Below are 46,898 nucleotides of genomic sequence, written 5' to 3'. Positions count from 1 at the left end.
GTCGTCACCGGCTGCGCCGGCAGGTCGTACCCGGCCGGAGCCGCCGTCTCCTGCCAGTAGTACGTCCCCAACGGCAGGCCGTCGGCCGAGCAGACCCCGGTGTCAGCGGTCGTGCAGGGCGTGCCGACGGCCGTGTCCGGGTTGGGACCGCCGGTCTGCAGACCCGGCACCCCGTTGGTCTCGTGCCACAGCTGGAACACCGCACCCGCCAACGGCTGACCCGTCGCCGAGTCCACCTTCGTCACCGACGTCGAACCGGTCGGCACCACCGACTTGGCGTCCTGGACCGTCACCGGCACGTTCTGCCCGTTGGTGTCCAGCACCACCGTCGTCACCGGCTGCGCCGGCAGGTCGTACCCGGCCGGAGCCGCCGTCTCCTGCCAGTAGTACGTCCCCAACGGCAGGCCGTCGGCCGAGCAGACGCCCGAGGCCGGCGTGGTGCAGGGCGACCCGACGGCCGTGTCCGGGTTGGGACCGCCGGTCTGCAGACCCGGCACCCCGTTGGTCTCGTGCCACAGCTGGAACACCGCACCCGCCAACGGCTGACCCGTCGCCGAGTCCACCTTCGTCACCGACGTCGAACCGGTCGGCGCGACGGTCTGGGTGTCCTGCACGGTGACCGGTACGTTCTGCCCGTTGCTGTCCAGGACCACGGTGGTCACGTTCAGGTCGGGCAGCTCGTAGCCGTCGGGCGCGGAGACCTCCTGCCAGTAGTACGTGCCGAGCGGCAGGCCCTGCGCCGCGCAGACACCGTCCGCGCCGGTGGTGCAGGGCGACCCGACGGCGGTGTCCGGGTTGGCACCGGTGGTCTGCAGGCCGGGCACCCCGTTGGTCTCCCGCCACAGCTGGAACACCGCACCCGCCAACGGCTGACCCGTCCCCGAGTCCACCTTGGTCACGCTGGTCGAGGCCGTCGGGGCCGCCGTCCTGGTGTCGGCGACGGTCACCGCGACGGTCTGCCCGTTGGTGTCCAGCACGACCTCGGTCACGTTGAGCGCCGGCAGGTCGTACCCGGCGGGCGCCGCGGTCTCCTGCCAGTAGTACGTCCCCAGCGGCAGGTCGCTCGCGCTGCAGACGCCCGAGGCGGGCGTGGTGCAGGGCGGGCCGACGGCAGTGTCCGGGTTGGCCCCGGTGGTCTGCAGGCCGGGCACCCCGTTGGTCTCGTGCCACAGCTGGAACACCGCACCGGCCAACGGCTCCGAGGTGGCCGAGTCGATCTTCTTCACGGCGGTCGACGCGGTCTCGACCACCGGGCTCCTGGTGTCGGCGACGGTCACCGGCACGGTCTGCCCGTTGGTGTCCAGCACCACCGTCGTCACCGGCTGGGCCGGCAGGTCGTAGCCGGGCGGGGCGGCCGTCTCCTGCCAGTAGTACGTCCCCAGCGGCAGGTCGCCCACCGTGCAGAGGCCGTCCGCGCCGGTGGTGCAGGGGGCGCCGACCTTGGTGTCCGGGGTGGTGCCGGTGGTCTGCAGGCCGGGCACCCCGTTGGTCTCCCGCCACAGCTGGAACACCGCGCCCGCCAACGGCTGACCGTTGGCCGAGTCGACCTTGGTCACGCTCGTCGAGGCGGTCGGGGCCGGCGGGTTGCCGCAGTCGGGCAGGTCGCCGTTGAAGGGGTAGGAGTGGAACTCGGTGCCGGTCATGCCGCCGCCGGAGTTGTGCAGCAGCGAGCCGGTGGTGAAGAACCGTCCGTTCAGGCCGGGCAGGTTCATCGTGCTGGTGCTCGCCGGGTTGCCGACCAGCACGCTGCCCTGGAACTGCCCGGAGCCGGTGAGGGTGACGGTCGTCGCGGTCGGGAAGTTCCACAGCAGCCGGGGGCGCAGCTGGTTCCACGGGTCGCTGTCGTCCAGGCTGCCGCTGTAGGTGTTGATGGTGCGGGCGCCGCCGACCATGTTGACCAGCACCGTGGCGTTCGCGGGGATGCCGGCGAAGGCCACGCCCTGGGCGCCGCCGCCGTTGCCGGCGATGTCGAAGTCGACGTTGAAGACCTGGAGCGCGGAGGTGCCGTCGCCGGTGAACAGGGTCTGGTAGCCCTGGTTGACGGCGGTCCCGGTGGCCGGGCGGGGAGTGCCGACCCCGGCGTAGCAGGTGCTGGCGGTCTGCAGCTGCCCGCGCAGCGGCGCGTAGGCGGCCACCGCCTGGGCGTCCTGGACCTGTGTGCCGGTGATGGTGCCGGAGGCCGTGCCCGCGTAGCGGACGACGCCGCCTTCCGCCAGCAGCCGCTGGCCGGGGGCGACGGTGACGTTGCCCCCGGCGGTGAGGAAGTCGGCGCCGTCCGGCGGGGGGACGCGCGAGCCGACGCCGACGATGCCGATGTTGTAGACGGAGCTGACGCCGGCGGCCTTGTTCTGCGAGAAGTTGCCGAGGGTCACCACGTGCCCCTCGGCCTCGGCGGCCGAGCCGCCGACGCTGAAGTCACCCCCGACGAAGATGTTGACTCCGGCGTCGCGGCCGGTGAACGGGCCGTTGTTGACCGGCGGGAACGTCGCCGGGCAGTCCGCGCCCAGGCAGGGCCCGAGCCCGCCCGGGAGCCCGGCGGCCGCGGCCGGTGTCGCGGCGACGAATGACATGGCGAAGGGGACGAGCGACAGGGCGAGGGCGGAACTCATCGCCCTGCCCATTCGGCGTCTCCAGGGGACGGCTGCTGCCGTCCGTCTCGGTCCGGGTTTCACCTCGGTCCTTTCATGACGTGAACACGATGGGGCCCTGGAAGTCTTCTGAGGGCGGCGACCGGAGCGGCCACGACGCGCACGCGGTGTCCTCCGGGCACCGGGCGGACTGCACCCGGTCGGCGGCACCCGGTGCCCCGGCCGGCCCACCGGGCGCTCCGGGGCGGGCCGCCGGACGCTCGCGGCCGGGCCGTGGTCGCTCAGGATGCGGCCGCCCGGCCCAGCACGGATGCTGACGACGAGGCGTGCCCGGCCCCGAGGAAGGACTCCGAAGCATGAGCGCTCTCGACTTCGAGATCATCGACGCCCCCGACAGCTCGCTCAACAAGACCGCCGTCCTGGTCACCGGACCGCGGGACGCCCTGCTGGTGGACGCCGGGTTCACCCGCTCCGACGGGCAACGGCTGGTCGAGCGGGTCCGGGCCAGCGGCAAGCGGCTGACCACCGTCTTCGTCAGCCACGGCGACCCGGACTTCTACTTCGGCGCCCAGGAGATCCAGGACGCCTTCCCGGAGGCACGCTTCCTGGCCACCGCCTCGACCGTCGCGCACATCCAGGAGACGTACGAGGCCAAGCTGCGCGCCTGGGAGCACCTGGGCCCCGAGCTGCCCACCCGGCTGGTCCGGCCCGAGGTGCTGTCCGGGGACGAGATCGTCTTCGAGGGCCACCGGTTCGAGCTGCGCGGCGCCGACTTCCACCTGCCCGACCGGCACTACCTGTGGCAGCACCACCACCGCGCGGTGCTCGGCGGGGTGCTGCTCTTCGAGGGCCTGCACGTGTGGACCGCCGACACGCCCAGTGCCGCCCAACGGGAGGCCTGGATCGACCTGTTGGACGGCATGGAGGCCCTCCACCCGACCTGGGTGGCGGCCGGCCACCGGGTCGCCGGGGCGCCCACCGACCTGAACGCGATCGACCACACCCGCGCCTACCTGCGGGCCTTCGAGACCGAGTTGGGCCGGGCCGCGAACGCGGAGGCCGCCAAGGAGGCGCTGGAGCGGCGCTTCCCCGAGCTGGGGCTGCGGATCGCGGTGGACCTCGGCACCAAGGTCGCCATGGGCGAGCTGGTGTGGGGGTGAGCGCCCGATGATCGAGATCCCCCGGGACGTCGCCGCCTTCGCCGAGTCGGCCTCCCCCGCCGACGTGGTGCGCCGCCAGTACCTGGCCTCCGCCCGGGGCGACCTGGCCGCGCTGCGCGCCACCCTCGCCGAGGACGTCGAGTGGACCGAGATGGCCGGCTTCCCGCTGGCCGGCACCTACCGCACCCCGAAGGGCGTCACCGCCAACGTCATGGAGCGGCTCGCCGCCGAGTGGGACAACTGGACGACGCACGACGACCTCTACGTGGTGGAGGGCGAGCACGTGGTGGTGCTGGCCCGCTACACGGCCGTCCACCGGGCCACCGGAAAGCCGCTCGCGGTCCGGGTCGCCCACCACTTCACGGTGCGCGGCGGCCGGATCGTCCGCTTCGAGCAGTTCGCCGACACCGCGCTGGTCAGGGACGCGATGACCGGGTGAGCACCGGGCGGACCGTGCCGTTCACCCGAACGGGCGAGCGGGGTGCGGCGCGCCCGGCGCGGTCTCGACACACCACCCGGACGGCGGCAGGCTGGCCCTGATCCTCCCCGGCGGACAAGGAGTTGAGCATGGCGGGCAGCGAACACCCGATCGTGATCGTGGGGGCTTCCCTGGGCGGTGCCAAGGCGGCCGAAGCGCTGCGCGGCGCCGGGTACCGGGGCGGCATCGTGCTGATCGGCGAGGAGCACGAGCGGCCGTACGAACGGCCCCCGCTGTCCAAGGGCTACCTGCTCGGCAAGGAGGCCCGCGAGAAGATCTACGTCCACCCGCCGCAGTGGTACGCCGAGCAGGACGTCACGCTGCGGCTGGGCACGGCGGTGACCGCGATCGATCCGGCCCGGCACACCGTGACCCTCGCCGACGACGGCGAAGTGGCGTACCACAAGCTGCTGTTGACCACCGGATCGGTGCCGCGCCGGCTGCCGGTGCCCGGCGCGGACCAGGACGGCGTGCTCTACCTGCGCCGGGTCGAGGACAGCGACCGGATCCGGGCCGCGCTGCGCCCGGGCGCCCGGATCGCGGTGGTCGGCGCTGGCTGGATCGGCCTGGAGGTGGCGGCCGCGGCCCGGACGGCGGGCGCCGAGGTGACGGTGCTGGAGTCGCTGGAGCTGCCGCTGCTGCGGGTGCTCGGCCGGGAGGTCGCCCAGGTCTTCGCCGACCTGCACCGCGACCACGGCGTGGACCTGCGCTTCGGCGCCCGGGTCGCCGAACTCACCGGCGCCGACGGCACGGTGACCGGGGTGCGGCTCGGCGACGGCAGCGAGGTGCCGGCCGACGCGGTGGTGGTCGGCATCGGCATCTCCCCGGCCACCGCCCTGGCCGAGGCCGCCGGACTGGAGGTCGACAACGGCGTGAAGACCGACCAGCACCTGCGCACCTCCGACCCGGACGTCTACGCCGCCGGCGACGTCGCCAACGCCTTCCACCCGCTCTTCGGCACCCACCTCCGGGTCGAGCACTGGGCCAACGCCCTCAACCAGCCGCAGACCGCCGCCCGCGCCCTGCTCGGACAACCGGACGCCGTCTACGACCGGGTCCCGTACTTCTTCTCGGACCAGTACGACGTCGGCCTGGAGTACGTCGGCCACACCGAGCCCGACGGCTACGACCGGGTGGTGTTCCGGGGCGACGTGGCCGGCCGCGAGTTCATCGCCCTCTGGCTGAAGGAGGACCGGGTCCTCGCCGGGATGAACGTCAACGTCTGGGACGTCGTCGACCCGATCCGGGAACTCATCGTCTCGAAGAGGACGGTGAGCACCGACCGTCTGGCCGACCCGAACATCCCGCTCGGGGACGTCTGACCAAGGATCGCCGCTCCCGTCTGCGCTGCCCACTCCCCCGCGCCTGCCCGGGGAACCGGGGGGAGCATCAGGTCCTCGGCGCGGCCGCACTCCTGTGAGTGCTACATGGGCATCGGCGGGCACTCGATCCGGTGGGCCGTTCCGCCGGGCTCCGTGACCAGGATGACCAGCGGTACGTCGTCGGGGATGAACAGTTCCAGGCGGACAGCGTCCTCGACGACCCGCTCGAAGTGCGCGTCCAGGTCCTCCTCGGTCACGAACGGGTTGTGCAGCGCACCCCGGATCTCCACCGTGCACCCGATCGCCGGGACCATCCGCACGTGGACTTCACGCGGCTCCCAGGCGTGGCCCGTCACGCGTGCCACGACCCGGCCCGCGGCGGACGGAAGCCCCAGCCGGCGCCGGTCGAGTTCCTCGCGAAGTCCCAGATGGGTGGGCATCCGGGCGCGCTCGTCGCGGACGATCTGTCGCCGCGTGGGGCTGAACAGCGTCACGGGCCGGAGGAACTGGAGGTACAGGCCCCAGAACATCTGAAGCGTGATCACGGGGTGTCGGACCCGGTGGAACCAGAGCTGACGCCAGGAGGACGGCCTCGGACCACGGCTGGCACGGTTCCTCAGGTCACGCACCCTCCGACACCGCCAGGCACTCCCCCGAGTCCAGGTGACGGCGCCTCAACACCCGGACATCCGTCAGGGAAGAGCGGTCGCATCCTTCGGGGTCGGAGAACGCGTGCACCGCCAGAGCGTCCAACCACTCGCAGCTGGGGCAGCGGGCTACGGGTTGGGAGGGTGCGGGCGGAACCCGGCGGGCAAGGTCTTGGCGGGTCTCCGCGTACCCGGCCACGGGCTGTTCCAGGCCCGCAGGCGCGATCGGCGCCGCGGACGCCTCCGGGTGGTCCGGCGGCGTGCTCGTCGCTCCGGACGGTTGCTGTACGGCCATCACTCGCTCCCTAACGGTCAGGGCCCGTTTCGTCACCAGACGTTACGGGCCCTGCACAGCGGGACGGGGCAGAGTCTCTGCCCCCTGATTTCAGGCAGCGATCCCGATGGCGTCCGCCAGGCGGCGCCCGGCCGGCTGATGGGCCGGCGAGCCGGTCATCAGGCCGCGGACCATGGCTCGGGTCTCCTCGTTCCAGCGGGCGGTCTCGGGCGCCACCGACACGGCCGTCGTCAGGAGTTCGGCGGCCTTGCCGTGTTCACCCTTCATGGAGTGCGCACGAGCGACCTCGATGAGGTGCCGCCCTCGTCGCGGGACCGCCACGACCTCGGCCTCCGGCAGCCTTCGCGCCCACCGGAGGGCGGTGCCGACCTGTCGCAGCTCAACTGCCACGGTGACCGAGTGCATCGCAACTGCCTGACGTGATCCCGAGGTTGACGGACGCCAGTGAGCAGCCGGGAGCGCGTTCGAGACGGCGGACGCACGATCGATCCACCTCCACGCGTCTCCCGATTCACCGGCGACGGCGTGGGTGATAGCAGCGTGATACGCCATATCCGCCCATGCGCACGCGAGTTCGGGGCTTTCGGTCCGCACCGGGTCGAGCAGCCGGAGTGCCTCCTCCGTCAGGCTCTGTGCGCTCTCCCACTGGCCCGACTTCCGGAAGGCCTCCACGAGGAACCAGCACGCCTGGCTGATGGCCGCGGCGTCGCCGGACGCACGGGCCGTGGCGAGTGCGCGTTCCGCCACTCGCCAGACCAGGTTTCCGTCCCCCTGGAACGCCGCGTACATCTGCGTCAAGTTCAAGGCGCCGGCGTACATGACCTCAGCGCGACGTCGGTCCCCGCAGTCCGGATGCGACGCCGCGACGGACGCCGCCGAAACGAGCGGCGGCAGCACCTCCGCCAGCGCCGTACGGTGGTCGCCCCGGGACATCCGCGTCCGCCAGGCGTTCTCCAGCTGAACAGCGATGTGGTCCAGTCTGGGCGGCGGCCCCCCGGCAGCTCCGAGCGGCGCACCGTCGACTGCCCGGCGGACCGACGCCAGCGCCGGGTGCTCTATCTCGGAGTACAGCGCACGGGGCATGCTGACGTCCCCGGTCAGGAGCGAGAGGTCATCGATCCCGAGGTGTTGGGCGATCCGCATCAGCATCGGCAGGCGAGGGGGCAGCAGCGAGCCGTTCTCGATCTGCTTCAGCCACGATGGCGAGCGGCCGAGCAGCGCCGCCAGAACCGGCCGGGACTTCCCGGCGCGTTCCCGGTAGTGCTGGATCCGGCTGCCCACGGACAGGGCGGGGTCAAGAGCCATGCCGCCAGCGTAGGGCGGAGGGCCACACCCAGTCACGGCATGTCGTGAACAAACCTCCAGCGACCCGCGCCGGCGGTGCGCGGAGCCCCTCTTGCCCGGTGCACTCGTGCATGGGCGTCCGGGGCGCGGGCGGGCCCCGGACGGCCGCCTGGCGGGGCGGGAGGTGGATCCCGGGGTGCCGGCCGACCAGGCCGACCCGGCTGTGCCGCCGGACCGGGCCCGACCCGGGTGCGTACCCGATACTGGGAGCAGGGGGGTTCCCCGATTTCGTGAGTGCCCTCCGGGGTGCGGTCGGCGGGCTGGGAGGCGTGCGGTGGGCGGAACGGCGGGGTTCGCCGTGGTGGTGTTCGGTGCGCTGGGCGGCGTGGTCGCCTACCTCGCCGGGGTGGTCGGGCTGCGCGACCTGCGGCGGCTGCGGCGGGTCGGGGTGCCGGTCCGGGCGCTGGTGCGGGCCCGCGTCCCGGCGCCGGAGGACCGGTCGCTGCCGCCGCGTCCACTGCTCCAGTTCGAGACCGAGGACGGCCGGGTGGTCGAGGTGTTCTCCCCCGTGCCCTCCACCGCCCGCCACCCGCTGCCCGACGGCGGCTACGTCCCGGTCCGCTACGACCCGGCCGATCCCCGGCAGGTCGTGGTCGAGGGCCGGGAGCGGCGCCGGCTGGAGTACGCCTTCGCGGCGGTGGGCCTGCTGATGCTGCTGGTCTCGGTCACCCTGGGTGTCGCCGTGCTCTGAGCCGGCCTACGCCAGCGCGGTGAACTCGGCCCAGCGGTAGCGCTCGGAGGTGGCGTGCCAGTGGACGTACCCCTGGAGGTAGCGCAGCACGTGCGGGCGCTGTCGCGGGTCGGCGGCGGCGAGGATCCGGTGGTGGGCGGTCCGGGCCCGGTCGAAGGTGTACGCGTACGCGTCCAGTCGGCTCAAACCGCCCTGGACGGCCCGGCGGTGGATGCTGTTCGAGCTGAACTCGCCGTTCAGCACCTCCTTGTAGCAGGACATCAGGTCGTTGATCAGGTTGAGGTAGTCGACCCAGAACCTCAGGGTGGCACCCCAGTACCGGAGGTTGGGCACGAAGTCGAGGCAGTCGTAGGCCACCGCCGCCACGGTGGCGTAGAACTCGCAGAACCCGGACCGCTGCCGGGTGTACTCGGTGTCGATGCCGTCCGAGACGTCGGGGGTGAAGCCGGTCTCGAGCACCACCCCGATGAACGACTGGTAGTAGAACTCCTTGTGCAGACTGAGGAGTTCGGCCGAGCAGAACCGGGCCAGCTCGTTGAAGGAGTGCTCGGTGTAGACCGACAGCGGGTGCAGGGCGCTGTCCAGGGCGGCCCGGCTGTGCCGGACCTGGCCGCCGCCCCGCAGCATCGCGGCGCCCAGCGCCCGGTGGGCGTCGGCCCCGTCCCGGCCGCAGGCGTCGTCGACGACCAGCGGGACCAGGCAGTCCCGGGAGAGCGCGAGCCCCAGCTCCGGATCCTCGACCGGGATCATCAACTGACGGTAGGCGGACATGAGTTCGACGTACGCCCGGTCGCAGTGGACTCCGAAGGCGGCGAGTTCGGCAGTGAGGAACTCCGCCTCGGCCCGCACCTCCCCGGGATCGGCGGCGGGGACGTGGCCGTCCGCCAGCGCCTCCAGCCGTCGCGGGTAGCCGGCCCGGACCACCGCGCGCAGGAACGCGTCGGGGTCGGCGTCCCGGGCCGGTCGCGGCGGCCGGGCCGCCGACGTGCCGAGGCCGGTCGGCCCGTCGGGGATCGCGCTGGGTTCCATGGCTCCAGCGTAGCCAGCCAGTCCTGACGATCACTCAACAAGTCGCGTTGTGACCGTAATTGTGCGAACGAGGCGTCAGTGGTCCCGGTCCCGGCCGGCCCGCAGCCCGGCCGGGGTGAGGCCGGTGTGCAGGCGCATGGTGCGGGTCAGGTGGCTCTGGTCGGCGAAGCCGCACAGCTGGGCGACGGCGGCGATCGGGGTGTCGGTGGTGAGCAGGGTGCGGCGGGCGCGCTCCAGCCGCAGCCGGACCAGGTACTGGTGCGGGGACTGCCCGGTGGAGGCGCGGAACGCCCGGGTGAAGTGGGACGGGCTGACGCCCGCGACGCCGGCCAGCTCGGTCAGCGACAGCCGTCCGTCCAGGTAGCCGTTCATGTGGTCGACGACCCGGTTCAGCCGCTTCGGGGTGAGCCCGCCCTCCCGTTCCGGCAGGCCGGGGCCGGCCGTGGCGGCGGTGCGGATCAGATGGGCGGCGAGGGCCTGGAGCATCGACTGGGCGTAGAGCGGGTCGGCGGGCCCGGGGCCTTCGTACTCGGCGACCAGCCGCTCGACCAGCATGCCCAGGAACGGGTCGGTGAGGTGGTAGCGCGGGGCGAGCTCCAGCGGGCCGGGGCGGTCGCCCTCGGTGGCGAGCTTCTCCAGCCAGGCCGGTTCGAGGGCGACCAGCATCAGTTCGGCGTCCTGCTCCCAGCGCGGCCGGGCGGCCCAGCCGGCCGGGTTGACCAGGGCCTGACCCCGGTGGAAGCGCTCCCGCCGGGGGCGCCCGTCGGCGCGCCAGCTGAGGTCGGCGGAGCGGCCGGTGTGCACCACCACGACGTGCCGGGTGGGGCCGTCCGCCGCCTCGCCGCTGCCGCCGGCCCGCTCCAGCCCGCGTTCGACCACGCCCTCGTCGAGGTCGGCGCCGCTGCCGGAGAGGCGGACCAGGTGCGGCTTGATCGCCGAGGGGGCGTCGGGGCGGGCAGGGCGTTCGGGTCGGGCGGGTCGGGCAGGGCGCGGTGGGGTGGCCATACTGCCGATTGTGGTCCGTCCGGGTGCGGAACGACGAATGCCGACGGCCCGGCGGCGCGGATCGTGAGCGGTTCGTTCCAGGGCCCGTCCGATTGTTCAAGCCCCGGACGGCCCCCGCCGCGGACAGTGGTCGGGCGAACATTCCCCACTCTTCCGGCGAGGAGCCGTAGATCATGAACAACAACCACTCCAGCACCGACCACTCCCTGGCGGGCAAGGTCGTCCTGGTCGGCGCGGGCGCGAAGAACCTGGGCGGGCTGATCAGCCGCACGGCGGGCTCGGCCGGTGCCAAGGTCGTCGTGCACTACCACGCGGACGCGACCGCACCGGAGGCCGAGGCCACCGTCGCGGCGGTCAAGGCGGCCGGCGGCGAGGCCGTCGCCGTGCAGGCCGACCTGACCGTCGTCGCCCAGGTCGAGCGCGTCTTCGCCACCGCGCTGGAGACCTTCGGCCGGATCGACGTCGCGGTGAACACGGCCGGCCTGGTGCTGCGCAAGCCGATCACCGAGACCACCGAGGCCGAGTACGACCTGATGCACGCGGTGAACGCCAAGGCCGCGTACTTCTTCATCCGCGAGGCGGGCAAGCGGCTCGCGGACGGCGGCCGGGTGATCACCGTCCTGACCTCGCTGCTGGCCGCCTTCACCGACGGCTACTCGACCTACGCCGGCGCCAAGGCCCCGGTCGAGCACTACACCCGGGCCGCGGCCAAGGAGTTCGCCGCGCGCGGGATCTCCGTCAACAACGTCGCCCCGGGCCCGATGGACACCCCGTTCTTCTACGGCCAGGAGACCCCGGAGCGGGTCGCCTTCCACCAGTCCCAGGCGATGGGCGGCCGGCTGACCCGGATCGAGGACATCGCGCCGATCGTGACCTTCCTGGCCACCGAGGGCGGGTGGATCACCGGCCAGACGCTGTTCGCCAACGGCGGCTACACCACCCGCTGACCGACGGTCCCGCCCGGAGGCCGCGCCGCCTCCGGACGGTCCCCGGCAGCCGGCAGCCGTCAGCGCAGCGCCTCCACCAGGTGGCGGGCCCGGGTGTCCTCCGCCAGGAGGGCGCGCAGCAGCCGATCCGCCCCGCCCTCCACCCCGCTGCCCGTCCCGCCGGCCGTTCCGCCGTCCGCCAGGTAGGCCTCGACGGAACGCGGGTCCGCGGGCAGCGTCACCCCGCCGGAGTCCAGCGCGGCGAACGCCCGGGCATGGCTGAGGCCGAGGCCGTCGAGCAGTTCGCCGCCGACCCCGTCCGGAGCCAACTCCGGCTCGCTCCGGGCCACTTCGCGGACGGCCAGCAGGGCCAGCAGGACGTGTTCGGTGCCGGGCGTCCGACGGCCGAGCCGCTCCGCCTGGGCGTCCGCCTCCCGCCGGATCCAGGCCGGGCACCCCGTCGCCCCCGGCCGCAGCAGCCGCTTCCAGCGCGGCGCCCGGCGCCCGGCGCGGGCCAGCAGCGCCTCCCGGGTGGGGCGCAGCAGCGGCTCGGCGGCGCTCCGCTGCTGTTCCCGCTCGGTCTCCTGCCCGGTCTCCTGCTTCGTCGTCGCCATCGGGCCTCCCAAGGTGCGGCTTTGCCCGAACGATACGCCTGCTTTGCCTGGTCTTTAGCATCCTCTGCACGTCAAGAACGCGTCAGGAAAGGCCGGGGCCGCCCCCTCGCAGAGGTGTCCCACCCCTGTGGGAGAGTCCTTGCCATGACCTCCACCGACCGACGGCACCGGCGCCTCGCCGCCGTCGTCCTGCTCCCGGCCCTCGCCCTTCCGCTGGCCGGGTGCGGAGCACACCGGGCCGTGCAGTCGGGTGCGGCCGGTCCGGCCACGCCGGGCGGCACCGACACCCCGGGCGCCTCCCCGTACGTGGAGCCCGGGGCCGGCGACGGCGCACCGCACTACCGGGAGAACAACGGCTACCGCATCCCGCGCGAGATGTCCGCCGCCAGCGCGCAGGACGCCCGGCGGGAGGCCGACCGGATCGAGCCGGTCCTCCAGCGCCTCTGGAAGGCCGGCACCTGGGACCCGCAGAGCGTGCGGACGGCGCTGCTCGGGCTCGGGTACCCGGCGGCGCCGACCGGGCCGGACAGCGGGCACCCGGTGGGCACCCTGCTCGTGTGGCCGATGGCCCCGCGCTTCGAGACCGACCACTACGTCACGCCCGAGGGCACCCGGATCGGCCTCCGCGTCCACGACGACGCCTGCGTGACCGCGTTCACCCAGGCCTCCGACTACCAGGTGAGCACCAACGGCCCCTACCCGGAGACCGGTTGCTTCGAGCCGGCCCGCGGCCACTGAGCGACGGCAGCCGCGCAGCCGCACCGCACGGCCTGCGGACCGGCGGCACGGAGGTGCGCGGTGCGGGTCCGACGGGCCCGCTCCCCACGAGCGGGCCCGCTGTCCGAACCGGCGCACCCGACCGCGCACCCCGTCACCTGTCCTCCACCGGTCGCCGCGGGCCCCGGAGTACCGGCCGGGGCCCGGGGGTGCGGCGCGGTCCGCCCCGCGCGGGGGCGGACCGTCCAGGGGGCGGTTCGGGTCCGACGAGCCGAACCGCGGTGGCACGGAAAGACGTTCAGCCCTTCATCGCGAGCAGCTCGGCGGCGGGCAGCACCGGCAGGTGCCAGCGGGCGCGGCGGTGCAGCGCCTCCAGCTCGTGCAGGTCCTGCAACAGGGCCGGCACCGGGACGGTGAGCACCGGGCAGCCGGCCCGGCGGGCGCAGTGGGCCGACACCGAGCGCCGCAGCCGACGGCGCAGCAGACCGCCGCTGCGGCCGAGCACCAGGAGGTCGCCCGGCCGGTCGGCGACGTGCACCAGGGCGGGCCCGGTCTCGCCGCGGATCACCACCGGCTGCATGGTCACGCCCGGTCCGTCCGCGCCGAAGGCCGCTTCCAGCGCCTCGTCCAGGCGCCGTTCGGCGGCCTCCCGGACGGCGGTGAGCAGCGGCGGGCAGGGCGAGCGCCGGTAGCCGTGCTCACCGCCCGGGGGCTCCCAGGCGAGCACCGGCCACAGCTCGGCGCCGCGCTCACGGGCCTCGGCCACGCCGCGGTGCAGCGCCGCCAGACTCCCCAGCGACCCGCTGACCCCGACCACCACCCTGGGTGCCGTGCCGTCCTGGTGCCGCCCGTTGCCGTGCATGATCCGTCCTCGTGTGGTTCGGTCGTCCGTCGGCTTCCACCCAACCGCCGCCGGACCGGCCGCCCGGCCCGCATTGACGCCTTCCTGACGCCCCGGGCGGCGTTCCGTACGCATTCCGTACGCGGTCCGCACGTCGGCCCCGTATGTCGGCCCCGCCCGTCCCGCCCCACCGGTCGCCCCCCACCCGTGACCCCTCACCCGTTCGGCCCAGCCGACGGGCGGAGCCCACGTCCGGATGGGTGGATGGGAACGCCCGCCGGGACGGTCGTGCCCGGCGGACCGTTCGATGTCGGACTTTTCGATGGCGGGCTTTCGAGGGAGTGCGAGCGTGTACTACAGCAGCGGCAACTACGAGGCGTTCGCCCGGCCGAGGAAGCCCGAGGGCGCCGAGCGCAAGCGGGCGTGGTTCGTCGGCGCGGGCCTGGCCTCGCTCGCGGGGGCCGCTTTCCTGGTGCGGGACGCGCACGTGCCCGGCGAGCGGATCACCGTGCTGGAGCGGCTGAAGCTGGCGGGCGGCGCGCTGGACGGCATCAAGGAGCCGGCGAAGGGCTTCGTGGTCCGGGGCGGCCGCGAGTTGGAGGACCACATGGAGTGCCTGTGGGACCTCTTCCGCTCGGTGCCCTCGCTGGAGGTCGAGAACGCCTCCGTGCTGGACGAGTTCTACTGGCTCAACAAGGACGACCCCAACTTCTCGCTCCAGCGGGTCACCGAGCGCTGCGGCCAGGACGCCGGGACGGACGGCCTGTTCGCACTCGACGACAAGGCCCAGAAGGACATCGTCCGGGTCTTCCTCGCCACCCGCGAGGAACTGGAGGGCAAGCGGATCGACGAGGTCTTCTCCCGGAACTTCCTGGACAGCAACTTCTGGCTGTACTGGCGCACCATGTTCGCCTTCGAGGAGTGGCACGGCGCCCTGGAGATGAAGCTCTACCTGCACCGCTTCATCCACCACATCGGCGGCCTGCCGGACCTGTCGGCGCTGAAGTTCACCAAGTACAACCAGTACGAGTCCCTGGTGCTGCCGCTGACCCGCTGGCTGATGGACCAGGGGGTGCGGTTCCGCTTCGACGTCGAGGTCACCGACATCGACTTCGCCCTCTCCCCCGCCACCCCGGACTCCCCCGCCAGGAAGCAGGCCACCCGGCTGCACTGGCGCGAGGCCGGCGCGGCGGGCGGGGTGGACCTCGGGGAGGACGACCTGGTGTTCACCACCATCGGCTCGCTGACCGAGAACTCCGACAACGGCGACCAGCACACCCCGGCCCGGCTGGACGAGGGCCCGGCCCCGGCCTGGGACCTGTGGCGCCGGATCGCCGCCAAGGACCCGGCCTTCGGGCGTCCCGAGGTGTTCTGCGGCGACATCGCCCGGAGCAAGTGGGAGTCCGCCACCGTCACCACCCTGGATCCGCGCATCCCGCACCACATCCGGAAGGTCGCCCGGCGCGACCCGTTCAGCGGCGGCGTGGTCACCGGCGGCATCGTCACCGCGCGGGACTCCTCCTGGCTGCTGAGCTGGACGGTCAACCGCCAGCCGCACTTCAAGCAGCAGCCCGCGGACCAGATCGTGGTCTGGCTCTACTCGCTGTTCGTCGACCGCCCCGGCGACTTCGTGCGGAAGCCGATGCAGGAGTGCACCGGCGAGGAGATCACCCGGGAGTGGCTGTACCACCTGGGCGTGCCGGTCGAGGAGATCCCCGAGCTGGCCGCCTCCGCCGCCCGCTGCGTGCCGGTGATGATGCCGTACGTGACGTCCTTCTTCCTGCCCCGGCGCGCGGGCGACCGACCGGACGTGGTACCCGAGGGCGCCGTCAACTTCGCCTTCATCGGCCAGTTCGCCGAGACCACCCGGGACTGCATCTTCACCACCGAGTACTCGGTGCGCACCGGCATGGAGGCGGTCTACCGGCTGCTGGGCGTCGAGCGCGGCGTGCCCGAGGTGTTCAACTCCACCTACGACGTGCGCAAGCTGCTGGCGGCGACCACCCGGCTCCGGGACGGCGCCGAACTCGACCTGCCCGGGCCGGAGTTCCTGCGCAAGCGGCTGCTGCGCCGGGTGGAGGCGACCGAAGTCGGCGAGCTGTTGCAGGAGTTCGGCCTGATCGAGGACGACCGCTCCTGAGCCGGTTCCGGGTCGCGTCCGAGTCGGGCGCGACCCGGCCCCCGGCGGCTCCGGCCGGGGGCCGGGGTGCGCCCGGGCCGGGTCAGGGCACCAGGAGGCTCTGCGCCCCGGTGACCAGGCTGTCATCGCCACCCCGGATGACGTCGAGCACCTCACCGGTGCAGTCCGCGCCGGAGTGGACCTCCACCGCCCGGTCGGTGAGGTTGTCGACGATGCTGTCGCCCTCGTCCAGGGCGTAGCAGCCGGAGGGATCGGTGTAGGTCGTGCCGTTGACGGCCAGGTCTCCGGTGGCCGCGGCGGCCGGACCGGTCGTCAGGACGAGGACGGCGACAGCCGTCAGGGGGATGCCGAGGGCGGCGCGAAGGGTGTTGTTCATGCCCTATGCATAACTGTCCCGCTCCCGTACCGCGCCGGGAGCGGACGAGGGTTCGCACCGGAGGGCGGCGGGGTGGGCCGAATGCCGGTGCCGCCGCGGCACCGGCACCGACGCCATCGGCACCATGCATGAATGGTGCTATCGTCACTAGCACCATGTTGCTTAAGCTGGACCTTGGCGACGCCCGCCCCCTGCACGAGCAGGTCGCCGGCGCGATCCGACGGGCCGTCGCGGAGGGCGAGTGCGCCCCGGGCGACCGGCTGCCGCCCGCCCGGGAGCTCTCCCGGGCCCTCGGCGTCAACACCAACACCGTCCTGCGCGGGCTGCGCGCCCTGCGCGACGAGGGCGTCCTGGAGTTCCGCCGCGGCCGTGGCGTCACGGTCGCCACCGACGCCGGAGACCGCGCCGAACTCGTCGACCGGGTGCGGCAGTTGATCGCCGACGCGGCCCGGGCCGGCTACAGCAGGAACGATCTCGTGGATCTGATCAGGGGGATGTCGTGAAGGACGAAGAGCCGACCGGAGAGCCCGTCCAGGAGCGGCCCGAGCCGCCCGAGCGGCCGGTGGGCCGCGGAGCGCGGTGGGGAGCGGCGGTCTGGACGCTCGGCGTGACGGCGCTGCTGGTCGCCCTGCCGCTGAGCGCGCGCGACCGGCTGCCGGAGCCGCTGGCGACCCACTGGAGCGGAAGCCGGCCGGACGGTTCGATGTCGCTGACGGCGGCCGCACTGTTCCCGGCCGGCGTCTGGCTGCTGCTCGCGGCCGGTCTCGCCGCCGGCCTGCGGTTCCGCCCGGGCCCGGCCCGCGGCTTCACCGGCCCGGTGCTGGCCGGCACCGGGGTGCTGCTGACCGGCGCTCAGGCCTCCATCGTGCGCGCCAACCTGGACCGGGCCCGCTGGCAGGACGCCGCCCCGATGGGTTTCGAGGTGATCCTGATCGTCGTGGCGGCCGGGGTGGCCGGTGTGCTGGTCTGGCTGGCGACCCGCCCGGCCGCCACCCTGCCGCCGCGCCCCGGGGCGCGGATGGCGCCGCCGGCGCCGGGCGAGCGGGTGGTCTGGCTCTCCCGGGCCGCCAACCACTGGATGCAGGTGGCCGCGGCCGTACCGGGGCTGCTCTCCGCGGCGGGCGTCCTGCTCGCCACCGGCGGGCGCACCGAGTCCGTCGGCTGGGTGCCGGTCGTCCTCTCCGGCCTCGCCGCCGTCCTCCTGCTGCTCTGCTCCTCGGTGCGGGTCCGGGTGACCGACACGGGCCTGCACGTCGGCTTCGGCCCGTTCGGCCGACCGGTCCGCCGGTTCGCCCCCGAGGAGCTGGTCTCGGCCCGGGTCGAGCGGCTGACCGCCCGCCAGGCCGGCGGCTGGGGCTACCGGATCAACGGCCGGGGCACCACCGTGTTCCTGCGCCGGGGCGACTGCCTGGTGGTCCGCACCAGGCGCGGCACGGACTTCGCGGTCAGCGTCGACGACGCCGAGCGCGGCGCCGCCCTGCTCAACACGCTGATCGCCCGCACCGCCGACGCCGCCGCCTCGCGCTGAGCCCCCTCCGGGACCCACCAGGCCCCAGAGGACCCCACCGGGCCCGCCACCCGTGAGCAGCCCTCCGGTGGCGGGCCCGTGCGTCTGCGGCGAGGCTGGTGCGCGGCCGGGCCGGTGCCCGGACCCGGGCGCCGAGCAGCGGCAAGCGGCGGCGGAGAGCAGCGGACGGACGGTGGTGCGGGTGGCCGGCGGCGGTTTCCCCTCGCGCGGTGTGTGGCGCCGGCCCGAGCTGCGCTGGGTGGACCTCCTGGTCGCCGCCGCGCTGGTCGCCGGACTGTACGGACTGCTGCGGCTGGCCCCCTCCCTGGACGCGCCGTTCCTGCCCGACCAGGCCCCCTCCACCGTCTCCACCGACCCGTCCGACCTGCCGTTCTACGCCGTCCGCTCGCTGCTGCGGATGTTCGTCGCGCTGATCGCCTCGGTGCTGTTCACCTTCGTCTACGCGACCGCCGCGGCCCGGCTGCGCCGGGCGGAGAAGGTGCTGCTGCCGATCCTGGACATCCTCCAGTCGGTGCCGATCCTGGGCTTCCTGTCGATCACCGTCACCGCCTTCATCAACCTCTTCCCCGGCTCCACCCTCGGCCTGGAGTGCGCGTCGATCTTCGCCATCTTCACCTCGATGGCCTGGAACATGACCTTCGCGTTCTACTACTCGCTGGTCAGCCAGCCGCGCGAACTCGACGAGGCGGCCCGGGTGATGCGGCTGACCAAGTGGCAGCGGTTCTGGCGGCTGGACGTGCCCAGCGGCATGATCCCGCTGGTCTGGAACGGGATGATGAGCTTCGGCGGGGCCTGGTTCTTCCTCGCCGCCTCCGAGTCGATCAGCGTGCTCAACCACCACTACGCGCTGCCCGGGATCGGCTCCTACGCGGCCACCGCGATCGGCAACGGCGACCTGGACCAGGTCGGCATCGCGATCGGCGTGATGGTCGTCATGGTGATCGGCGTCAACGTGCTGTTCTGGCGGCCGATGACGGCCTGGTCGGAGCGGTTCCGGGTGGAGGAGTCGGAGGCCGCCGAGCGGCCGCGCAGCGTCGTCCTGGACCTGCTGCGCCGCTCCAGCCTGCCGGAACTGGCCGGCCGTCCGCTCCGGCCGCTCGGGCCGGCGCTGGACCGGGCCACCCGGGTCTTCGGCCTGGCCGAGCACCCGCTGTCCCGCCCGGCCTCCCGGGAGCGCACCGGGGACGTCTTCTTCGCCGGCGCGGTGGCCGCGGTCGTGCTCTACGGCGCCTGGCAGGCCTTCGACTACCTGCACCGCACCGTCGGCCTCGGCGAGTTCGGCCACGCCTTCGCGGTCGGCGCGGCCACCTTCGTCCGGGTGCTGGTGCTGCTCGCGGTCTCCACCGTGGTGTGGGTGCCGGTCGGGGTGTGGATCGGGATGAACCCCAGGGTCACCCGGTTCGCCCAGCCGGTGGTGCAGGTGCTGGCCAGCTTCCCGGCGAACTTCCTGTTCCCCTTCGCCACCGCGGTCTTCCTCGCCCTCGGGATCTCGCTGAACCTCGGCTCGGTGCTGCTGATGGCGCTCGGCGCCCAGTGGTACATCCTGTTCAACGTGATCGCCGGGGCCTCCGCGATCCCCAGCGACCTGCGCGAGGCGATGACCGGCTTCCAGGTCCGGGGCAGGCTGCGCTGGCGGGCGTTCATCCTCCCGGCGGTCTTCCCGTACTACGTCACCGGCGGCATCACCGCGGCCGGCGGCGCCTGGAACGCCTCGATCGTCGCCGAGGTGGTCGACTACGGCTCGCACCACCTCACCGCCACCGGGCTCGGCGCCTACATCGCCGACGCCACCGGCACCGGCGACTTCCCGCGGATCCTGGTCGGGGTGAGCGTGATGAGCGTCTACGTGGTCGCGCTCAACCGGCTGCTGTGGCGCCGGCTCTACCGGCTCGCCGAGACCCGCTACGCCCTCTGACCCGCCGCACCCGCTCGCCCGCCGCACCCGCTCGCCCCCGCCGTACCCGCTCGCCCCCGCCGTACCGGCCGTACCCGACCAGGAGCCAGCCACCATGACCGCCGCCGCCACCCGCACCACGATCGTCGAGGCCGCCGACGTCACCAAGACCTTCACCACCCCGGACGGGCGGGCGCTGCCGGTACTGGACGACATCAGCCTGGACCTGGCCGAGGGCGAGATCGTCGCCCTGCTCGGCAAGTCCGGCTCCGGCAAGTCCACCCTGCTGCGCTGCCTGGCCGGGCTGATCTCGCCCTCCTCCGGGACGGTCACCTACCGCGGCACCCCGCTGAAGGCCGCCAACCCGGGGGTGGCGATGGTGTTCCAGTCCTTCGCGCTGCTGCCCTGGCTGACCGTCCAGCAGAACGTCGAACTGAGCCTCCAGGCCCGCGGGGTGGGCGAGGAGGAGCGGCGCGAACGGGCGCTGCGGGCGATCGACCTGATCGGCCTGGACGGCTTCGAGGGCGCCTACCCCAAGGAGCTGTCCGGCGGCATGCGCCAACGCGTCGGGTTCGCCCGGGCCCTGGTGGTCGAACCGGACGCGCTGTTCATGGACGAGCCGTTCTCCGCCCTCGACGTGCTGACCGCCGAGAACCTGCGCAACGAGCTGGTCGGCCTGTGGGAGGGGCACGAGGCCCCGGTCAAGTCGATCCTGATCGTCACCCACAACATCGAGGAGGCGGTGCTGCTGGCCGACCGCATCCTGGTGCTGTCCTCCAACCCCGGCCGGATCCGCTCCGAGCTGACCGTCGACCTGCCCCGCCCGCGCGACCGCCGCACCCCGCAGTTCGAGGCCCTGGTCGACACCGTCTACGGCATCCTCACCGGCCGCGAGGAGCACCCCGCCGCCGAGCACCCCGCCGCCCGGCAGGCCGCCACCCCGATCACCACCCCGCTGCCGCCCGCCACCGTCGGCGGCCTGGCCGGCCTGCTGGAGATCCTGCTCGCCATGGGCGGGGAGGAGGGCCTGGCCGAGATCGCCGACGAGCTGAACTTCGAGGTCGACGACCTCCTCCCGCTGGTCGACGCAGCCGTCCTGCTCGACCTCGCCCGCACCACCGGAGGCCGCTTCGCCATCACCCCGGCCGGCCGCGAGTTCGCCGACGCCGACATCCTCACCAGCAAGCAGCTGTTCGCCCGCAACGCCGCCCGCCGGGCGCCGCTGGTCCGCGCCATCGTCCAGGCACTGGCCGCCACCGAGGACCACAAGCTGCGCGAGGACCTCTTCCTCGACCTGCTGCGCGCCGGCTACGACTCCGAGGACGCCCGGCGCCAGCTGGAGACCGCCATCGACTGGGGCCGCTACGGCGAGCTGTACGACTACGACGCCGACGACGCCGAGTTCGTGCTGGAACCCGGCGCCGAGGCGGCGCTGTAGCGGTACGCGACTCGACGGTGGATGGATCTCCGCCGGCGGGTACACCAGTTGACGCCGGATCAGCGCTCTCACCAGCGAGGAGGCATCCGTGTCCGATGACCGGAGTGCCGGAAGTGCCGTCGACTCCCCCGAACCCCCCGCAACGCCTCTCACCCCCATCACCCCCATCACCCCCGACTCCCCCGACTCCCCCCAGCGGACGCTCCAGGACGAGCGGACCGTCACCTTCCTGCGCCTCGGCGTCGGGGCGATCGGCGTGCTGCTGCCGCCCGCCCTGCCGCTGGGCAACTGGCTGGCCGACGAACTGACCGGGCGCGCCACCGACGGCTTCTGGCCCGCGTCGATGAGCGCCGCCTACTACGGCGGCACCCGGAACCTGCTGGTGGGCGCCCTGTGCGCGCTCGGGGTGTTCCTGGTCTGCTACCGCTTCGACCGGCGCGACGACCGCTGGAGCACGGCGGCCGGGGTGTTCGCCCTCGGGGTCGCGCTGTGCCCGACGGCACCGTCCGATCCGACCGGTCTCCAGCGCACGGTCGGGGTGCTCCACCTGGTCTTCGCCTCACTGCTGTTCGTGATGCTGGCGCTGTTCTGCCTGTTCTCCTTCCGCAACCCGCGCTCCGCGCAGCCGGCCCGGGTCTCCACCGCCTACCTGGCGGCGGGCGTGCTGATCCTGGTCGCGCTGCTGGCGGCGGCCGGCACCGGGCTGTCCGGTTTCGGCTCGGACTGGGCGGTCCGGCCGATGTACCTCTGCGAATGGGTGGCCACCTGGGCCTTCGGCGCGGCCTGGATCGGCGCAGCGGTGGAGTCGGCCCCCGGACGACACCGCACCGGCGCGATTCCCCGACAGGCCACCGCACCCGGGCTGCGGAGCGCCTGAGCCCTCGGATGCCGGGTGGGCTGTGCTCTCGCGGGCCCTGCCGGCTTCGGGACCGGCCGGTCGTCCGCATTCGGACGACCGGCCGGTGCCGAACGGGATCATGCACAGGCGGCGGACCGGCACACCCCGGGGCCAGGGGCCGGACGTCCTGCCGGACTCGCCGTTGGCCGTGTGCGGGTTCACTACCGGAGCTGCTCGGACCAGTCACCCCGCTGGCGATAGGAGCGGCCGTCACCGTCCTGTTCCAACCCGCCGGGGACGACGTCATCGTGGTACGGATACTGCTCCGTCACCGTCGCCAGGAGGAACTCCAGGAAGCCTCCCTCGAACAGGTCCCAGTCCCGCATCGAGTGGAACTTGGCCGCGACCGGCCACCGGTCCGGGTCCGGGCCCCGCATCAGCCAGAAGAAGTGGTCGGAGTTGGAGTTGTTGCCCCACTTCAAAAGCCCGCCCTCGGCCGGAAACAGCGGATGGGGGCACTCGTCGTAGTCCCCGTCCCGATAGCACTCGGCCAGCCAGGCGCAATATCCGTAGGGCTCCGTCGTGTTGTACAGGAACCCCTCGAAGCCGAGTGGCTGCCTGACATCGGGGCCGGGCACTGCCGATGGCGTGTAGATGTGCAGCTCGTTGCTGATGCTGACCGACCCATACCGGTCGGCGAACGCCCGGTAGTCCGACGGCAGTTGCAAACCGGTCTCCTCGGCCCCGAGCTCCCACGGGACCCGAACGACCCCCTCGAGCGGGGGCCCGATCACCGCCCCGAGCCGGTCCAGCATCTCCTCGACGTCCACGTGCACTCCCGCCAGCCGCCCGTTCCCACCGGGGGCCATCCTCCACCGGTGACACCGGAGAGGGGTGAGCCGGGTGGTACCGGCGGCCTGGTAGGGGTCCGAGGAACACCTGTGCCAGATCGTGTGCTCGGCTTTCATCGGCCCTGGCCACCGGCTGACGGGGCGTCGACGACGGGCCCGGTGGCTGGACGCGGCGCGCTCGGGCACCGGGGATGGCTCCCGTTGCCCGGGCAGACGGATGGCCGGGACCTTCGACCCGCACGAAGGGACCTCCGGGCCGTTTCGATTCCGCGCGCCGGTAAGAGCCCGATGTGCCCGGAGATCCAGGCGTGAGGATTGTCGCGAAATGACGCCGCGCCTTTGGTGCGGCGCTCCGCACGTCATTCACGACAGGGGATTTCAGGTGCGTTTCTCTTCGGCTCTCACGAAGGTTGCCGCAGTTCCTGCCGCGGCCATGGCCATCGTCGGGGTGATATCGCCTCAGGCCCCGGCTGCGTCAGCGACGGGTTCCTCTTCGGCTCCTGGACCCGACGCTGTTCAGCTGCCGGCGGGTGCCACGCCGGAGAACTGGACGATCGACCGCCGGGCCGCCGTCTCCGTGCTTCCCGCACCCGGCCCGACGACCGGCGCCACGTCCTCCGAGGGGCCGGCCGGCACGAGGATGGACGTGTACCAGGAGGTCAGGAACGTGGTGAAGCACGAGAAGGCTCTCTGTGGTGCCGATCCGGTCGACACGGTCACCGGCCGGGGCCCCATGACGCTCACGTTGACCCAGACCCGCTCCGTGGCGACCCAGTGGTCGGCGACCGCCGGTATTACCGCCGGTACCGTGTCCGCCGGTGTCGGATTCAATGTGACCGAGACGGTCACCAATGCCGAGGGCGGCAGCTACCCGGTACCGGACGGCAAGTTCGGCCACCTGGAAGCGCATCCACTGTTCGACCAGTACACCTTCGACGTGTACGACAGGCGCGTGGGCGGCGGTGCCTACATCGGCAGCGGGCAGATATCCCATCCGGCGGGCTTCTGCTACAACCATTGGACGGACTAGAGGAGCCGGAACATGGCGCAGCCCGGAAGGATCGTGGGACTGGTCGGAGTTCTCGCCATCGGGGCCGTGGGATGCACCGGTGGCGGGACACCCGACGAAGCACGGACAGTTCCTCCTTGGCCACTGGGGGAACTGGCGGCCGCCCCGGTGGACCCTGCGGTCCAGCAGGCCGTCGACGGAGCAGCAGGCGGGGGCTCGGCCAGAGTCCTCGGTGCCGTTCGCATCGCTGACACCGAGGTGGTTCTGTCCCTGAGGGACGGCAGGTGCCAGGCAGCCTTCATGGCGGCCGCCCCCGCTGGACCGGGAGCCCCGGGGGTCACGTCCATAGGCGCCGGCCGTCCGACGGCACCGGCCGGTCGGTCCAGTACTCAGGTCCGGCAGTTCCCGGGGGCGGTGCTCATGGGCGAGTACACCGTGGCGTCCATGCAGGCGGACCCCTTCGCATTCGCGGAACTCGGGTGCAGCGAGCGGGCCATGGCAGTCAGGGTGGAAGGCGTCGACGACTCGGCGCAGTTGCGGAAGACGACCGGCGACTCGCTCAGGTACTGGAAGTCCGGCCGGTACGTGGTCGTGGCTGTCGGCGCTGCAGACGCGATCAAGGATGCGGAAGCGGGTGGACAGGATCCGCCGGAGCCGTAGCGCTCCGGCACGCCCCGCCAGGACGTGCCGGTCCGCAGCTTGCGCACCATCCCGTTCAGCACCGGCCGGCCGTCCGAGCACGCGGACGACCGGCTGCTCCCGAAGCCGAAAGAACCTCCGACAGCACAGCCCACTCGGCATCCGACGACGCATGACGACGCACCATGCCCCACCTGGCCCCCCATCACGCGAGTCGCCTTTGAGGACGGCCCCCGGGCACAGCGAATCTGAGCGTTCGTCAGCTCGTCGCGCCGGCGGGCCGTTACCATGCGCACCGGGACCGGCCGCCGCGGGCGGCCGGTGACGGATGCCGGGCAGCAGCGGGGAGCGCGAGCGTGACGAACCAGGACCACCTGTCGGTCGACCTGCGGACGGACGTCCCGCACTCCGCGCGGGTCTACGACTACCTCATCGGCGGCAAGACCAACTTCGAGGCGGACCGCACCGCCGCGCACGCCTCGGTGCGGGCCTGGCCGTCGCTGCCGGTCTCCATGCGCACCACCCGCGAGTTCATGCAGCGTTCGGTGCGCCACCTCGCCCGTGAGCACGGGGTGCGGCAGTTCCTGGACATCGGCACCGGCATCCCCACCTCGCCCAACCTGCACGAGGTCGCCCAGGAGATCGCCCCCGAGGCCCGGATCGCGTACGTGGACAACGACCCGATCGTGCTGACCCACGCCCGGGCGCTGCTGTCCGGCACGGCCGTGGGCCGCACCTGCTTCGTGGACGCCGACCTGCGCGACCCGGAGTCCATCCTCGGCGACCCCCGGCTGCGCGAGGTGCTCGACCTCGCGCGGCCGGTGGCGCTGTCGCTGATCGCCATCGTGCACTTCGTGCTGGACGAGGACGACCCGCAGGGCATCGTGCACCGTCTGATGGCCGCGCTGGCGCCCGGCAGCTTCCTCACCCTCACCGTGTTCACCGGCGACACCGACCCGGTCGGGGTGGGCGGGGTCGGCCGGGAGTACAACGCCCGCGGCATCCCGTTGCAGGTCCGCGACCGGGCCGAGGCGGAGGCCTTCTTCGACGGCTATCGGCTGCTGGATCCGGGCGTCGCCCTGGTCCACCGCTGGCGGCCGGAGGCCGGCGCCCCGGTGGTCCGCGACCAGGACATCGCGATGTACGCGGGCGTGGCCGTCAAGGACTGAGCCGGGCCCGCGACGCCCGCCGTGCGGGCGCTCAGCCGGGGACGGCGACCAGGCCCGTCTCGTAGGCCAGGATGACCAGGTGCACCCGGTCGCGGGCGTCCAGCTTGGCGAGCAGCCGGGTCATGTAGGTCTTCACCGTGGCGATGCTCAGGACGAGTTCGGCGGCGATCTCGGAGTTGGACAGGCCCCGGCCGACCAGGGTGAGGATCTCCCGCTCCCGGTCGGTGATCGCGTCCAGCCGGCCGGGCCCCGGGGCGGTCGGCGCGGGCGGGTCCTTCGGCCTCACCCAGGCGGTGCTGGCCGACCGGGGCATCGGGCAGTCGATCACCGATCCCACGGCGCTGCGGTACGTCGCGGCGGCCGTGCTGTTCGCCCCGGTGTGCGGACTGGTCGGGCTCTGCCTCAGCACGCTGCTGCGGCACAGCGCGGGCGCGGTGGTGGGCACCGTGGTGGTGCTGTTCTTCCTGCCCTCCCTCGTCACCGAGCGCTACCGCTGGACGGCCGACCTCCTGCACGCCCTGCCCTTCCCGGCCTGGCAGCGCCTGGCCCGCGCCACCATGACGGGCCTGCGGCCCAGCGCGTACCCGGCGACGGTCGCCGGCTCCTGGACCACCTACGCGGTCTGGGCGCTCGCCTCGGTGGTCCTGGCGACGGTGGTGATCCAGCGCCGCGACCACTGAACCCGCCCTGCCGTCAAGGGACCCGCCGTGCCGTCACTGAACCCGCCCTGCCGTCACGGGACCCGGGCGGCCCGCTGCCGCCGGCCGGCCCACTCGTCCGCCAGCGCCACCAACAGGGCCACCAGCACCAGCCCGGCCGCCACCGTGACGCCCAGTTGGAAGGCGAGCGACCAGTCGGGGCGGGGGCCGGTCGCGCGGGCGAAGAAGACCGAGCCGACCACCGCGATGCCGACCGCCGAGCCGACCCGCTGGGCGGTCTGCAGGACGCCACCGGCGCTGCCCGCGCGGGCGATCGGGACGTGCTGGAGGGTGAGCGTCTGGTTCGGGGCGATCACCAGCCCGCTGCCCACCCCGGCGACCAGCAGCGGGCCGAGCGTGGTCCAGCCCACTCCGGGCCCCGACCACAGCTGCACCGCCAGCGCCGAGGCCAGCAGGCCCAGCAGCACCAGCAGCAGGCCGAGCACCACCAGCCGCCGCCCGAGCCGGCCGACCAGCCGCCCGCCCACCGCGGCCGCCACGCCGGAGCCGACCGCGAACGGGGTGATCGCCAGACCGGCCGTCAACGCCGAGTAGTGCTGGCCCGCCTGGAGGTAGAGCGTGAAGATGAAGAAGATCGCGGTGAACCCGGCGAAGTACACCAGCGAGAGCAGCACCCCGGCCGCGTACGGCCGCACCGTGAACAGCGCCATGCTGACCAGCGGCTCGTGCCGCCGCGCGTAGTGCCGTTCCCAGGCGACGAAGGCGGCCAGCAGCACCGCCGCCAGCGGCAGCAGCAGCCAGCGGGCCGGGCCGTGCCACTGCTGCTCCTGGACGAAGGGCAGCAGCAGGGCGACCGTCCCCGCGCCGAGCAGCACCACCCCGACCGGGTCGAAGTCCCGGTGCCCGGCCCGCTCGGCGGCCGGGCGGGGCGGCGGGAGCAGCCGGTAGGCGACCGGCAGGGCGGCCACCCCGATCGGCAGGTTGACCAGGAACACCCAGCGCCAGCCGTCCTGCGGGCCGAACAGCTGGATCAACAGGCCGCCCAGCAGCGGCCCGACGGCGGTGGACAGCCCGATGGTCGCGCCGAGCGCCCCGAACGCCCGGCCGCGTTCGGCGCCCTGGAAGAGGACCTGGATGAACCCGGACACCTGCGGCACCAGCACCCCGCCCGCGGCGCCCTGGAACAGCCGGGCCAGCACCAGCCACTCCTGGTTCTGGGCCGCCCCGGCCAGCGCGCTGGCCGCGGTGAACAGGGCGAGCCCGGCGAGGAACACGGCCCGCCGGCTGCGGGCGTCGCCGAGCCGCCCGGAGGGCACCAGCACCAGGCCGAAGGCCAGCGCGTAGCCGCTGAGCACCCATTGGAGGCCGCTGTCGGACATGTGCAGCCCGGCCCGGACGGTCGGCAGGGCGACGTTCACGATGCTGACGTCCAGCAGGGTCATGAACCCGGCGACCAGACAGACCGCCAGCGCCCGCCAGCGGCGCGCCTCGGCCCGCCCGCCGACCGCGGCGGTGGCACCGGTCGGCTGCTCCCGTTCGCGGGGCGGCGGAGGGGAGTCGGACGGCGGCGGGGAGTCAGGCGGCGGGGTGTCGGGCGGCGGCGGGTCGTGGGGCGTCGGCCGCGACGGAGAGTACGGCGGGGAGTGCGGCGGGGCCGCGTCGCGGTCGTGGGAGGCTGGGGAGGTCATGGGAGCCTCTTCCCGGTGTCCGGGGACTGGTCCTGGCTCTGCTGCGGCTCATCCTCGCCCGGCCCGCAGCGGGCCGCCACCCGGGCCCCGCCCCACCTCCGGCCCCGCCCGCCACTGCTCCCGGCCCGGCACCGGCACCGCCCCGGCTCACCCGAACGGACGAACCGGATCGCGACCGGCCCGCCCGCCCCCGAGGCTGGCCGCATGACTGTCGCCACCGAGACCCAGCCCTCCGCCCCGCCGGTGCTCGACGTACGGCAGCGGAACGTCGTCTTCGCCACCATCGTGCTCGGCATGCTGCTCGCGGCCCTCGACCAGACCATCGTCGGCACCGCGTTGCCCACCATCGTCTCGGACCTGGGCGGCGCCGCCCACATGTCCTGGGTGGTGACGGCCTACCTGCTGGCCGAGACGGTGGCCACCGTGCTGGCCGGCAAGTTCGGCGACCTGTACGGGCGCAAGCTGATCTTCCAGGTCTCGGCGATCGTCTTCGTCGGCGGCTCCTTCCTGTGCGGCCTGTCCACCAACATGACCCTGCTGATCGCCTGGCGGGCGGTGCAGGGCATCGGCGCGGGCGGGCTGATGGTCACCGCGATGGCGCTGATCGCGGACGTCATCCCGCTGCGCGAGCGCGGCAAGTACCAGGGTGCGATCGGCGCCGTGTTCGGCCTGGCCACCGTCATCGGGCCGCTGCTGGGCGGGCTGTTCACCGACCACCTGTCCTGGCGCTGGGCGTTCTACGTGAACGTCCCGATCGCCGTCGTGGTGGTGATCGCGGCCGCCCGGACCATCCCATCGGTGCGCTCGGCGGTGCGGCCGGTGATCGACTACCTGGGCATCGCCCTGGTCTCGGTCGGCGCCAGCGCCCTGATCCTGGCGACGAGTTGGGGCGGCAACGAGTACGCCTGGGGCTCCGGGGTGATCATCGCCCTGTTCGTCGGCGGAGCGGTGGCGCTCGGCCTGTTCTGCTGGGTGGAGACCCGGGCGGCCGAACCGATGCTGCCGATGCGGCTGTTCCGCAACCCGGTGTTCGCGGTCTGCTCGGTGCTCAGCTTCATCGTCGGCTTCGCGATGCTCGGCGCGCTCACCTTCCTGCCGACCTTCCTCCAGTACGTGGACGGCGATTCGGCGACCGTCTCCGGCGTGCGGATGCTGCCGATGGTGATCGGCCTGCTGATCGCCTCGATCGCCAGCGGCAACGTGGTCAGCAAGACCGGCAAGTACCGGCTGTTCCCGATCGCCGGCACCCTGGTGATGGCCCTCGGCCTCTACCTGCTCTCCCGGCTCGAACCCGGCACCGGCACCGCACTGGCCTCGCTCTACATGTTCGTGCTCGGCGTCGGCATCGGGCTGAGCATGCAGGTGCTGACCATCGCCGTGCAGAACACCGTCGACTACGCCGACCTCGGCACCGCGACCTCCGGGGTGACCTTCTTCCGCACCATCGGCAGCTCCTTCGGCACCGCCGTCTTCGGCACCATCTACGCCAACGGCCTGAAGACCGAACTGGCCAAGGGCGTCGCCGCGTCGGCCCGGCTCACCGGCGCCGACCCGGCCGTGCTCGGGCACGCCGCCGGGAGCCCGCAGGGCCTGCACCGGCTGCCCGCCGACCAGGCGGCGCCGATCATCCAGTCCTACTCGGACGCCCTGCACACCGTGTACCTGTGGACGATCCCGGTGGCCGTGGTCGGCTTCCTGGTCGCGCTGTTCCTCAAGCAGGTGCCGCTGCGCGACACCACCCGGGCCGGCTCCACCGACATGGGTGAGGGCTTCGCCCAGCCCACCACCAGCGACTCCGACCCGCACCTGGAGTACGCGGTCTGCAAGCTCGTGCGCGGCGTGGACCTGGACACCGTCCGGGGCATCGTCACCACCGCGGACACCCGGGTCGACCTGGCCGGCGCCTGGGCCCTGATGGAGGTCGCCCGGCACACCAAGGCCGTCGGCCACGCCTCGCTCGACCTGATCGCCGTCCGCAAGAAGCTGCCCCCCGAGGTGCTGGAACCGGTCTTCGACCGGATGACCGCCGAGGGCTACCTCACCCGCGACGGCGACGCCCTCGCCCCCACCGAGGCCGGCACCCACGAGGTCCGGGCCCTCGGCCGGGCCTGGTCGGACTGGCTCAACGACCGCCTGGACTCCGACGCCGGCCGCCCCCGCAGCCCCGAGCTGCGCACCGCGGCCGACGCCATCGCCTGGCGCCTGCTGGCCGAGGACCTCGCCAACGGCCTTCCGGCGGCGGCCCGTTCGAAGACCGGCGCCAAGGTCTGAGCCCGCGCGAAGGACGGGTCGGCAGTCGGGCCGACCCGGCTCAGGCCTTCGCCTCGAACGGGGACGGGACCGGGAAGTAGGAGCGCAGGAAGTCGGTGACGGCCGCCTCCTGCGCCGGCGCGGGGAGGAGTTCGCCGTCGGCGAGGCAGAAGCAGTCGGCCCAGCGCTCCTCGTGCAGCTCCGCGAGCCGGTCGAAGTCCTCGGCGCTGTCGGTGGCGAAGTACCCCTCGTAGAGGTGCCCCTCCACGCAGCGGGCGGTGGCGTGGGCGTAGTGCACCGCCAGGGTGATCGGCGCGAGGTCGGTGGCGGCCCGGAAGGCCGACCGGACCGTGCCGTCCAGCTCGGCCGCGAAGCGTTCCGCGCTCTCCGCCAGCAGGCTGCGGCGCAGCGGGAGCGGGGTGTGCTTGAGGGTGCGGGGGTAGGTCTTGCCGACGGCGGCGGCCAGCGCGGCGCGGGTGTTCTTCATCGCGGCCACGTAGACGTCGTCCTCGGGGCCCGGCCGGCCGGGCGGGATGATCCGGCTGTCCGGGAAGTAGCAGGGCAGGCCGTTGCCGAGGAAGAAGTCCTCGGGGGTGAGCGGGCGGCCGAGGAAGACGTCGTCGTTCACGTACAGGAAGTGCTCGGCGAGCCCGGGGACCAGGTGCAGCCGGCTCTCGATGGCGTGCGAGTTGAACACCGGGCCGGCGCCGGCGCCCGCGAAGAGCTCGGTGTGCGGGACGACGGTCAGCCCCGGGTGCTCGGTGGCCAGCCAGTGCGGCACCTGGTCGTCGGTGACCAGGAAGACGTGCCGGATCCAGGGCGCGTGGGCGGCCAACGAGCGCAGGCAGTACCGCAGTTCGTCGCGGTTGCGGAAGCGCAGGTCGGCGTCGCCCTCCAGGCCGTCGCCGGTGGTCCCGTCGGTCGCCGTCGTGCCCGTGAGCCGCTCCCGGGCGGCGGCGCGGCGCCGCTGCCAGGCAGGGTCGGTGTCGTCGACCCAGGTGATCACGGCGTCGATCGGGAAGGTGACCCGGTCCGGCAGGTCGGCGGCGAAGACGTCGACCACCGGGTAGGGCCGCCCGGCGACGGTGGTGGTGCCGGTGGCCTCCAGTGAGGGCACCCACCAGCCGAGCGGGGTCTCGTCGATCGAGGCGACCGCGCCCTCCGAGGAGTCGGCGGCGTCCCAGAACTCGACGTCGCAGCCGGTGTCCGGGCCGTACAGCAGGGTGCCGATCGCCGCGGGCCGGTAGATCCGCACGCCCTTGACCCGGTCGACGGGCCAGACCGGACCGGCCTGGTCCGTGCCCGGCTCCTCGGCGGGCGCGGTCGCCTCCGCGTCCGCCTCCGCCGCCTCCTCCCAGAGGTCCACGGCGGCGGGGAGCTGCTCGGCCAGTACGGTGGCGAGCGTCCTCCCGTGCTCCAACAGATCGGCGTACACGGCCTGTCCGGCGAACCCGGCGGACAGCGCCGCCAGCACCGCGGCCCGGTCGCCGGGCGCTATCGCCAGCCGGTGCCGCGGCAGCCGGTCGGGCACCAGGCCGTGGTCGATCCCGACCGCGCGCAGCACCCTGGCCACCTCGGCGAGGTTGCCGTCCCGGCACTGCCCGGGCAGGAGCGTGCGGCGCGGCTCGGCCAGCAGACCGCCGCAGCGCTCCAGACCGGTGAGCGAGGCGGCCAGCTCCGCCTCCCGGGCGGAGCGCGCCTGCGCCAGCCGCTCGGCCGCCGGAGGCAGCTCCCCGACCGCGGCTGCCGCCTCGTCCTGAACCGGCGCCGGCGCCCCTTCGGCGCCCTCGCCCGCGGCGGGCCGGCGGCGACGCGCCAGGGCGGCGAGCGGGCGCATCGCGGCGGCGAGGCGGACCGGGCGGTCGGACACGGAAAACTCCAAGGGGGGGCTGGTGGCCTTGCCGCGCCATGGTGCTCGGGCGGTGTTTTTGCCTGGACATCCGGTTGCGCCCGGGTTCCTCCCCCACCGCTCAGCTGCGGCGGACGGGGTTCGTCGCGCTGCAGGGGATGGTATTCGAGTTAGCTGAGGGTTTACTGAACGTATTCCGCAGACTTACCTGAAATCAGCGGCATCGTTGAATTCCACCGACCGCGTCTGTTAGGGGCCGGAGATCGGGAAGCGCACCGCGCACCGCGCACCGGCATCGCCCCGGCGCACCGTCGACGGCGGGGCGCGGCGGGGTGGCGGCTACAGGCCGCCGGTGTCGAGGGCGAGATCGAAGGGCGCCGGCAGCCGGACCGGCTCGCCGAACGGGTGCGGACCGCTCACCGATTCGTGCGCCCAGGACGGCGACCTGGGGGTGATGGCTCCCTCGATGATCTCGGTGCGGTCGCCCGCGACGTGCCGGATCGCGTACTTCACCGCCCGCTCCGGGTCACTGACGGTGCTGTAGTCGTCGGGGCGTCGGGGTGCCGTGCTCACAACGCGTCTCCTTCCCGTCCCGCGATTCTGCCCCACACCGTCCGGCCGCCCGGGCGAATGACCGGTTTCGACCGTTTCTAGCCGATCGGGCTCCGAGCCGCGACCGGGTCCGTCGCCCGGGCCGGACGGCGGGAGGAGACAGCGATCACGGCGAGGCTGGCGAGGGCGAGGGCGGTGAGGACGGAGAGCATCACGGTGTAGGAGGCCAGCGGGGAGAGCGCGGCCAGCAGGGCGGGCAGCAGGAAGCCGGAGTAGCAGAGGGCGTAGTAGACGCCGGTCAGACCGGCCAGGTCGTCGGGGGTGACGAGGCGCTGGATCTCCAGCAGGCCGGAGACCACGCCGATCCCGTAGGCCGCGCCGAGCAGCACGGCGCCGCCGAGACCGAGCACGGGCGAGCGGAGCGCGGCGTCACCGGCGCAGACGGCCAGGCCGCAGGCCATCAGGACCATCGCGGCGATGATGCCGCGGGCGGAGGAGAACGAGTCCAGGCGCTTGGCGAGGGGCTGGACCAGCGCACCGGTTCCCAGGGTGAGGACGGTCAGCAGGGTCGCGTACGCCAGCGACCAGTGGCCGAGCCGGTCGCCGACCAGCTGCGGGGCGACGGCGTACGCGACGCCCGCCGAGCCGAACACCCAGGGCGCCATCGGCAGCACCACCCGCCGGAAGCGGCGGTGCCCGGCCGCCGGGACCCTGAGGTCCGCCCAGAGGCTCCGCACGGCGTCGGTGCGGTGCCGGGTCTCCACCGCCTTCGGCAGCAGGAACAGCACCGGCACGGTGACCAGCAGGTGGGCCAGGTAGGGGCTGACCATCGGCCAGGGGCCCCACTGGGCGAGCACGCCGGCCACGCCGGCGCCGAGGCCGAAGCCGAGGGTCAGCGCGAGGGAGGCCCGGCGGGCGCCCGCCCCGGGGTCGGCGGCCGGATCGTGCGGGGCCTGGGAGAGCTCCTTGACCCAGCTGGTGCCCACCGCCATCGCGATGCCGACGGCTATCCCGCTGAGGAACCGCCCGGCGTAGATGGGAAGTTCACCGGCCGCGCCGCCGCACAGCACCGCGCTAGCGGCGAGCGAGGCCACCACCGCGCCGGTCATCAGCGGGCGGCGGCCGTAGCGGTCCGAGGCCGCGCCGCCGACCAGCAGCCCGGGGACCAGCCCGAGGACGTACGCCCCCAGGAAGGCGTCGACGGTGACCTCCGAGTAGCCCCCGAGGTGGCGGTACATCAGCAGCAGCGGGGTGAACTGGTTGCCGCCCCAGCCGCAGCACAGCATGGCCAGGGCCACCAGCGGCCAGGAGCCGCGCCGACCGGCGGGCGGGGCCGGGGCGGGGGTGGCCGGGAGGGGGGCTGCGACGGGCAGGGCGGGACCGGCGGACGGCCGGGTGGTGCTCATGGGGGTGCTGCTCCTTGTCGGATTCGGTGGTCCCGGCGGTCCGTCGGGGTGGTGCCTGCGGGGTGGTGCCTACAGGGGTGGCGCCGGGGTCGCTCCTCGGGAACGGGAACGGGAACGGGGGCGCCGACGGGGCCGTCAGCGGTGGGCGTCCAGGTGGGCGCGCAACGCCGCGGCGAAGCCCTCGGTGTCGCGGGCCGCGATCCGCTCGACCAGCGCCGCGTGCTCCTCGACCAGCCCGTCCAGCCGCTCCGGTCGCGGCCGCAGCAGCTGGACGGTCATCCGGCGCTGGCGGTCCCGCAGCGTCTCGTAGAAGCGTTCGGCGAGCGCGTTGCCGGCCGCCGTGACGATGCCCCGGTGGAAGGCCTCGTCCGCCTCGGCGAAGGCGCCGACGTCGGCCCGGCGGGCGGGCTCGCGCTGGAGCTCGATCAGTCCGGCCAGCCCGCGCACCAGCTCGGCGAGTTCGGCGTCGGTGCGGCGGCCGATCCGGCGGACCGCGCTGCTCTCCAGGGCCTCGCGCAGTTCCAGGACGTCCTCGGCCTCGCCGGGGCCGACCGGCACCACCACCGCGCCGCGCTTGGGGAAGAGCTGGAGCAGGCCCTCGGCCTGGAGCCGCAGGAACGCCTCCCGGACCGGGGTGCGGCTGAGCCCGGTGCGCTCGGCGATCTCGCCCTCGCTGATCAGCGTGCCGCCGGGCAGGCCGCCGCCGAGGATCAGGTCCTTGGTGAGGTCGTAGGCGCGGTCCGCGGCCGGGATCCGGGCGGGGGGCGGGGTGTCGGACATGACATCACCGTAACGCCATAGATACAAGCATGGATGCATGGGTCGCGAACCGTCCGGGCCCGGCCCGGAGGCGGCCCGCGACCGGCCCCGGACCGGGCCGGAGCATCGACGGAGGTACGGCTCAGGCCCGGAAGAATGCGCTTTCTCGCCCCCACCCCACCACGCAGGATGGACAGCGGTTCCACTCTCCGTGACGAAAGAGGCAAGCCGTGTCCCCTGTGCCGCCCCTCGAACCGGGCCTGCTGCCGCTCACCGCCGAAGTCCGGCCCGAGGGACTGGCGGTGGGGGGCGTCCTGCTGGAGCAGCTCGCCCGCCAGCACGGCACCCCGCTCTTCGTCTACGACGAGGAACACCTGCGCAGCCGCTGCCGGGAGGCGGTCGCCGCCTTCGGCGCAGGCAACGTCGCGTACGCCTCCAAGGCCTTCCTCTGCACGGCGATGGCCCGGCTCGTCGCCGAGGAGGGCCTGCTGCTGGACGTCGCCTCCGGCGGCGAGCTGCGCACCGCCCTGTACGCCGGGGTGGAGCCGGACCGGATCGTGCTGCACGGCAACAACAAGGACGAGGCCGAGCTGCGCACCGCGATGACCGCCGGGCTGCACCACATCGTGGTGGACAGCTTCGACGAGCTGGAGCGGATCGAGCGGCTGCACCACGTCGAGGGCCTGCCGCCGGCCCGGATCCTGCTGCGGGTGGCGCCCGGCGTCGCGGCCGGCGCCCACGAGGCGATCCGGACCGGCGGCCACGACTCCAAGTTCGGCTTCGGCCTGGCCGACGGCGCCGCCGAGGCCGCCGTCCGCCGGGCCCGGGCCTCGTCCGCCGTCCGGCTGGAGGGCGTGCACGCCCACGTCGGCTCCCAGGTGCTCGACCCGGCCGAACTCGCCGACGGGGCCGCCACGATGGCCCGCTTCGCGGTGGAGAGCGGGGTCGAGCAGCTGACCGTGGGCGGCGGTCTCGGGGTGGCCTACCTGAGCGGGCAGAGCGCCCCCTCGTTCGCGGTCTGGGCCGAGCGGGTGCACGCGGCCGTGCGCGCCGCGGGTTGGACGGGCGGGGTCGGCGTCGAGCCGGGCCGCTCGATCGCCGCCCGGGCCGGACTGACCCTCTACCGGGTCGGCACCGTCAAGCGGATCGAGGACGTGCGCACCTACGTCAGCGTGGACGGCGGGATGAGCGACAACCTCCGCCCCGCGCTGTACGACGCCCGCTACGAGGCCTTCCTGCCGCGCTGCCCCGAGGCCCCCCGCCCACAGCACGTCCGGCTGGTCGGCAAGCACTGCGAGAGCGGCGACGTGATCATCGACGACGCGGCCCTGCCCGCCGACCTGCGGGTCGGGGACCTCCTGGCCACCCCGGTCACCGGCGCCTACGGCTACGCGATGGCGTCCAACTACAACAAGCTGCCGAGGCCCGCCGTGGTCTTCGTCCGCGACGGCCGGGCCCGGCTGGTGGTGCGCCGGGAGACCGAGTACGACCTGCTGCGCCTGGACGTGGCCGGCGAGGGACCGGGGCAGCCGACCCCCGAGCTGGTGGGCTCCCACCAGGGGGACTGAGGCCCCCGGGGCGGCCCCGGGAGCCCGGCGGCCTACCCTGGGCCGATGCTGAACAGCGCCCGACTGCTCGTCCTGCTGGAGATCGCCCGTCGTGGCACCATCGTGGCCGCGGCGCAGGCGCTGCACCTGAGCCCCTCCGCCGTATCCCACCAACTGGCGCGGCTCGAGCAGGAGTTGGACGTCGCGCTGGTGGAGCGGGGGCCGCAGTCGCTGCGCCTGACGCCGGCCGGCCACCGGCTGGCCGAGCACGCCCAGGGGATCGCCGACCTGATGGCCGCCGCCCAGGACGACCTGCGGGCGCACTCGGCGGCGGCGGCCGGCCTGCTGCGGATCGGCTTCTTCGTCTCGGCCGGGCTGGAACTGCTGCCACGGGCGCTGTCCGCGTTCGCGGCCGGACACCCGCAGGTGGAACTGGAGCTGGTGACGGGCCAGCCGCACGAGCGGATACCCGACCTGGAGGCCGGCCGGCTGGACGCCGTGGTGGTCTTCGAGCACCCGCTCGACCTGTGGAGCCGCCAGGCGGCGGTGGAGCTGCGGGTGTTCTTCGAGGAGCCGCAGCTGATCGTGCTGCCGCCGGAGCACCGGCTCGGGCGGCGCCCGGTGGTGCGGCTGGCCGAGCTGGCGGGCGAGAGCTGGATCGGCACCCACGGCAGCGGCACCGGCGAGCCGGTGCTCGAACGGGCCTGCGCCGCCGAGGGGTTCCGGCCCCGGGTGCGCTGCCGCAGCGACCACTACCAGGTCACCGTCAACCTCGTCCGGGCCGGGGTGGGCGTCGCCCTGATACCGGCGCTCGGCCTGCCCGACCCCACCGGGGTGCAGGTCTGCCGGCTGGACCACCCCCACCTGCTCCGCCGCATCGGGGTGGCCACCCGGGCCACCAACCGCAACCCGGTGCTGCACGCCTTCCTCGCCGAACTCGGCTCCGCCGCCCGGGAGATCGGCTCCGCGCTGGGGCGGCGGTGGGCGGCCTGACATCCTCCGTCGCCCCCTGTGCGGCGGGTTGCGGCTGTGTCATGCTTCAGCGGCCGGAATCCATCCCAGCTGATTGGACCCTGATGATCCGCCGGATATCCGCCCTCCTGATCGCCGCGGCCGCCCTCCTCCCGGTCGGCGCGGCCTGCGTCCAGCACGCCTCGGCCCCCGCCGGCACCGCCGACACGGCCGTCGGCAGCACCGCCGGCGGGAACACCGCCGAGCGCCTCGAGCACAAGGGCTGACCCCGCCGCCCGCCCGGCCCGCCGGGCCGGCGCCCGAAAGCGGCTCAACCGGCCAGCGGCGGGTTGAGCCGGGCGAAGGCCTCCTGCCGACGGTAGGGGAAGTACGGGTAGGGGGCGGTCCGGGCGCTGGCGGCGTCGAGGCGGGCGACCTGGTCGGGCGTCAGGGACCAGCCGACGGCGCCGAGGTTCTGGCGGAGCTGCTCCTCGTTGCGGGCGCCGATGATGACGGACGAGACGGTCGGGCGGCGCAGCAGCCAGTTGAGGGCGATCTGCGGCACCGTCCGCCCGGTCTCGGCGGCGATCCCGTCCAGGGCGTCGACCACCCGGTAGAGCAGGTCGTCCTCGACCGGCGGGCCGTAGTCCGCCGTCTCGTGCAGGCGGCTGCCCGCCGGGAGGGGTTGACCGCGGCGGATCCGGCCGGTCAGGCGGCCCCAGCCGAGGGGGCTCCAGACCAGGGCGCCGACGCCCTCCTGCTCGGCGAGGGGCATCAGCTCCCACTCGTAGTCGCGGCCGACCAGGGAGTAGTAGACCTGGTGGGCGGCGTAGCGGGGGCGGCCGTGCCGGTCGGCCAGGGCGAGGGACTTCATCAGCTGCCAGCCGGAGAAGTTGGAGACCCCGGTGTAGCGGATCTTGCCCGCACGGACGAGGTCCTCCAGGGTGGCGAGCACCTCCTCGATCGGGGTGCCGGCGTCGTAGGCGTGCAGCTGGAAGAGGTCGAGGTAGTCGGTGTCGAGGCGGCGCAGCGCGTCGTCGACGGAGCGGATCAGGCGGGCGCGGGAGGTGCCCGCCTGCTGGGGGCCGTCGCCGACGGGCAGGCCGGCCTTGGTGGAGATCAGCACCTGGTCGCGGCGGCCGCGGACGGCCTGGCCGAGCACCTCCTCGGAGGCGCCGTCGGAGTAGACGTCGGCGGTGTCGAAGAGGGTGACACCGGCGTCGAGGGCGATGTCGAGGAGGCGGCGGGCCTCCTGGACGTCGGTGGTGCCCCAGGCGCCGAAGAGCGGGCCGCTGCCGCCGAAGGTGCCGGTGCCGAGGCTCAGGGCGGGGACCTGGAGGCCGGAGGCGCCGAGTCGGCGGTATTCCATGCCGGTGGATTCCGTGGTGGTGGACATCGGAGTGCTCCCCTCGGAGTCCCTAATGGGACTCTCGTTCCGTTAGGATGGGTCCAACGTAGCAGACTCCGCCCGACTAATGGAACAGGAATCCCGTTAATGGTCGACGAGCCCTCCACGCCCGGCACCGTCCGCCCCGGCGGCCGCACCGCCAGGGTCCGCGCCGCCGTGCTGCGGGCCGCCGAGGACGCCCTGGTCGAGCACGGCTTCGGCGGTCTCGACCTCGGCGACCTCGCCCAGCGGGCCGAGGTCGGCCGCACCACCGTCTACCGCCGCTGGGGCAGCACCACCGCCCTGGTCGCCGACCTGCTCGCCGAGCTGGCCGAGCAGTCACTGCCGCGCACCCGCAGCGGCTCGCTCGCCGAGGACCTGCGAGCCAACGCCCGCCTGGTCCAGCGCACCCTGGCGGACCCCCGGCGGGGCGCGCTGTTCCGCGCCGTCATCGTCGCCGCCAACGGCGACCCGGGCACGGCCGAGGCGCTGCGGCGCTTCTACCTGCGCCGGGTCGAGGAGTGGGCGCCGTGCGTCACCGAGGCCGTCGAGCGGGGCGAACTCCCACCCGACACCGACCCGTTCGAGGTGATCCGGGCGGTGTCCGCGCCGCTCTACTACCGGATGCTCACCACCGCCGAGCCGCTCGACGAGCCCGCCGCCGACCGCGCGGCGGCGGCCGCCGAGGCCGCCGCCCGGGCGGGGGCGTACCGGCGCCAGGAGGTCTGAACACACCGACGGGGACCGCGCCCCGCCGCACACGCTCCGTCACCTGATCGGGGCTCAGCGGCTGCGGAGCGCAACCGGCCTTCGTAGCGTCATGGCCATGATGAAGACCTTGAGAACATCACTGCTCGCCGTGCTGACCACCGCGTCCCTGGCGACGGGCGCCGGCTACGCGCCGTCCGCCGCGGCGGCCGAGGCGTCGGCCGTGAGCGTCCCGTACTTCCACCAGCAGCTCGGCGACGACTGCGAGGCCGCCGCCCTGCGCATGGTCCTCGCCGCCCGGGGCATCCAGGCGGACGACCGGCAGATCCTGGACCGGATCGGCGTCGACCGGGTGCACCACGAATTCGGGCACTCCGGCCCGCTGTCCGGCGACCCCTACGCGGCCTTCGTCGGCGACCCGGACGGCTCGGAGACGGGCGGCACCGGCTTCGGCGTCTACTACCCGCCGGTGGCCGGGGCCGCCCGCTCCTACGGGCTCACGGTCCTCCGGGACGCCGAGGGCGTCTCCGTCCAGAAGCTGAAGGACGAGCTGGCGGCCGGCCACCCGGCGATCGTCTGGGTGGACTACCTGTGGCGACACCTCACCGCCACCACCTACACGGCGTACGACGGGCGGAGCGTGCCGTACGCGGGAACCGCCGAACACACCGTCGTGGTCACCGGGTTCAGCAACGGCAAGGTGTCGCTCAACGACCCCGCGCGCGGCCGCACGACGGTCTCCGAGCAGGAGTTCGCCGCCGGCTACGCCACTTACGCGCACATGGCGGTCGTCGTCAACTGAATCCGGGGACGGCTCAGAAGAAGGAGTCGTCGTCGTCCTCGTAGTAGTTGTTGACGACCACCTGCGGCTCGTCGTCGCTCAGCGCCTCGTTGATCAGCATGCCGCCGACCAGGCCCGCCGCACCGGCGCCGATCATCGCCCCGGTGCCGAAGCGGCGGCCGCCCTGCTCCTGCTGGTGCTGGGCCGGCACCTGCGGCGGAGCCTGCTGGGGGTAGCCCTGCTGCGGGTACTGCTGGGGGTAGCCGGCCTGCTGCGGCGTGTAGAACGGCGGGACGGTGGTCTGCACCCGCTGGGCGCAGGCCGCGCAGGTCTCGACCTGGCGCGGCACGCCCCACTGCGGCTGCCACAGCACCACGGCCGAGCCGACGCCGTGGGTGGGGTCGAAGAAGCAGGTCACTGGTGAACTCCCGGTTGCTGGCTGGGTCTTCGGAACAGCGGGAACGGCAGGAACGGCAGGAACGGCGGGGGCGACGGCCGGCACGGGCGGGGCGACGGCCGGAGCCGGGGCGGCCGGCGCGGGCTGCAGGACGTCGACGCCGAAGTCGGCGGCGATCCCCGCGAGCCCCGAGGCGTAACCCTGCCCGACGGCCCGGAACTTCCAGTCCGCACCGTGCCGGTAGAGCTCGCCGAACACCATGGCCGTCTCGCTGCCGGTCTCCGGCGTCACGTCGTAGCGGGCCACCTCGGCGCCGCTGTCCGCGTCGGTGAGCCGGACGTACGCACCGCGCACCTGCCCGAAGGTCTGCCGGCGCTGCACCGCGTCGTAGACCGCCACCGCGAAGACGACCTTCTCCACGTCGGCCGCGACCCCGTCGAGCCGGACCTCGATCCGCTCGCGGTCCTGGCCGCCGCCCTCCGTACCGAGGTGGCGGACCGCGCCGTCCGGGCTCTGCAGGTTGTTGAAGAAGACGAAGTGCTGGTCCGTGGGCACCTTCCCGGAGGCGCCGCAGAGCAGCGCGCTGGCGTCCAGGTCGTACCCGGCGCCGACCGTCCACCCGAGACCGACCCGGACGGACCGCACACCGGGGGCCTGCCGGTTCAGGGAGACGTTGCCACCCTTCGTCAGGGCCACACTCATCGGGTTTCCTCCACCGTCCGCATCACGCCGCACCTCGCGGTTCTCTCGCTGTTCGACCACGACAACGCTGTAGAGCCCGCGCCGGTTCCCCGTCGTGGGCCGTTGTTCGATCACGATCCGGGACGGCGGCCCGCCCGCCGCCGTCCGCCCGGACGGCGGGTCAGACGGGGCGGGCGAAGCGCGTCCCCGCCGCCCGCGCGCGGGACCCGGCGATCTCGGCGTACGCGGCCTCGCGCCCCGCCCAGTGCGAGCCCACGACCGACTTGCCGCGCTCCAGGTCCTTGTACACCTGGAAGAAGTGGGTGATCTCCAGCAGGTCGAACTCCCGCAGGTCGCCGATGTCCCGCAGGTCGGCGTAGCGCGGGTCGCGGGCCGGGACGCAGAGCACCTTCTGGTCCGGGCCGCGCTCGTCGCGCATCACCCACAGCCCGACCGCCCGGCAGGTGAGCAGGCAGCCGGGCACGGCCGGCTCGCCGCCGAGGGCCAGGGCGTCCAGCGGTTCGCCGTCGCCGCCGAGGGTGCCCTCGACGTAGCCGTAGTCGGCCGGGTAGCGGGTGGCGGTGAAGAGGGTGCGGTCGAGGCGGATCCGGCCCGCGTCGAAGTCCATCACGTACTTGTTCCGCGATCCCTGCGGGATCTCGATCATCACGTCGAACTCGGCGGGTTCCACCGCAACCTCCTCGTCGGCTCCTGGGCCTGGGCCGATTGTCCGCCGTACGGGCCGCGCGGGCACCTGTCGAAACGGCCTCCGCCGTTCGGACCCAGCCGATAGCATCCCGGCCATGGGGAGCTGGCAGGTCACGGTCATGGACCACCGTCACGAGCCCGGCGGGCGACCGCAGGGACGACCGGAGGGGCCGCTGGCCCGGCGGGACGGCTGGGAGGTGCACGGCGGGGACGGCGAGCTCAGCTGGGTCGACCCCGGCGGCCGGGTGCGCTGGCGGCAGCCCTGCCCGGGCCGGCCGAACGCGGCCCACCTCTCCGCCGACCGGGTGCTGGTCACCACCAGTTCCTTCGAGTACACCGCCTGGGGCCACCTCGGCCCGGCCCTGCTGCTGGACCTCTCCGACGGCGCCCCGGTGGCCGAACTGCGCGGCGAGCACGGCGCGGCGCTCGGCGACGGGCGCTTCGTGCTCGGCCTGGAGGGCTACGACGCCTTCGACAGCTGGGCGCACGACCGCGACGGCGCCGTGGTCGACTCCTGGCGCAGCTACGGCCACTACGTGGTCGGCGGCGGCCTGCGGGTGGTCGAGACGGACCGCCGCCGGCCCACCGGGAGCCGGGTGGTGCGGCTGCTGCCCGGCGGGGCCGTCGAGCGCGGCCCGCTGCTGGCCGACGCCCAGGCCCCGGCGCCGCTGGTCCTGGACGACGGCACCCTGCTGGTGCTGGACGCGGGGGTGCTGCGCGCCGTCGGGCGGGAGCTGGACGACGCCGTGCTCGCCGAACTGCTCCCGCTCCCGCCCGCGGAGCGGCACCGCTTCACCGGTGCGCTGCGCCGCACGCCCGGGGGCCTGACGGCGACGCTGGTCGAACGCCATCCGACCCGGATGGGCAGTTACTCCACCCGCACTTGGACCCTCGGCCTGCGGCGGCCCTGACGGTCCGCACGCACGCTCACGGCCGGACCACCGGCAGGTCGAGCACCGAGCCGCGCTCCCCGCCGTACCCGATCCGGTAGCTGGCCAGCCCGTCGGCCGGGAGCAGTTGGAAGGAGTCGGGGTTGGCGGCGGCGACGGTGAGCCGGATCCGCTCGCCCGCCTTGAACAGCACCGAGACGGGCTGGAGGTCGATCACCACCCGCTGGGCCCGCCCCTGCGGGAAGGGCGCGGCGTCGGCGGCCGCGTAGCTGCGCGGCGTGCGCAGCCGGCGCCAGTCGGGGTTGTCCGCCGGGTCGGCCACCGCCCGGTCCGCCAGGGCGAGTTGGCCTTCGGTCAGGTAGCTGACCCGGCCGTCGGGGGTGACGTCCTCCAGGTAGACGTGCAGGGCGCCGTTCGCCGAGCCCGCCAGGCCGGTGACGTCGAGGGTGACCGTGCCGTTGCCGGTGACCCTGGTGGGTGCGGTCAGCGGCGCGGTGGTGTAGCTGAGCAGTCGGGCGTCGACGGCGGCCCGGTCGGGGTAACTCACCCTGCCCCCGTTGAGGTTGGTGTTCCAGCGGTCGAGCGGTCCGGTGCCGGCCGTCGGGTCCAGGCGGAGCAGGTCGGAGCCGGCGGGAGTGCGCTCGGCGCCGAGCGTGCCGCCCGCGCCGAGGCGGAACGGGCGGGTGCAGGTGCCGGGCACCGGCCAGCGGGTGGTGGTGCGCCAGACGTCCTCGTTGAAGGTGTCGTAGTGCACCTGCCGGGTGCCGTCGGGGCGGGCGCCGTCCCGCACGTAGCGGTCGAAGAAGTCGACCACCCGCTGGTCGTTCGCCTCGCGCTTGGCCGGGGTGAGCGGCCGGGCGGGCCGGAACGGGTCGGCGAGCCAGCCCGCGCCGTGGTTCCACGGGCCGATCCAGTCGTCCTGGGTGTTGGACAGGCCGGTGAACTGGGACAGCACGCCGTCGGCCGTGCCCGCGTCCAGCCAGCCGGCCCGGGTGAGCACCGGTGTCCCGCCGTCCTCGACCGCGTCGGTCTTCTCCCCCACGCTGCCGACCGTCCAACTCTGCGGCCCGTTGCGGTAGTCGCGGTAGGCGCCGGCGTGGGCCAGCTCGACCAGGTTGGCGTTGTCCGCGTGCTCCGCGCGGGCGGCGGCCAGCAGGGCCGGTCCGGCCGGGCCGTCGACCGGCCGGGGGGGTCAGACCGGTGAGGCCGGCCTCCGCGCAGAGCTGCCGGGTGTCCGCGCTGGTCTCGCAGGTGGTGCCGCCGCTCCCGTCCAGGATGCGCAGCAGCAGGGCGTACGGGGCGAGCCGGGGCTCGATCAGCAGGCCGCCGGGGCGCACCAGGTCCTCGTACGGGTCGAAGTCGTAGGAGATCGGGGCGGCGGCGGCGATGTGGTGGTTGCCGAGGGCGGTGGCGAGCATGGCGGTGTCGCCGCCGTAGGAGATGCCGGTGGTGCCGACCCGGCCGTTGGACCAGGGCTGGGCGGCGATCCAGTCGCCGAGCGAGCCGCTGTCGGCGATCGCGGCGGCGCCCAGTTCGGCGGTCAGGGTGCCGAAGGAGGCGCCGGTGCCGCGCAGGTCGGCGACGACGTAGGCGTAGCCCCTGGCGTTCCAGTCCTCGGCCTCGCCGCTGGAGCCGCCGGACTGTCCGGCCTTGACCTTGGCACGCCAGTAGCGCTCGGTGACCAGGACGGTGGGGAGCTTGGTTCCGGGGCCGGTGCCCGGCGGGAGGTAGACGTCGACGGCGAGGCGGACGCCGTCCGGCATGGTGATGTAGCGCGACCGGAGGTGCGGCTCGGCGGTGGCCGCGACCGACGGGGCCGCGGCCAGGCCCAGCAGGGTGAGCGCGGCGAGGGCGGCGGCCAGGGCGCGGCGCGGGGCCGGCCGGCTCATCGGTCGGTCGCCTTCCAGGGGCCGTGCTCGGGCCGTGCCTCGGTGTCCGTCTCCGGCCAGGGCGGCATGGTGACGGCGGTGATCCGCAGCGGCCCGTCGCCGTCCGGGTCGGCCCGGAACTGGAAGGCGGTGCCGAGCGGGATGGACACCGCCGTACCGGGTTCGAGCCGGCGGACCTCCTCCCGGCCGTCCTGGCGCCGCCACAGCTCGCCGCTGCCCGCGGTGACCTGCCACAGCTCCTCCACGGTGGCGTGCGACACCGCGTGGGTGACCTGCCCCGGGGCCAGCTCGAACACGGCGAGGCTGCCCCGCCCGTCCAGGACCAGCAGCGGGCGGACGAGTGCGCCGTCCGGGGCGGTCACCACGGGGGCGTCACCGGTCTCGGTGCTCTCGTAGGGTTGGTGCGCTGACGGGGAGTTCGACTGTTCGCTCATCCGACGACCCGGCCTCTCTCGTACGACGGAGTTCCTGGGCTTGCCCGCCGCCGATCAGACCACGGCCGGTGGCGCGCCCGCCATCCGCAGCGGTCCGTATCCGACCCCGAGACGACCCCGAGAGGGTCCGGGGGCGCTACCCCGAGACGCCGCCGGACCGACCTGGTCAGCCGGGTCGGCCGGTCCCGTCGCCATCGGGGTCGCCGCCAGGGTCGCCATCGCGGCCGCCGCCGAAGGCCCGGTCGAGGGCGCTGCCGTCCCCGGCTCCGCCGAAGTCGCGCACGGCCTCGCTGACGATGGCCTCCAGCCGGGCGTGGTGGGCGCCGCGCCAGTACGCCTGGCCGCAGTCGACGCACTGGGCGAAGGCGTCGTAGGAGCGCTCGGTGCCGTCGTGCAGCTGCTCGCGCACCGTGGTCTTGCTCACCGTCCGCAGCGTGCCGTTGCAGGTGGTGCAGCGGGTCCAGGGGGCCAGCGGCGGCGCGAAGCGGGAGAGCACGTCGCGCAGTTGCTCGGCCGGGCGGTGGCTGTAGACGTACGCGCCGGCCCACAGCTCGCGCCGGCGCAGCAGACCGCGGTCACGGGAGAGCAGCACGCGCTGCTCGGCGGCGGAGCGGGCGGCCAGCGCGGCGTCCCCGATGTCCGGGTTCTCGTAGGCGGCGTCGACGCCGAGCAGGCGGAGCCGGCGGGTGAGGGTGCCGAGGTGGACGTCCAGCAGGAAGCGCGGCGGGGCGGGCGAGGGCTGGGGCCGGGCCACCGCCGCCACGCTGACCAGTTGGTCGTCGGCCGGGACGTAGGAGTCGGGCACCGGTCGGCCGTCCACCAACAGCGTGCCCACCTCGGTGAGCGGGACGCCCAGTGACTCGACCACGTGGCCGAGACTGGAGGTGCCGTCGGTGCGCAGGGCGGTACGGCCGGCCCGCCGGGGCGCGGAGACGAAGAGGTGCAGCTCAGGGGCGAAGTCGAGCCAGATCTGGGGTCGGTCCACGCGGCCAGCATGCCAGCGGGCGGCGGACCGGGGCCAGTGCTTTCCCCGGGGCGCCCGTGACAGGCCTACCCGGCGACCGGCCCACCCCCGTCGACCGGCCTACCCGGCGGCCACCGCCTGCGCGGCGACCGCCGGGCGGTCGCCCGCCGCCCAGCGGGCGACCGGACCCATCGCGTACCCGGCGGCGAGGAACACCCCGCCGAGCACCAGCCACCCCGCGGGCCCGCCGTCCAGCAGCAGCGTGGTGAGCAGCAGCGGTCCGAGGGTGCGGGCGACGGCGACGCCGGTGCCGAAGAAGCCCTGGTACTGGCCGATCCGCTCGGGCGGCGCGAGGTCGAAGCCGAGCTGCCAGGAGCCGGCCGACTGCCGCATCTCACCCGCGACCTGGAGCACGGCCGCGGCCACCAGCAGGGCGCCGAACGCCCACACCGGGACGTCCAGCGCGGACAGCGCGCAGACCGCGCAGGAGGCGAGCAGCAGCACCCCGGCGACGCGCACCGCCCGGACCGCGGTGTGCACTCCGTCGACGTCGCGCGCCGCCCGGACCTGGAAGGCCAGCACGGCCAGCGTGTTGAGCACGAACAGCGCCGAGCCGAGCCACCCGAGGCCGGGCGCGCGCCGGGCGATCCACAGCGGCAGGATCAGGCTGAGCAGCGGCATCCGCAGCAGCAGGACGGTGTTGACCAGGGTGACGGCGGCGTAGCGCCGGTCCCGCAGCACGGCGAGCCGCGGGCCGGTGGCCGAGTCCCCGGCGGCGGGCGGGACTTCGGGCAGGCGGCGCAGGAGGAGCGCGCCGAGCAGCAGGCCGAGCGCGGTGACGGCGAAGGCGCCGAGGTAG

General features: G+C 73.9%; 44 protein-coding genes and 2 pseudogenes (1 of these 46 cut by a window edge). 23 read left to right on the top strand and 23 right to left on the bottom strand.

The genetic code is table 11. The features are described 5' to 3' along the window. The coding region (locus AB0O91_RS12250) for a SpaA isopeptide-forming pilin-related protein (RefSeq protein WP_363430770.1) at positions 1–2,609 on the bottom strand (2,609 nt) is incomplete at its 3' end. A 335-nt stretch (positions 2,610–2,944) separates the two neighbouring features. Between AB0O91_RS12250 and AB0O91_RS12245 the strand changes: the two genes are divergently transcribed. The 3 genes from AB0O91_RS12245 (at position 2,945) to AB0O91_RS12235 (ending at position 5,548) form a co-directional block, all read left to right on the top strand. After that, entirely contained in the window at positions 2,945–3,748 is an 804-nt protein-coding gene (locus AB0O91_RS12245; protein ID WP_363430767.1) for an MBL fold metallo-hydrolase, read from the top strand. 7 nt (positions 3,749–3,755) lie between these two features. Next, entirely contained in the window at positions 3,756–4,187 is a 432-nt protein-coding gene (locus AB0O91_RS12240; protein ID WP_363430764.1) for a nuclear transport factor 2 family protein, read from the top strand. 128 nt (positions 4,188–4,315) lie between these two features. After that, positions 4,316–5,548 (top strand): FAD-dependent oxidoreductase, encoded by a 1,233-nt coding sequence (locus AB0O91_RS12235; RefSeq protein WP_363430761.1) that lies wholly within the window; start codon positions 4,316–4,318, stop codon positions 5,546–5,548. A 101-nt stretch (positions 5,549–5,649) separates the two neighbouring features. Here AB0O91_RS12235 and AB0O91_RS12230 read toward each other — a convergent pair whose 3' ends face one another. Both AB0O91_RS12230 and AB0O91_RS12225 read right to left on the bottom strand, forming a co-directional pair. Beyond that, positions 5,650–6,093: a hypothetical protein gene (locus AB0O91_RS12230; RefSeq protein ID WP_363430758.1), complete on the bottom strand. Its 444-nt coding sequence runs from the start codon at positions 6,091–6,093 to the stop codon at positions 5,650–5,652. Between the two features lie 487 nt (positions 6,094–6,580). Next, positions 6,581–7,795 carry a helix-turn-helix domain-containing protein gene (locus AB0O91_RS12225; protein ID WP_363430755.1) on the bottom strand — a complete coding sequence of 405 codons (1,215 nt, stop codon included), beginning with the start codon at positions 7,793–7,795 and terminating at the stop codon, positions 6,581–6,583. A gap of 313 nt (positions 7,796–8,108) precedes the next feature. Here AB0O91_RS12225 and AB0O91_RS12220 point away from each other — a divergent pair, with 313 nt between their 5' ends. Continuing rightward, positions 8,109–8,525: a DUF3592 domain-containing protein gene (locus AB0O91_RS12220; RefSeq protein WP_363430752.1), complete on the top strand. Its 417-nt coding sequence runs from the start codon at positions 8,109–8,111 to the stop codon at positions 8,523–8,525. A 6-nt stretch (positions 8,526–8,531) separates the two neighbouring features. Here AB0O91_RS12220 and AB0O91_RS12215 read toward each other — a convergent pair whose 3' ends face one another. Both AB0O91_RS12215 and AB0O91_RS12210 read right to left on the bottom strand, forming a co-directional pair. Then, positions 8,532–9,554, bottom strand: a complete 1,023-nt coding sequence (locus tag AB0O91_RS12215) for a hypothetical protein (protein WP_363430749.1) — start codon at positions 9,552–9,554, stop codon at positions 8,532–8,534. A gap of 75 nt (positions 9,555–9,629) precedes the next feature. Next, on the bottom strand, positions 9,630–10,559 hold the full coding sequence (locus AB0O91_RS12210; protein WP_363430746.1) for an AraC family transcriptional regulator: 930 nt from the start codon (positions 10,557–10,559) through the stop codon (positions 9,630–9,632). A 173-nt stretch (positions 10,560–10,732) separates the two neighbouring features. On the opposite strand from AB0O91_RS12210, the gene AB0O91_RS12205 reads away from it, so the two are divergent. After that, entirely contained in the window at positions 10,733–11,506 is a 774-nt protein-coding gene (locus AB0O91_RS12205; protein ID WP_363430743.1) for an SDR family oxidoreductase, read from the top strand. Positions 11,507–11,565: 59 nt separating this feature from the next. On the opposite strand, the gene AB0O91_RS12200 is transcribed toward AB0O91_RS12205, so the two are convergent. Continuing rightward, the gene (locus tag AB0O91_RS12200) at positions 11,566–12,099 is read right to left on the bottom strand and encodes a hypothetical protein (protein WP_363430740.1); all 534 of its coding nucleotides are present in this window, start codon (positions 12,097–12,099) and stop codon (positions 11,566–11,568) included. Between the two features lie 144 nt (positions 12,100–12,243). Between AB0O91_RS12200 and AB0O91_RS12195 the strand changes: the two genes are divergently transcribed. After that, positions 12,244–12,837, top strand: a complete 594-nt coding sequence (locus AB0O91_RS12195) for a hypothetical protein (protein ID WP_363430737.1) — start codon at positions 12,244–12,246, stop codon at positions 12,835–12,837. Between the two features lie 277 nt (positions 12,838–13,114). Here AB0O91_RS12195 and AB0O91_RS12190 read toward each other — a convergent pair whose 3' ends face one another. After that, the gene (locus tag AB0O91_RS12190; protein WP_363430735.1) at positions 13,115–13,678 is read right to left on the bottom strand and encodes a universal stress protein; all 564 of its coding nucleotides are present in this window, start codon (positions 13,676–13,678) and stop codon (positions 13,115–13,117) included. Positions 13,679–14,006: 328 nt separating this feature from the next. Between AB0O91_RS12190 and AB0O91_RS12185 the strand changes: the two genes are divergently transcribed. Then, positions 14,007–15,797: an oleate hydratase gene (locus tag AB0O91_RS12185; RefSeq protein ID WP_363430732.1), complete on the top strand. Its 1,791-nt coding sequence runs from the start codon at positions 14,007–14,009 to the stop codon at positions 15,795–15,797. Between the two features lie 82 nt (positions 15,798–15,879). On the opposite strand, the gene AB0O91_RS12180 is transcribed toward AB0O91_RS12185, so the two are convergent. Then, entirely contained in the window at positions 15,880–16,173 is a 294-nt protein-coding gene (locus AB0O91_RS12180) for a hypothetical protein (protein WP_363430729.1), read from the bottom strand. Positions 16,174–16,328: 155 nt separating this feature from the next. Between AB0O91_RS12180 and AB0O91_RS12175 the strand changes: the two genes are divergently transcribed. From AB0O91_RS12175 to AB0O91_RS12155, 5 genes are all read left to right on the top strand, one after another. Further along, a complete protein-coding gene (locus AB0O91_RS12175; protein WP_363430726.1) occupies positions 16,329–16,676 on the top strand; it encodes a GntR family transcriptional regulator in 348 nt (115 codons plus the stop codon). Next, a complete protein-coding gene (locus tag AB0O91_RS12170; protein WP_363430723.1) occupies positions 16,673–17,701 on the top strand; it encodes a DUF1648 domain-containing protein in 1,029 nt (342 codons plus the stop codon). The genes AB0O91_RS12175 and AB0O91_RS12170 overlap by 4 nt, the downstream gene beginning before the upstream one ends. Positions 17,702–17,882: 181 nt before the next feature. Then, positions 17,883–19,616 (top strand): ABC transporter permease subunit, encoded by a 1,734-nt coding sequence (locus AB0O91_RS12165; protein WP_363430720.1) that lies wholly within the window; start codon positions 17,883–17,885, stop codon positions 19,614–19,616. A gap of 94 nt (positions 19,617–19,710) precedes the next feature. Continuing rightward, complete coding sequence (locus AB0O91_RS12160; protein WP_363430717.1) at positions 19,711–21,033, top strand: nitrate/sulfonate/bicarbonate ABC transporter ATP-binding protein; 1,323 nt, start codon at positions 19,711–19,713, stop codon at positions 21,031–21,033. Between the two features lie 88 nt (positions 21,034–21,121). Continuing rightward, positions 21,122–21,910: a hypothetical protein gene (locus AB0O91_RS12155; protein WP_363430714.1), complete on the top strand. Its 789-nt coding sequence runs from the start codon at positions 21,122–21,124 to the stop codon at positions 21,908–21,910. A 182-nt stretch (positions 21,911–22,092) separates the two neighbouring features. Here AB0O91_RS12155 and AB0O91_RS12150 read toward each other — a convergent pair whose 3' ends face one another. Continuing rightward, entirely contained in the window at positions 22,093–22,701 is a 609-nt protein-coding gene (locus AB0O91_RS12150; RefSeq protein ID WP_363430711.1) for a hypothetical protein, read from the bottom strand. A 346-nt stretch (positions 22,702–23,047) separates the two neighbouring features. Between AB0O91_RS12150 and AB0O91_RS12145 the strand changes: the two genes are divergently transcribed. From AB0O91_RS12145 to AB0O91_RS12135, 3 genes are all read left to right on the top strand, one after another. Further along, positions 23,048–23,752: a hypothetical protein gene (locus AB0O91_RS12145; protein ID WP_363430708.1), complete on the top strand. Its 705-nt coding sequence runs from the start codon at positions 23,048–23,050 to the stop codon at positions 23,750–23,752. Positions 23,753–24,151: 399 nt separating this feature from the next. Next, positions 24,152–24,391: a hypothetical protein gene (locus AB0O91_RS12140; protein ID WP_363430706.1), complete on the top strand. Its 240-nt coding sequence runs from the start codon at positions 24,152–24,154 to the stop codon at positions 24,389–24,391. 335 nt (positions 24,392–24,726) lie between these two features. Continuing rightward, on the top strand, positions 24,727–25,539 hold the full coding sequence (locus AB0O91_RS12135; protein ID WP_363430703.1) for an SAM-dependent methyltransferase: 813 nt from the start codon (positions 24,727–24,729) through the stop codon (positions 25,537–25,539). A 31-nt stretch (positions 25,540–25,570) separates the two neighbouring features. Here AB0O91_RS12135 and AB0O91_RS12130 read toward each other — a convergent pair. After that, positions 25,571–25,771 (bottom strand): annotated as a pseudogene (locus AB0O91_RS12130) (helix-turn-helix transcriptional regulator); the annotation flags it as partial. Positions 25,772–25,832: 61 nt separating this feature from the next. Here AB0O91_RS12130 and AB0O91_RS12125 point away from each other — a divergent pair. After that, on the top strand, positions 25,833–26,219 hold the full coding sequence (locus AB0O91_RS12125) for a hypothetical protein (protein ID WP_363430700.1): 387 nt from the start codon (positions 25,833–25,835) through the stop codon (positions 26,217–26,219). Positions 26,220–26,272: 53 nt separating this feature from the next. Here the strand turns inward: AB0O91_RS12125 and AB0O91_RS12120 are convergent, their stop codons facing one another. Beyond that, complete coding sequence (locus tag AB0O91_RS12120) at positions 26,273–27,886, bottom strand: MFS transporter (RefSeq protein ID WP_363430697.1); 1,614 nt, start codon at positions 27,884–27,886, stop codon at positions 26,273–26,275. A 204-nt stretch (positions 27,887–28,090) separates the two neighbouring features. Here AB0O91_RS12120 and AB0O91_RS12115 point away from each other — a divergent pair, with 204 nt between their 5' ends. Further along, complete coding sequence (locus AB0O91_RS12115; RefSeq protein ID WP_363430694.1) at positions 28,091–30,157, top strand: MDR family MFS transporter; 2,067 nt, start codon at positions 28,091–28,093, stop codon at positions 30,155–30,157. A 40-nt stretch (positions 30,158–30,197) separates the two neighbouring features. On the opposite strand, the gene AB0O91_RS12110 is transcribed toward AB0O91_RS12115, so the two are convergent. The 4 genes from AB0O91_RS12110 to AB0O91_RS12095 form a co-directional block, all read right to left on the bottom strand. After that, positions 30,198–32,006: a stealth family protein gene (locus tag AB0O91_RS12110; protein WP_363430691.1), complete on the bottom strand. Its 1,809-nt coding sequence runs from the start codon at positions 32,004–32,006 to the stop codon at positions 30,198–30,200. A 318-nt stretch (positions 32,007–32,324) separates the two neighbouring features. Further along, positions 32,325–32,558, bottom strand: a complete 234-nt coding sequence (locus AB0O91_RS12105; RefSeq protein ID WP_363430689.1) for a hypothetical protein — start codon at positions 32,556–32,558, stop codon at positions 32,325–32,327. A gap of 77 nt (positions 32,559–32,635) precedes the next feature. Continuing rightward, positions 32,636–33,943 (bottom strand): MFS transporter, encoded by a 1,308-nt coding sequence (locus tag AB0O91_RS12100; protein WP_363430686.1) that lies wholly within the window; start codon positions 33,941–33,943, stop codon positions 32,636–32,638. Between the two features lie 135 nt (positions 33,944–34,078). Further along, entirely contained in the window at positions 34,079–34,723 is a 645-nt protein-coding gene (locus AB0O91_RS12095) for a GntR family transcriptional regulator (RefSeq protein WP_363430683.1), read from the bottom strand. A gap of 209 nt (positions 34,724–34,932) precedes the next feature. On the opposite strand from AB0O91_RS12095, the gene lysA reads away from it, so the two are divergent. The 3 genes from lysA (at position 34,933) to AB0O91_RS12080 (ending at position 37,487) form a co-directional block, all read left to right on the top strand. Continuing rightward, positions 34,933–36,270 carry a diaminopimelate decarboxylase gene (lysA, locus tag AB0O91_RS12090; protein ID WP_363430681.1) on the top strand — a complete coding sequence of 446 codons (1,338 nt, stop codon included), beginning with the start codon at positions 34,933–34,935 and terminating at the stop codon, positions 36,268–36,270. A 45-nt stretch (positions 36,271–36,315) separates the two neighbouring features. Continuing rightward, on the top strand, positions 36,316–37,242 hold the full coding sequence (locus AB0O91_RS12085; RefSeq protein WP_363430678.1) for a LysR substrate-binding domain-containing protein: 927 nt from the start codon (positions 36,316–36,318) through the stop codon (positions 37,240–37,242). 83 nt (positions 37,243–37,325) lie between these two features. Beyond that, complete coding sequence (locus AB0O91_RS12080; RefSeq protein WP_363430675.1) at positions 37,326–37,487, top strand: hypothetical protein; 162 nt, start codon at positions 37,326–37,328, stop codon at positions 37,485–37,487. 44 nt (positions 37,488–37,531) lie between these two features. Here the strand turns inward: AB0O91_RS12080 and AB0O91_RS12075 are convergent, their stop codons facing one another. Continuing rightward, positions 37,532–38,569: an aldo/keto reductase gene (locus tag AB0O91_RS12075; RefSeq protein WP_363430822.1), complete on the bottom strand. Its 1,038-nt coding sequence runs from the start codon at positions 38,567–38,569 to the stop codon at positions 37,532–37,534. A gap of 126 nt (positions 38,570–38,695) precedes the next feature. Here AB0O91_RS12075 and AB0O91_RS12070 point away from each other — a divergent pair, with 126 nt between their 5' ends. Together AB0O91_RS12070 and AB0O91_RS12065 are read left to right on the top strand one after the other, a co-directional pair. Continuing rightward, positions 38,696–39,316 carry a TetR/AcrR family transcriptional regulator gene (locus AB0O91_RS12070; RefSeq protein ID WP_363430672.1) on the top strand — a complete coding sequence of 207 codons (621 nt, stop codon included), beginning with the start codon at positions 38,696–38,698 and terminating at the stop codon, positions 39,314–39,316. A gap of 97 nt (positions 39,317–39,413) precedes the next feature. After that, positions 39,414–40,097 (top strand): C39 family peptidase, encoded by a 684-nt coding sequence (locus AB0O91_RS12065; RefSeq protein ID WP_363430670.1) that lies wholly within the window; start codon positions 39,414–39,416, stop codon positions 40,095–40,097. Positions 40,098–40,110: 13 nt separating this feature from the next. On the opposite strand, the gene AB0O91_RS12060 is transcribed toward AB0O91_RS12065, so the two are convergent. Both AB0O91_RS12060 and AB0O91_RS12055 read right to left on the bottom strand, forming a co-directional pair. Next, entirely contained in the window at positions 40,111–41,175 is a 1,065-nt protein-coding gene (locus AB0O91_RS12060) for a TerD family protein (RefSeq protein ID WP_363430667.1), read from the bottom strand. A 160-nt stretch (positions 41,176–41,335) separates the two neighbouring features. Further along, positions 41,336–41,821, bottom strand: a complete 486-nt coding sequence (locus AB0O91_RS12055; protein WP_363430819.1) for an inorganic diphosphatase — start codon at positions 41,819–41,821, stop codon at positions 41,336–41,338. A gap of 136 nt (positions 41,822–41,957) precedes the next feature. Here AB0O91_RS12055 and AB0O91_RS12050 point away from each other — a divergent pair, with 136 nt between their 5' ends. Further along, complete coding sequence (locus AB0O91_RS12050; RefSeq protein ID WP_363430664.1) at positions 41,958–42,773, top strand: hypothetical protein; 816 nt, start codon at positions 41,958–41,960, stop codon at positions 42,771–42,773. Positions 42,774–42,789: 16 nt separating this feature from the next. Here the strand turns inward: AB0O91_RS12050 and AB0O91_RS12045 are convergent, their stop codons facing one another. From AB0O91_RS12045 to AB0O91_RS12025, 5 genes and pseudogenes are all read right to left on the bottom strand, one after another. Then, positions 42,790–43,857: a CocE/NonD family hydrolase gene (locus AB0O91_RS12045; RefSeq protein ID WP_363430816.1), complete on the bottom strand. Its 1,068-nt coding sequence runs from the start codon at positions 43,855–43,857 to the stop codon at positions 42,790–42,792. Positions 43,858–44,104: 247 nt separating this feature from the next. After that, a pseudogene (locus AB0O91_RS12040) lies at positions 44,105–44,515 on the bottom strand (CocE/NonD family hydrolase); the annotation flags it as partial. A gap of 122 nt (positions 44,516–44,637) precedes the next feature. Then, the gene (locus tag AB0O91_RS12035; protein ID WP_363430662.1) at positions 44,638–45,075 is read right to left on the bottom strand and encodes a hypothetical protein; all 438 of its coding nucleotides are present in this window, start codon (positions 45,073–45,075) and stop codon (positions 44,638–44,640) included. A 166-nt stretch (positions 45,076–45,241) separates the two neighbouring features. Next, on the bottom strand, positions 45,242–46,060 hold the full coding sequence (locus tag AB0O91_RS12030; protein ID WP_363430659.1) for a Mut7-C RNAse domain-containing protein: 819 nt from the start codon (positions 46,058–46,060) through the stop codon (positions 45,242–45,244). Between the two features lie 99 nt (positions 46,061–46,159). After that, positions 46,160–46,898 carry the 3' portion of an MFS transporter gene (locus tag AB0O91_RS12025; RefSeq protein WP_363430813.1) on the bottom strand. Its footprint extends 515 nt past the window's final position, so only the last 739 of its 1,254 coding nucleotides appear in the window; its start codon lies beyond the right edge, outside the window; it ends in the stop codon at positions 46,160–46,162.

Origin of the sequence: Kitasatospora sp. NPDC089797, assembly GCF_040684795.1 — a bacterium.
GTDB lineage: Bacteria > Actinomycetota > Actinomycetes > Streptomycetales > Streptomycetaceae > Kitasatospora.
The sequence above is the reverse complement of the archived record's forward strand: the minus strand, read 5'-3'. Positions and strand labels throughout refer to the sequence as shown.

What these genes read in the sequence shown, in the direction of transcription:
- AB0O91_RS12195 (WP_363430737.1), top strand. Translation starts at nt 12,244, where the DNA reads ATGACCTCCACCGACCGACGGCACCGGCGCCTCGCCGCCGTCGTCCTG.
- AB0O91_RS12240 (WP_363430764.1), top strand. Translation starts at nt 3,756, where the DNA reads ATGATCGAGATCCCCCGGGACGTCGCCGCCTTCGCCGAGTCGGCCTCC.
- AB0O91_RS12210 (WP_363430746.1), bottom strand. Translation starts at nt 10,559, where the DNA reads ATGGCCACCCCACCGCGCCCTGCCCGACCCGCCCGACCCGAACGCCCT.
- AB0O91_RS12225 (WP_363430755.1), bottom strand. Translation starts at nt 7,795, where the DNA reads ATGGCTCTTGACCCCGCCCTGTCCGTGGGCAGCCGGATCCAGCACTAC.
- AB0O91_RS12065 (WP_363430670.1), top strand. Translation starts at nt 39,414, where the DNA reads ATGATGAAGACCTTGAGAACATCACTGCTCGCCGTGCTGACCACCGCG.
- AB0O91_RS12160 (WP_363430717.1), top strand. Translation starts at nt 19,711, where the DNA reads ATGACCGCCGCCGCCACCCGCACCACGATCGTCGAGGCCGCCGACGTC.
- AB0O91_RS12215 (WP_363430749.1), bottom strand. Translation starts at nt 9,554, where the DNA reads ATGGAACCCAGCGCGATCCCCGACGGGCCGACCGGCCTCGGCACGTCG.
- AB0O91_RS12060 (WP_363430667.1), bottom strand. Translation starts at nt 41,175, where the DNA reads ATGAGTGTGGCCCTGACGAAGGGTGGCAACGTCTCCCTGAACCGGCAG.
- AB0O91_RS12050 (WP_363430664.1), top strand. Translation starts at nt 41,958, where the DNA reads ATGGGGAGCTGGCAGGTCACGGTCATGGACCACCGTCACGAGCCCGGC.
- AB0O91_RS12055 (WP_363430819.1), bottom strand. Translation starts at nt 41,821, where the DNA reads ATGATCGAGATCCCGCAGGGATCGCGGAACAAGTACGTGATGGACTTC.
- AB0O91_RS12180 (WP_363430729.1), bottom strand. Translation starts at nt 16,173, where the DNA reads ATGAACAACACCCTTCGCGCCGCCCTCGGCATCCCCCTGACGGCTGTC.
- AB0O91_RS12235 (WP_363430761.1), top strand. Translation starts at nt 4,316, where the DNA reads ATGGCGGGCAGCGAACACCCGATCGTGATCGTGGGGGCTTCCCTGGGC.
- AB0O91_RS12175 (WP_363430726.1), top strand. Translation starts at nt 16,329, where the DNA reads ATGTTGCTTAAGCTGGACCTTGGCGACGCCCGCCCCCTGCACGAGCAG.
- AB0O91_RS12085 (WP_363430678.1), top strand. Translation starts at nt 36,316, where the DNA reads ATGCTGAACAGCGCCCGACTGCTCGTCCTGCTGGAGATCGCCCGTCGT.
- AB0O91_RS12100 (WP_363430686.1), bottom strand. Translation starts at nt 33,943, where the DNA reads ATGAGCACCACCCGGCCGTCCGCCGGTCCCGCCCTGCCCGTCGCAGCC.
- AB0O91_RS12245 (WP_363430767.1), top strand. Translation starts at nt 2,945, where the DNA reads ATGAGCGCTCTCGACTTCGAGATCATCGACGCCCCCGACAGCTCGCTC.
- AB0O91_RS12035 (WP_363430662.1), bottom strand. Translation starts at nt 45,075, where the DNA reads ATGAGCGAACAGTCGAACTCCCCGTCAGCGCACCAACCCTACGAGAGC.
- AB0O91_RS12115 (WP_363430694.1), top strand. Translation starts at nt 28,091, where the DNA reads ATGACTGTCGCCACCGAGACCCAGCCCTCCGCCCCGCCGGTGCTCGAC.
- AB0O91_RS12075 (WP_363430822.1), bottom strand. Translation starts at nt 38,569, where the DNA reads ATGGAATACCGCCGACTCGGCGCCTCCGGCCTCCAGGTCCCCGCCCTG.
- AB0O91_RS12120 (WP_363430697.1), bottom strand. Translation starts at nt 27,886, where the DNA reads ATGACCTCCCCAGCCTCCCACGACCGCGACGCGGCCCCGCCGCACTCC.
- AB0O91_RS12095 (WP_363430683.1), bottom strand. Translation starts at nt 34,723, where the DNA reads ATGTCCGACACCCCGCCCCCCGCCCGGATCCCGGCCGCGGACCGCGCC.
- AB0O91_RS12205 (WP_363430743.1), top strand. Translation starts at nt 10,733, where the DNA reads ATGAACAACAACCACTCCAGCACCGACCACTCCCTGGCGGGCAAGGTC.
- AB0O91_RS12140 (WP_363430706.1), top strand. Translation starts at nt 24,152, where the DNA reads ATGGGCGAGTACACCGTGGCGTCCATGCAGGCGGACCCCTTCGCATTC.
- AB0O91_RS12070 (WP_363430672.1), top strand. Translation starts at nt 38,696, where the DNA reads ATGGTCGACGAGCCCTCCACGCCCGGCACCGTCCGCCCCGGCGGCCGC.
- AB0O91_RS12080 (WP_363430675.1), top strand. Translation starts at nt 37,326, where the DNA reads ATGATCCGCCGGATATCCGCCCTCCTGATCGCCGCGGCCGCCCTCCTC.
- AB0O91_RS12200 (WP_363430740.1), bottom strand. Translation starts at nt 12,099, where the DNA reads ATGGCGACGACGAAGCAGGAGACCGGGCAGGAGACCGAGCGGGAACAG.
- AB0O91_RS12145 (WP_363430708.1), top strand. Translation starts at nt 23,048, where the DNA reads ATGACGCCGCGCCTTTGGTGCGGCGCTCCGCACGTCATTCACGACAGG.
- AB0O91_RS12190 (WP_363430735.1), bottom strand. Translation starts at nt 13,678, where the DNA reads ATGCACGGCAACGGGCGGCACCAGGACGGCACGGCACCCAGGGTGGTG.